This is a genomic window from Ramlibacter aurantiacus (genome assembly GCF_016722895.1).
GTDB classification, from domain to species: domain Bacteria; phylum Pseudomonadota; class Gammaproteobacteria; order Burkholderiales; family Burkholderiaceae_C; genus Ramlibacter; species Ramlibacter aurantiacus.
This window is the reverse complement of sequence record NZ_JAEQNA010000007.1, coordinates 1-54844: the sequence shown is the minus strand read 5'-3', so window position 1 is coordinate 54844 and position 54844 is coordinate 1. Positions and strand designations below refer to the sequence as shown.

Here is a 54844-nt window from a genome sequence, read left to right as displayed (position 1 = left end):
ACGCGACCATGCTGATCGCGGTGCCGACGGCCGTGAAGATCTTCAACTGGATCGCCACGATGTGGCAGGGCTCGATGACCTTCGAGACGCCCATGCTGTTCGCCGTCGGCTTCATCTTCGTGTTCACCATCGGCGGCTTCACCGGCCTGATCCTCGCCATGGCGCCGATCGACCTGCTGCTGCAGGACACCTACTACGTGGTGGCCCACTTCCACTATGTGCTGGTGGCCGGCTCGCTCTACGCGCTGTTCGCCGGCTTCTACTACTGGGTTCCCAAATGGACCGGCGTGATGTACGACGAGACCCGCGGCAAGATCCACTTCTGGTGGTCGCTGATCTCCTTCAACATCACCTTCTTCCCGATGCACTTCCTGGGGCTGGCCGGCATGCCGCGCCGGTACGCCGACTACCCGATGCAGTTCGCCGACTTCAACCTGGTGGCTTCGGTGGGTGCGTTCGCCTTCGGCCTGGCGCAGGTGTACTTCTTCTTCTGGGTGGTGCTGCCCACGATGCGCGGCCGCGGTGCCCCGGCGCCGCAACGCCCGTGGAACGACGCCGACGGCCGCGGCGCCGAAGGCCTGGAGTGGGAAGTGCCGTCGCCGGCGCCGTTCCATACCTTCGAGGTGCCCCCGCGGCTGGACGCCACGGCGACCCGCGTGCTCGATGCGCGCGTGCAGCCGGATAACCCGAACCCGAACCCGGTCCACTGAAGCCTCGGCGGCAGGGCGGCAACATGGCAGGCAAGGACGAACACCGCAGGAAGGGCAATCTCCGCCTGGGGCTGGTGCTGGCCTCGATCGCGGCAGCCTTCTTCATCGGCATCATGGCCAAGTACTTCCTGATGGGGCGCTAGGGTCGAGCATGAGCATCGCGCGACAAAACCTTCGCATGGTGGGCAAGCTGGTCGTCGTCACGGCCGGCATGTTCGCCTTCGGCTACGCGTTGGTGCCCATCTACAAACACGTGTGCGAGGCTCTGGGCATCAACATCCTGGCGGTCAGTGAGCGGCAGGTCCCGGGCGGGGCGGCCAAGCTGCCGGCCAACACGCAGGTCGACACCAGTCGCACCATCACCGTCGAGTTCGACGCCAATGCGCGCGGTCCGTGGCAGTTCCGCCCCGCACAGCGGTCGGTGCAGGTGCACCCTGGTCAGCTCACCACGGTGATGTACGAGTTCCAGAACATGCAGGATCGCCGCATGGCGGCACAGGCCATCCCGAGCTATGCCCCACGTCAATCGGCGGCCCACTTCAACAAGCTCGAGTGCTTCTGCTTCAACCAGTACACGCTGGAGCCGGGTGAGAAAAAGGAATGGCCGGTGGCCTTCATCATCGACCCCCGGCTGCCCAAGGATGTGACCACGATCACGCTGTCGTACACCTTCTTCGAGGTCGGTGCGCGCGTGCCGCCGGCCCCCACGGCGTCGACGGCCGATACCTCCCCACGCTCGTGACCGCGGATCGCGTCGCCATGGATTCACAGCCGCCTCGCGGATCGATCCTGCACACCGCCAAGGCCGTGGCCTGGGCATTCCTGGGCATTCGCAAGAACAGCGCCTACCAGCAGGACCTGCGCCGGCTCAATCCGTTGCACATCATCGCGGTGGCACTGGTGGCCGTGGTGCTGTTCGTGGCGGCCCTGGTGGGCCTGGTCCACTGGATCGTGAACTGACCTTTCGCCGAACGACACAAGAATTGAATTGCAAGCAGGAGTTGAGATGAGTACCAGCGTCCACGGCACCACGCCGTACTACTACGTGCCCCAGCCGTCGCGCCACCCGGCGATGATGGCCCTGGGCCTGTTCTTCGTCATCCTGGGCGCCGGCATGTGGATCAACGGCGCCGAGTGGGGGCGTTGGTCGCTGTTCTTCGGCCTGGCCTGGATCGCCGTGGTTCTGTTCCAGTGGTTCCGTGATTCGGTACGCGAAAGCGAGTCGGGCTTGTACGGCCGCAAGATCGACCTGTCCTACCGCTGGAGCATGAGCTGGTTCATCTTCTCGGAGGTAATGTTCTTCGGCGCGTTCTTCACGGCCCTCTGGTGGATGCGCGCGCATTCCGTCCCCGCGCTCGCCGGCATCGAGAACGCCCTGCTCTGGCCCGATTTCAAGGGCGTCTGGCCCACCGCCGCGCCAGGCGTGACGGCATCGCCCGCCGGCATCGTGGAGCCCTTCCAGACCATGACGCCGTTCTGGCTGCCGACGATCAACACCGCGTTGCTGCTGAGCTCCGGTGTGACCCTGACCATCGCCCACCACGCGCTGCGCGAGAACCACCGTGGCAAGACCATCGCCTTCATGTGGGCCACCGTCGTCCTGGGTATCGTCTTCTTGTGCGTGCAGGGCTACGAGTACGTCCATGCCTATCGTGACCTGAACCTCAAGCTCACGTCCGGCGCCTACGGCTCGACCTTCTTCATGCTCACCGGCTTCCACGGGTTCCACGTGCTGGTCGGCATGCTGATGCTGTTGTTCATCACCTTGCGCCTGCACCGGGGTCACTTCTCGGCCGATCGGCACTTCGGCTTCGAAGGCGCCGCCTGGTACTGGCACTTCGTGGACGTGGTCTGGCTGGGCCTGTATGTGCTGGTCTACTGGCTCTGACGCAGGGGAATGAACAAAGGGCCGCGTGAGCGGCCCTTTGTCTTTGGATCAGCCCGAAAGCGGGATGCCGGTGGGCCTCAGATAGCCGAACTTCCAGGCAAGCAGGATGCAGATGAACAGCAGGATCGAGAAGCCCACCCGGAACGCGAGAGCTCGCGCCATGTGCCCGCTCTTCGGCTTGTCGCCTTCACCCTCCTTCATCATGAAATACAAGGCAGCCGCGAGGCTGCCGATGATGGCCGCGAAGGCCAGCGCGATCAGGAGCACTTTCATGCCGAGGATTATCCGGTGCCCCTCGTGAGGAGCTGGCGCTTCTGGGCGCTCACCTTGGCCGCCGCGCTGGGCATCGCGGCGACGCTGGCCCTTGGGCAGTGGCAATGGTCCCGTGCGCAGCAGAAGCTCGGCCTTGAAGCCGCCATTCGCGCGCGCGAAAGCGAGCCATCGCTGGATGCAGGCCAGCTCGCGCGCGCCGATCCAGGCGACCTCCTGCACCGCCGCGTGCAGTTGCGCGGTCAATGGGTCGCGCAACACACCGTCTTCCTGGACAACCGGCAGATGCAGGGACGGCCGGGCTTTTACGTGGTCACGCCGCTGCGGCTATCGGGGGCCGACGCCGTGGTGCTGGTGCAGCGTGGCTGGGTGCCGCGCAACTTTGTCGAGCGCGAGCGGCTGCCGCCGGTGCAGACACCGCCGGGTGAGGTCACGGTCGGCGGCCGCATCGCCCCCCCACCGGCTAAGCTTTATGAGTTCGCCGAGGCCCCGGGCGGACCCATCCGGCAAAATCTCGACCTGCCCGCGTTCCGTGCCGAGACCGGCCTTCCCCTCATGGCCGTGTCGGTGCAGCAGACCGGCAAAGCCTCGGAAGGCTTGTTGCGCGACTGGCCGCAGCCTGCCGGAACGGCCGGCAAGAACCTGGGCTATGCCTTTCAGTGGTGGGCCCTGTGCGCCCTCATCTTCATCCTGTATGTCTGGTTCCAATTCATCGCTCCCCGGCGACGCCGCCCCCGGTCGGCCTGACCGGCCGCTCGATTTCACGGTGCACTCGCTGCCCAACCCGGTCGAAGCGGCGGGGGTCGACGCACGCCGCACGCGGCTGGGCCGATGGAAGATGCTGGTGGTGATGCTGGTCTGCGCCGCCCCGGTTGTCGCCTCCTACTTCACCTACTACTTCGTGCGGCCGGAGGGCCGCCGCAATTTCGGTGAGCTGATCGAGCCGCAGCGCCCACTCCCGGCGCTCACGGCCACCACGCTCGACGGCCAGCCCGTGCCGCTGCCCAGCTTGCGCGGACAGTGGCTGCTGCTGACCGTGGGCGGCGGCGCCTGCGACAGCGTCTGCGAAAGCAACCTGTACCTGCAGCGCCAGCTGCGCGAATCGCTGGGTCGCGACAAGGACCGCGTCGACCGCGTCTGGCTGGTCGACGACGCCGCGAACGTGCCCGGGACGCTGATGCCCGCGCTGGCCGAGGCCCACGTGCTGCGGGTCGATGCGGGCCTGCTCGCGGCCTGGCTGCAGCCGGCGCCAGGGCAGCGGCTGGCCGACCACCTCTACATCGTCGACCCGATGGGCAACTGGATGATGCGGCTGCCCGCGCGGCTGGACGCCGAGTCGGCCGCCAAGGCGCGGCGCGATCTCGAACGGCTGATGCGAGGCTCGGCTTCGTGGGACCAGGCGGGGCGCCCGTGATGGCCGACGGCGTGGCCCTCTACGACTTGAGCCCGGCGCTGCACCTGATGCTGCTCGGGGTGTTGATCGCACTCGCGCCGCTGGGTTGGATCTGGCTGCGACAGCAGCGGGCGCCCATGCCGCAGCGCCTGGCGGCGCTCACCGTCCTCACCTTGTTCCTGACCTTCGACCTCGTGCTGTTCGGTGCCTTCACCCGGCTGACCGACTCCGGCCTGGGTTGCCCGGACTGGCCCGGCTGCTATGGCGCCGCCAGTCCGCGCGGCGCACATGCGCAGATCAGCCAGGCCCAGGCCGCCATGCCAACCGGGCCGGTCACCCACACCAAGGCCTGGATCGAGATGGTCCACCGCTACCTGGCATCGGGCGTGGGTGTCCTGATCCTGGTGCTGGCCTGGGTGAGCTGGCTGCGCCGGCGGGAGCTGCCCGTGCATCCCCTGTGGCCGATGGTGACCCTGGTCTGGGTCTGCGTGCAGGGCGCCTTCGGCGCGCTGACGGTCACCATGAAACTGCAGCCGATCATCGTCACCCTGCACCTGATGGGCGGCCTCGTGCTGCTGGCGCTGTTGTGCCGGCAGGCCATGGCCTATTCGCACGCGCATCGAGGCCTGGCGCCGCTGGCGATTTCCCCGGGGCTGCGCTCGATGCTGGCGGCAAGCTTCGGCTTGCTGTGGTTGCAGGTGGCGCTGGGCGGCTGGGTCAGCACCAACTATGCGGTCCTGGCCTGCACCACCTTTCCCACCTGCCAGGGCAGCTGGTGGCCGGCCATGGACTTCCAGGCCGGCTTCGAGCTTTGGCGTGAGCTGGGTCGCACCGGGTCCGGTGAGCACATCACCTTCGCCGCGCTCACCGCGATCCATTACGTTCACCGGTTGGTGGCCTATGCCCTGTTGCCCTTGCTGGTCGTGCTGGGCTGGCGGCTGTCGCATGCGGGGCTGTCGCGGCCCGGGCGCTGGATGATCGTCGGCGCCGTCTGGCAGCTGGTCACCGGATTGAGCAACGTGGTGCTGGGCTGGCCGCTCGTGGCCGCCGTGGCCCACACGGGTGGCGCGGCGGCCCTGGTCGTCATCTTCACCTGGGCCTGGTATGGCAGCCGGGCCGCCCAGGCTGTGCCGCGCTCGCAGGGCGTGGCCGCGGAGGTGCGCCCATGAATCGCGTGGCCCAGTTCTATGCGCTGACCAAGCCGCGCGTGGTGCAGCTCATCGTCTTTTGCGCCCTGATCGGCATGGTGCTGGCCGTGCCGGGCCTGCCCGACTGGCGCGAGCTGCGTCTGGCCCTCGTCGCCTGCCTGGGCATCTGGCTGGTGGCCGGCGCGGCGGCCGCCTTCAACTGTCTGGTGGAAAAGGGCATCGACTCGCGCATGCGCCGCACGGCCTGGCGGCCCACGGCGCGCGGCGAGCTGTCGGATTGGCAGACCCTCGCGTTCGCGGCAGTGCTGTGCGCAGCCGGCTCGTGGGTGCTGTACCAGTGGGTCAATCCGCTCACCATGTGGCTGACCTTCGCCACCTTCGTGGGCTACGCGGTCATCTACACCGTGGTGCTGAAGCCGCTCACGCCGCAGAACATCGTGATCGGTGGCGCTTCGGGCGCCATGCCGCCGGTGCTGGGGTGGACGGCCATGACCGGCGAGGTCGGCCCTCCGGCCTTGATCCTGTTCCTGATCATCTTCCTCTGGACGCCGCCGCATTTCTGGGCCCTGGCGCTGTATCGGGTGGAGGACTACCGCAAGTCGGGCCTGCCGATGTTGCCGGTCACGCACGGCAACGAGTTCACGCGCCTGCAGATCCTGCTGTACACGCTGGTGCTGTTCGCGGCCTGCCTGCTGCCCTTCGCCTACGGCATGAGTTCCTGGCTGTACCTGCTGGCCGCCGTGGTGCTCAGTGGCGCGTTCTGCGTGTACGCCTTCCGCCTGTGGCGGGCCTACTCGGACGCCCTGGCCCGACGCACCTTCCGTTTCTCCCTGGTCCACCTCAGCGTGCTGTTCGCGGCACTGCTCCTGGACCACTACCTGTTGTCGCCATGATCGAACGCCGTTCCTTCCTGCTGCTCGCCGCCACCGCCACCGCGCTGGCTGCGTGTGGCCAGTCCAAGCCCGCCTTCAAGGCCGTGGACATCACCGGCGTGGACTACGCCCGTGACTTCCAGCTGACCGACCAGCACGGCCAGCGCCGCAGCCTGGGGGAGTTCGCCGGGAAAGCGGTGGTGGTCTTCTTCGGGTTCACCCAGTGCCCCGACGTCTGCCCCACCACGCTGGGCGAAATTGCCGAGGCCAAGCGGCTGCTCGGCCCCGATGGTGATCGCCTGCAGGGCGTGTTCATCACCGTGGATCCGGAGCGCGACACGCCCGAGGTGCTCAAGTCCTACGTCGCCAATTTCGACCCGGGCATCGTGGCCCTGCGCGGCACGCCGGAGGAGACGGCGCAGGTGGCCAAGGACTTCAAGGTCTACTTCAAGAAGGTCGAAGGCAAGACGCCGGGCAGCTACACCATGGACCATTCGGCCGCCAGCTTCATCTACGACCCGAAGGGCCGCTTGCGCCTGTATTCGCGCTATGGCAGCGGCGCACAGGCCATGGCCGACGACGTGCGTTCGTTGTTGAAAGGGGCCTGAGCGGCCCCCCTCCGAGCACGCAGGTGCGCAGGGCATGGCGCCCTGCGCGGGGGGTCACTCCGCCTTGATGCCCCGCATCGCGATCACGCCGCCCAGCAGCATGGTGTCGGACTTGATGCGGTTGGCCAGGCCTTCAGGGGAGGTGCCGGCCACCTGCCAGCCCTGCTGGAACAGCTTGGCGCGCACGTCCGGGCTGCGGACGATGTCGCTGATCAGGCCGGACAGGCGGTTGACCAGGGGCCGCGGCATGCTGGCCGGCGCGGCCATCGCGTTCCAGACTTCCAGTTGCAACCCGCGCGTGGCGCCTTGTTCGTCCAGGCTGGGGTATTCCGGCGCCAGCGGGCTGCGGCCCAGTGATGTCGCGCCGATCACCCGCAGCTTGCCAGCGCGCACCTGCGGCAGGGCCAGGCCGATGGGCAGCAGCGCCAGCTGGATCTGGCCACTGAGCATGGCGTTGATCACCTGCGGGTTGCCGGGGTAGGGCACGTGCACCGGGTTGATGTTGGTCTTGGTCTTGAGCAACTCCATGCCGATGTGGCCGACGGTGCCGACGCCGGGCGTGCCGTAGCTCCACTTGTCACCGGCATTGCGCGCGGCCACGAAGAAGTCGAGGGCCGTCTTGCCGGGGCCATCGGCCGGGGCGGTGAGCAGCAGGGGCGCGGTGCCGATCAGGCTGATGGGCGCGAAGTCGCGCTGGGGATCGAAAGGCACCTTGGGGTTGAGCAGCCTGGCGATGGTCATGTTGCCGTTGATCATCAGCCCCAGGGTGTGCTGGTCGGTGGCCTTGGCCACCACGTCGGCCGCGATGTTGCCCCCGGCGCCCACCCGGTTCTCCACGATGACGGGCTGACCCAGCGCCTTCGACAGGGGCTCGGCGATGGTGCGAGCCGTGAGGTCGGGCGATGAGCCGCCGGGGAAGCCGACGACGATGCGCACCGGCCGGGACGGCCAGTCGGCAGGTGCGGACGCGGCAGCCGGACGTGCCGGCGTGGCGGGGGGGGCGCTGCGCGCAGGGGCGGCGGCGGGCTGGTTCTGGGCCAGGGCGGGCGCGCCGAAAGCGGCCAGGGGAAGCGCGACGAGGTGCCGGCGCGAGAGCTTGTGCGACATGGGTCTCCTGCGATCGAGTGACGAACAACGGGTGCGGCCACGGGGCCGTCCACGAGGTTGATGCTAACCGCTGCCGCAGAGCTCAAGCCAGGGGCAATTCCCTCATCGGCAACCTAGAAGTTCAGGGCGCGGATCGCACGTCGCGGGTCGGCGCGCATGGCATCGCAGGCTTGTGCGAGCCACTGCAGGCAGCGCGGGGCATCGAGCTCGCCATCGGGCAGCAGGATCACCGCCACGTGGAACTTCAGGTCGGTGTTGGGCGGCAGCACCGGGGCGTGCTGCAGCCCTTGCGCCACGATCTGCTGCGCACGCGAGATGGCGGTCGGCCCATGGGTCGGGCCCTCCAGCAGCAGCACGAAGTCGCGTTCGCCGACCCGCCCCGCCACGTCGAGGTCGCCACCGGCGCCGCGCAGGATGGAGGCCGCCACCACCAGGGCCCGCTCCGCGGTGCTACGGCCGAGGTCCTCCTCCAGCGTCTCCAGGTTGGTCAGGCGCACACCCAGCACCGCGCACAAGTGCCGCTGCCCGATCGCCCGCCGGATGGCCTCGTCCAGGCGCTGCAGGGTGGACTCGCGGTCGAACAGGCCCGTGAGCGCGTCGGCATGGTGCAGTTGCTGCGCGCGCAGCCCGGTTTCTCTGCGGCGCAAGGCGCGCCGGCTCAGGACGAAATAGATGATCGGCAGGTGGATGGCCGTGCCAATCGTCAGCGCGTGCCTGGCCAGGGCGGTGTTGGGCAGCAGGCCGACGGAATACAGCAGGGGGATGGCGGCAGCCGCCAGGACCGGCGTGAACCCGAGCGTGATGGTGCGGATGTACGGATCGCGACCCCGACGCCACGCCAGCACCAGCAGCGAGAGCGCCAGCGGCACCGCGGCCGCCATCAGCAGCGTCACCAGGACGAAGCTCGCACGCGTGGCCACGGACGCGTTGACCGCGACCGCCGCCAGCAGGGCGGCCAACAGGGCGCTGCAGGCCAGGTCGAGGGCGCGCGAGAACCGGGCCGGCTCGGTGAGGACCTTCACGAACCACAGGCCGGCGGCCGCGGCCGGCCCGGGCACGGCCAGGCGAGCCATGGCGTTCCAGTGAGGCTGGTCGGCCCAGAGCAGTTGCGCACCGACGCCCAGCACGACGAGCTGCACCGCGGTCAGCGCCACGATATAGGCGGCGAAGGCGGTGAACTTGCGCTCCCGGTACGCCGCGGCCAGGGCGAGCGCGCCCAGGATGAGCACGAGCAGGATGCCGAAGTAGCCGCCGAGCAGGAATTGCTCGTGGGCTCGCTCCTGTAGCAGTTCAGATTGGCTCAGCAGCGCCAGCGGCAGGCTCAGGTGGGAGTGATCACGCTCCAGCCGGACCCAATAGCGCGCGGTCTGGCCCGGCGGTGCCAGCTCGAAGGTCGGCACCCGGCCCGGTATCGACCACTCGCTCACCGGCAGCTGCTGGCCGGCGGTCTGCACGACCCAGCGGCCGTCGGCGCCACGCCAGTACAGCTGCATCCGGTCGACGGCCGGGTGCTTCAGGACGAGGAACCAGCGGCTGGCGGCCGGTGTGGTGGCCTCGAACTGCAGCCACAGGGTCTGGTCGTTCAAGCGCCAGGCGCGCTGCGGATCCAGGTGACCCCACTGCAGCGACCCGGCGCGCGAGACGACGGCGTCGATGTCCAGCGAACCGTGGGGGTCCACCCACGCCGTGGCCTGTGATAGCGATGGAGGCACCTGGGGTGCCGGCCCGGACGAGCCCGCCGCAATGGCCAGGCCATGCAGCGAAACCGTCGTCAGAAGAAACAGGATGAAACGGATGCAGGCCACCCGCCGATGGTGCCGCAAAAAAAGCCCGGGCTCAGCCGGGCTTCATGACAGGTGGGGCCGTAAGCCCTGCGGCCAGGCGATCAGGCGTAGGCGCTCAGGGCCTTCTTCATCTTCTTCATGGCCGCCGCCTCGATCTGGCGGATGCGCTCGGCCGACACGCCGTACTCGGCGGCCAGCTCGTGCAGCGTCATGCCGCCCGAGCCGTCGTCGTTCACGCGCAACCAGCGCTGCTCGACGATGCGGCGGCTGCGCGGGTCGAGCTGCTCCAGGGCGGCGGCGATGCCGTCGGTCGCCAGCTGGTCCCGCTGCTGCGACTCCAGCACCGCGGTCGGCTCATGGCTCATGTCGGTCAGATAGGCGATCGGCCCGAAGCCTTCTTCGCCATCGTCGTTGGGCGCGGGGTCGAGCAGCACGTCGCCACCGGCCATGCGCGTTTCCATCTCGATCACTTCTTCGCGCTTGACGTTCAGCTCGCGGGCCATCACCTCGATCTGCGCATCGGTCAGCGTGTCGCGGTGGGTAGGCGCATCCGCCTCGTCCTTGAAGCCTTGCTTCATGGACCGCAGGTTGAAGAACAGCTTGCGCTGCGCCTTGGTGGTGGCCACCTTGACCATGCGCCAGTTGCGCAGGATGTACTCGTGGATTTCCGCCCGGATCCAGTGCAGTGCATAGCTCACCAGCCGCACGCCCTGGTCGGGGTCGAAGCGCTTGACGGCCTTCATCAGGCCGATGTTGCCCTCCTGGATCAGGTCGCCATGGGGCAGGCCGTAGCCCAGGTATTTGCGCGACACCGAGACCACCAAGCGCAGGTGCGACAAGACCAGCCGCCCCGCGGCCTCGAGGTCGTTATGGTCGCGCAGCTTGCGGGCGCAGTCTTGCTCTTCTTCGGGGCTGAGCAGTGGCAGCCGGTTGACGGCGCTGATGTAGGCGTCCAGGTTGCCCAAAGGGGGCACCATGGCCCAGGGGTTGGCCAAGGCCAATCCGGTGCCGGGAGCTCCTGCGGAAGTGGACATGCCGAGGGATCCTTTCAAGTTCGTCATCATGTTAGCACTCGATTTGAGAGAGTGCTAAGCCACAAGTTCCACCCCGAAAGGAGACGTCATGACCGTGAATTCGATCCTCAGCCTCACCACCACGGTCGGGTCCGAGCTGGATGCCCAGCGCCTGGCGCGGGAGCTGGTGCAGGCCCGGCTGGCCGCTTGCGTGCAGGTGGACGGTGGGCTGGTTTCGCACTACCGCTGGGATGGCGCATCTCATGCCGATCGCGAGTGGCGGCTCACGATCAAGTCGCTGCCTCGGCTGCTGGCGCAGCTGCAGGCCTTTCTGGCGCAGCACCATCCGTACGAACTGCCCCAACTGGTGTGGCAGCAGCTGGACAGCAGCGAAGGCTACGCCGAGTGGGTCCGCTCGAACGTGATCGGCGCCTGAGTCAGCGCACCCGCAGGCGCGGCGACTCGCCGGAGACCACCTGCCCGATCACCGCGGCCTGCTCGAAGCCATGGACGCGGAACACGGACAGCACGGCCTCGACCGCCCCGGGTTCGCACGAGACCAGCAGGCCGCCGCTGGTTTGCGGATCGCTCAGCAAAGCCTGGTCGGCCGGGCCGAACCCCTGCGGCAGGGCGATGTCGGCGCCATAGCCGGCCCAGTTGCGGCTCGAAGCGCCGGTCACCAGTCCGTCGGCGGCCAGCGATTTCACCCCGTCCAGCAGCGGCACCCGGGCCCAGTCCAGTTCGATGCCGGCGCGAGCCCCGCGCGCCAGCTCCAGGGCATGGCCGGCGAGCCCGAAGCCGGTCACGTCGGTCAGGGCATGGACGCCGGGCAGCCGGGCCAGTTCGGGGCCAGGGGTGTTCAGGCGGGTGGTCGTGTCGATCAGGCGGGCATAGCCCGCGGCATCCAGTGCCTCTTTCTTCAGCGCCGCCGAGAGCACCCCGACGCCCAGCGGCTTGCCCAGCACCAGCACGTCACCCGGGCGGGCGTCGGCGTTGCGCTTGACCTGGCGCGGATGCACCAGCCCGAGGGCCACGAGACCGTAGATCGGCTCCACCGAGTCGATGGTGTGGCCGCCGGCAATCGGGATGCCGGCCGCGCGGCAGACCGTTTCGCCGCCTTCGAGGATGCGGCCGATGGTGGTGGTCGACAGCACGTTGATCGGCATGCCCACCAGGGCCAGCGCCATGATCGGTTGACCGCCCATGGCGTACACGTCGGAGATGGCGTTGGTGGCGGCGATGCGGCCGAAGTCGTACGGGTCGTCCACGATCGGCATGAAGAAGTCGGTGGTCGCGATCAGTGCCTGCTCGTCGTTGAGCTGGTAGACCGCGGCGTCGTCGGCGGTTTCGATGCCCACCAGCAGCTGCGGCGGAACCGGCATGCGGGCCGTTCCCTTGAGGATCTCGGACAGCACGCCCGGCGCGATCTTGCAGCCGCAGCCGCCGCCATGAGAGAGTGAGGTGAGGCGGGGCTCGTTGGTGGAGGCAGGCGGGGTGGTCATGGATGCAGTTCCTCGATCAGTTGGAGCAAAGCGGCGCGCTCGGCTTCGGGCGCGAACAGCGGCGCGCGTTCGTCGCATTGTCGTTGCAGCCACCCGAGCAGGGCGCCCGACGGGTCTTGCGCCGACAGCTGGGACTGCCGGCACCGTCGCAGCAGCGCGGCGAGGCCGGCCGAGTCACCGGGCTCGAAGTAGCCGCCGTAGCCGAGCCCCAGCATGCCCACGTTGCCGGGAACCCGGGAGGCCAGCACCGGCGTGCCGCTGCGCACGGCTTCCATGATCACGTGGGCGCCGCCCTCCATCGCGCTCGTGTGCACCAGCAAATGGGCGCGCTGGATGGTCTGGCGTGTCCGGCCGTGGGGCAGCGGGCCGAGCCAGCGGTAGTGGGGGCAGGCGGCCTGGGTGGCCTGCGCCTGTGCCCGGTAGGCCGGCTCGTCGGCGCCTCCGATGTGGTCGATCAGGATGCCCTCGTCGGCGCCGAGCAGTTGCGCCGCCTCGAAAAGCGTTTCAGGACTCTTCACCCGACGCAGGTGCCCCACCATCACCGCGCGCAGCCTGGCGGCGGTCTTGTCCAGTGGCACGCGGGCGGTGGTCGACTGGTAGATCACGCGGGCCTTGGCGCGGCCTGCTTCGGGCAGGGCGTCGAGCCCCTGGTCCTGCAGCACGACGAGGCGCTCGGCCCATTTCAACGACGCCTGCGCGGCGGGGTCGGAATGGATGTCCTGGTAAAGGTCGGTGCCGGTCAGCACCAGCACCAGGCCACGGGCGCTTCGCGCCTGCGCCCAGGCCCGTACCGAGTCGGCCGAGCGCCGCGCGTGCAGGGCCAGCATCAGGTCGTCGCCGGACCCGGTGGCGGCATCCCAGTGCTGCACGATGCGCACGGGAAAGCGCGTGGACAGCAGGTGGCGCCACCGTTGGGCCGTTTGCCAGTTGCCGTTGTTGGCGCTCGCCAGGGCGGGGCTGACGATGACGAGCGACGGGCGGGGCATGCCGCGGTTATACCCAAGCCCGGCGGCGCCAGGTGCCGGGCGCCTGGATGCGGGAATGGCGGCCCTCGCCAGGGCGATGGGCGCGTTTGGGGTGTAATCGCCGGCTTCCCGTCTACACGAGTCCCGCGTCATGAACCGCCTGGTTTCCCGCCGCGCCCTGCTGGCTTGCGCCCTGGCCGGCGCCCCCGTTCTGTCCCTGGCCCAGCAGCCCGTCTTTCGCATCACCGCGATTCCGGACGAGTCGCCGACCGAGCTCGCGCGCAAGTCCGCGCCCTTGGCCAGCTACCTGTCGCAGCGGCTGGGCATGAAGGTCGAATTCACCCCGGTGACCGACTACGCGGCCGCGGTGGAGGCGCTGGTGAACAAGCAGGTCGACCTGGCCTGGTTCGGCGGCTTCACCTTCGTGCAGGCCCACCAGCGCTCTGGCGGCAAGGTGCTGCCGCTGGTGCAGCGCGAGGAGGACGAGAAGTTCCGCTCGGTCTTCATCACGACCGACGAGGGCATCCGCTCGCTGGCCGACCTCAAGGGCAAGACGATGAGCTTCGGCTCGGCCTCCAGCACCTCGGGGCACCTGATGCCGCGCAGCTTCCTGCTCGCCGCCGGGCTGGACCCCGACCGCGACTTGCGCCGCGTCGCCTATTCGGGCGCGCACGATGCCACCGTGGCCGCCGTCGCCTCCGGCCGGGTCGACGCCGGCGCGCTCAACATCTCGGTCTGGGAGAAGCTGGTCGCCGATGGCAAGGTGGATGCGAAGCGCGTCCGCGTGTTCTTCACCACGCCGGCCTACTACGACTACAACTGGTCGGTCCATGCCGACATGCCGGCGGCCCGTCGCGCGGCGCTGCTCAAGGCCTTCCTCGAACTCTCGCCCGGCACGCCGCAGGGACGCGAGATCCTGGACTTGCAGCGGGCCACCCGCTTCATCCCCACGCAGGTCGAGAACTACAAGGGCATCGAGTCGGCGGCTCGCAGCGCCGGGCTGCTGAAGTGAGAAGGGCGTGGGCGTGAGGATCGAGCTGCGGCAGCTGTCGGCCGCGCACCCCGCCGCGTCGAGAACCGCCGGGCACGCGCTCACGGGCGTGGACCTGCAGTTGCACTCCGGCGAGCATGTGGCCGTCATCGGCCCGTCGGGCGCGGGCAAGACCACGCTGCTGCAAGCGCTGGCCTGCGCCTTGCGCCCGCAGGCGGGCAGTTTGCTGCTCGATGACGCCGATCCGTGGCGGCTTTCCCACCGCGCGCTGCAACGCCTGCGGGGCACGCTTTTCCTGGCGCCGCAGATGCCGCCGCTGCCGCCGCGCCAGCGGGTGGTGACGGCGGTTCTCGCCGGTCGGCTGCCCCGCATGAGCCTGTGGCAGAGCGTGCGCAGCCTGTTCTATCCCGTGGGCATCGCCGAGGCCGACGCGGCGCTGGAACGCTTCGACTTGGCCGACAAGCTGTTCGCCCGGGTCGATCGACTGTCCGGCGGCGAGCGCCAGCGTGTCGGTCTGGCGCGGGCGCTGCTGGCCCGTGCAAGCCTGCTGCTGGTCGATGAGCCGCTGTCGGCGCTGGACCCCACCCGGGCCCGCCAGGCACTGGCCAGCCTCACCAGCGCTGCGCGCGAGCAGCGTGCGACGCTGGTTTGCACGATGCACGACGTGCCCATGGCCCTGGCGCATTTCCCCCGCGTGGTCGGTATGCAGCAGGGCCGCGTCGCCTTCGACCTGCCCGCGGCGCAGGTCAGCCCGGCGCACCTGCAGGCCCTTTACGCCCAGCGGCCGGACGAGCTTGCCGGCGCGGCACCGCGGATCGAGCCCGACGACGTCGCCGGCCCGGTCACCATGCACTGCCGTTGACAGGCGCATGAGCACCGTCACAGCCCTGGCCCCGGTGCCGCGAGATCCCGCCTGGCGCGGGCGCGTCACCGGGCTGCTGCTCGCGGCCGTGGTGCTGTGGCCCTTGCTGCAGCTGGCCGAGTTCCGGCCCTGGGAGCTGCTGGAGCCGGACGCCCTGCGGGCATCGGGCCGCTTCCTGGCCGACTTCTTGCCGCCCCGGCTCGATGCCGAGTTCCTGGCCCTGGTGGCGCGGGAGACCTGGCGCACGGTCGCGATCGCCACTGCCGGGCTCACGCTCGGCCTGCTGCTGGCCGTGCCGCTCGCCCTGGCCTCGGTGCGCAGCCTGTCGGTGTCGGGGCTCGCCGGCCGCATGGCGCCGGTACCGTCTGCGCTGCGCTGGGCCGTGCGCGGCGTGCTGGTGGTGCTGCGCAGCGTGCCCGAACTGATCTGGGCACTGGTGTTCGTGCGGGTCGTGGGGCTGGGCCCCACCGCCGGCGTGCTCGCGATCGCGCTCACCTACGGCGGCATGCTGGGCAAGGTCTACGGCGACATTCTGGAAAGCGGCGACCGCCACGCCACGACCACGCTGTTGCGCAATGGTGCCGGCCGCATGCAGGCCTTTTTCTACGCTCTGCTGCCGCAGAACGGTGCCGAGCTGACCAGCTACACCGTGTACCGCTGGGAATGCGCCATCCGCTCCTCGGCCGTGCTCGGCTTTGTCGGCGCCGGCGGCCTGGGGCAGCAGATGGACCAGTCCATGAAGATGTTCAACGGCTCCGAGGTGGCCACCGTGCTGCTGGTCTTCGTCGGGCTGGTGGCGGCGACGGACCGCCTCAGTGCCTTCCTGCGGCGCAGCCTGGGGTAGGCGCATGACGATGCCCTCGCGCCCGCCCGCCGCCAACGAAGTGTTCCGGCTGCCGCCACCGCTGTTCAGCGCCCGCTGCCGCGCCTGCTGGTTCACCGCGGGCGCGCTGGTCCTGGTCATCCTGAGCTTCTGGTCGCTGGACCTGCAGTGGGGCCGGTTTTTCTCCGGCGACGCCCTGGGCCGCATGGGGCGTTTCGCCGCCGAGTTGCTGGCCCCGCGCACCGATGCCGCCTTCCTGGCGCGGCTCTGGCCGGCCGCGCTGGAGACGCTGGCGATGTCGGTCGTCGGCACCCTGCTGGCGGCCGTCGCGGGCCTGCTGCTGGCGCTGCCGGCCAGCCGCACCCATGCGCAGGACCGCGCGCGCTGGCGCGGGGCCACGCGGCTGCTGCTGAATGCGCTGCGCAGCGTGCCGGAGCTGATGTGGGCGGCGCTGCTGCTGGTGGCGGCCGGGCTGGGGCCGATGGCCGGCACGCTGGCCCTGGCGCTGCACACGACCGGCGTGCTGGGTCGGCTCTTCGCCGAAGCCATCGAAAACGCACCGGCCGGGCCCGGCTTCGCGTTGCGCGTGCGCGGCGTGGCCGAGGGGCGGGTGCTGCTCTATGCCACCTTGCCGCAGGTGCTGCCGCAGCTGGTGAGCTACACGCTCTACCGCTGGGAGAACAACATCCGCGCCGCCGCCGTGCTCGGTGTGGTCGGCGCGGGCGGGCTGGGCCAGATGCTGGCCTTCCACCTGGGCCTGTTCCAGATGCCCGAAACCGGGGCCGTGCTGGTCGTCATGCTCGTGATGGTGCTGGCCGTGGATGGCCTGAGCGTGCTGGCGCGGGTGCGGCTCGCGCGCTGACTCAGGCCTGGCCCAGCAGGGCCAGCGAAAACTCGCGGGCGTTGAACGTCTGCAGGTCGTCGAGCTTCTCGCCGACGCCGATGAAGAACACCGGCACGGGCTTCTCCTTGGCGATGGCGGCCAGCACGCCGCCCTTGGCCGTGCCGTCGAGCTTGGTGACGACCAGTCCGGTGAGGCCCAGCGCGGCGTCGAAGGACCTGACCTGGGCCAGGGCGTTCTGACCAGTGTTGCCGTCGATCACCAGGATCACTTCGTGCGGCGCACTGGCGTCGGCCTTTTGCACCACCCGCTTGATCTTCTTGAGCTCTTCCATCAGGTGCAGCTGGGTGGGCAGGCGGCCGGCCGTGTCGACCAGCACCACGTCCTTGCCGCGAGCGCGGCCGGCGCTGACCGCGTCGAAGCTCACGGCGGCCGGATCGCCGCCTTCCTGGCTCACGATCTCGACCTTGTTGCGGTCGGCCCAGACGGACAGCTGCTCGCGCGCTGCCGCGCGGAAGGTGTCGGCCGCTGCCAGCAGCACGGTGGCGTTCTCGCGCGCCAGGTGCCAGGTGAGCTTGCCGATGGAGGTGGTCTTGCCCGCGCCGTTGACGCCGGCGACCATGATCACCGTGGGCTGGTGCTCGCCGATCACCAGCGGCTTTTGCAGTGGCAGCAAGAGCTGGGTGAGCACGTCCGCCAGGATGTTGCGCACCTGTACCGGGCGGGTGGCCCCGGTGGCCTGCACCTTGCGCTTGACCTCCGCCAGCAGCCATTCCGTGGCGGCCACACCGGTATCGGCCAGCAGCAGGGCCGACTCGAGCTCCTCGTACAGGGCATCATCGATCTGGCCGCCGGTGAACACCTGCGACAGGCTCGCTCCGGTCTTGCGCAAGCCCACGCTGAGCTTGCCGAACCAGCCCTGCCGCTCGGGGGCGACCTCGGGTGGCGCCGCCACCGGGATGTCCATCGAGCGCACCAGCTGGCTGCCGATCAGCCCTCCCGAAGGCAAGCTGGACTCCACGGGTTCGGGGGCCGACGGAATCGGCGCCGCAGGTGGCGGGGCGACCGGCGCGGGCTCGGGTGCCGCAACGATCGGCGCCGGCGCCGGAGGCGGCTCGACAGGAGCGGACGCCGGAGCCGGAGCGGGTATGGGCGCCGGTAAGGGGGCGGGGGCGGGCGTGGTGTCGAGCACCGGCGCGGGTGCCGGCGGCGGGGGAGGCGGCTGTTTTTTCCGGAAGAAACTGAACATCGATCGGTCTTTTGAACTCAGACGATTCTATGAAACGAACCCTGCAGAGCCTTGTGGGCGGCGGCTTGCTGGCGTGGGCCGTGGCCCTGGCGCCGTTGCCCGCGAACCCCCAGCCCGCACTACCGCCGCCGCCCGCCGGATCCACCACGCCCACTGGCGCTGCCGAGGTGCGCCAGTTCACCTTGTCCAATGGCATGACGCTCATCGTCAAGCCGGACCGCCGCGCGCCGACGGCCGTGCACATGGTCTGGTTGCGGGTCGGTTCGATGGACGAGGACGATGGCCAGAGTGGCGTCGCCCACGTGCTGGAGCACATGCTGTTCAAGGGCACGCAGGAGCTCAAGCCGGGCGAGTTCTCCCGCCGGGTGGCCGCCCTGGGCGGCACCGACAACGCCTTCACCGCGCGTGATTACACCGGCTACCACCAGCAGATCCCGGCAGAGCGGCTGGAGGATGTGATGCGGCTGGAGGCCGACCGCTTCGCCAACAACCAGTGGCCGGACGATGAATTCCGCCGCGAGTTGGAAGTGGTGAAGGAGGAACGCCGTTTGCGCGTGGAGGATTCACCCCGTGCGCTCATGTTCGAGGTGCTCAACGCCACCACCTTCCTGGCCTCGCCCTACCGGCGCCCCATCGTCGGCTGGATGAGCGACCTGGAGGCGATGACACCCGAGGACGCCCGTGCCTTTTACCGGCGCTGGTACACGCCGGCCAACGCGGCAGTGGTGGTGGCCGGCGATGTCGACCCGGCCGAGGTGCTGAAGCTGGCCGAGCGCCATTACGGGCGCATCCCGGCGCGCCCGGTGCCACCGCGCAAGCCGCAGGGCGAGCCCCCGCAGCGTGGCCCGCGACAGGTGGAGATCAAGGCGCCGGCCGACCAGGCCTTCACCGCCATGCAGTTCAAGGTGCCGCGCCTGACCTCGTTCGAGTCCACGCGCGAGAACGACGACGCGCTGGCGCTCTCGGTCCTCGACGCCGTGCTCGATGGCCATGGCGGCGCCAGGCTGCCTCGCGCGCTGACCCAGGGCGCCGACCGCGTCGCCGATAGCGTCGGTGCGTCCAACGGCTTGTGGGGCCGCGGCCCGCAATTGTTCACGTTGACCGGTGTGCCCGCGCCAGGCAAGACGCCCGAACAGGTGCGCGCGGCGCTGCGGGCCGAAGTCGATCGCGTGGCGCGCGAAGGCATCACCGAGGCCGAGCTGCAGCGGGTGAAGACGCGATGGATCGCCGCCGAGGTCTACAAGCTCGATTCGATCTTCAGCCAGGCGCGTGAGCTCGGCGCCTACTGGGCCTACGGGCTGCCGCTGGATTCCGGCGAGCGCCTGATCCGGCGCCTGCGCGACATCACGCCAGCGCAGGTGCAGGCCGTGGCCGCCCGCTACTTCGGCGACGACCAGCTGACCATCGGCACGCTGCGGCCGCTGCCGCTGGAAAAGCCCGCCGCGCCCCGGCAGCCGCCGCCCGGCGCCCGGCACTGAACACCCAGGACTCTCACCCCATGAAAACCTCTTCGAATCGCTCCGCCGCAGCCAGCCTGTGGCGGACCCTGCTCGCCGCCACCCTGTTGTGCGCCGTACCGGTCGCTTGGGCCGCGCTGCCGATCCAGCACTGGGTGCAGGACAGCGGCGCCCGCATCTACCTCGTCGAGGCGCACACCCTTCCCATGGTGGACGTGCAGATCGATTTCGATGCCGGCGCGCGCCGCGACCCGCGTGGGCAGGTCGGACTGGCCAGCGTTACCGCCAGCCAGTCCGGCAACGGCCTGCTGGCGGCCGACCCCAGCCGCTCCGGGCCCGCCGCGCCTTATGAAGGCGCGATGGACGAGAACCAGGTCAGCGAGGCCTGGGCCGACTTGGGTGCCGGCTTCGGCGGCAGCGCCGGCAGCGACCGTATGAGCTTCACCCTGCGCTCGCTCACCGACCCCGACCTGCTGTCCCGCGCCGTGACCCTGGCGGCCCGCCAGCTCGGCGAGCCGGCGTTCCCGGCGGACGTCTGGCAGCGCGACCGCGAACGGGCGATCGCGGCAATCCGCGAGGCCGACACGCGGCCCGCCACCGTGGCCGGCAAGACTTTCCGCGCGGCGGTGTACGGCGGGCACCCCTACGGCGGCGAGGTCACCGCCACCAGCCTGGCCGCCATTTCCGTGGACGACATGCGTGCCTTCCATGCCCGCTACCTGCAGCCCTGCCGTGCCAAGGTGAGCATCGTGGGTGCGGTGGATCGTCCCCGGGCCGACCAGATCGCTCGGCAGCTGCTGGCCCGCATGCCGGCGGGGACGGCGGGGTGCCAGCCGTTGCCGGCGGTGCCCGACGTGCCGGCGCTCACCCAGCCGGCGAAGCTGGACATTCCCTTCGCCTCGGCCCAGGCCCATGTGCTGATCGGCCAGCCCGGCTACAAGCGCAGCGACCCGGACTACTTCCCGCTGCTGGTCGGCAACTACATCCTCGGCGGCGGCGGCTTCGTCTCCCGGCTCTCGACCGAAGTACGTGAGCGGCGCGGGCTTTCGTACAGCGTGTACAGCTACTTCTCGCCCGGACTTCACGCCGGCGCGTTCACCGTCGGGCTGCAGACGCGGCCGGACCAGGCCGCGCAGGCGGTCGAAGTGGTGCGCGAGCAGGTCGCGCGCTTCGTCGAACGAGGCCCGACCGAGGCCGAACTCAAGGCGGCCAAGGACTACCTCGTGGGCGGCTTCGCCCTGCGCCTGGACAGCAACCGAAAGCTGCTGGAAAACGTGGCGGCGATCGCCTGGCACGACCTGCCGCTGGATTACCTGGACACCTGGCCGCGACAGGTGCGCGCGGTGACAGCCGAACAGGTGCGCGAAGCCTTCCAGCGCAAGCTGCACCCTGACCGCATGGTCACCGTGGTCCTGGGCGCCGCCTCGCCGCGCTGACCGCTGGGCTTTCACTGACGGCTGTCATCGCTGACAGGGCCGATGAGTCGCAACGGGCGCTTTCGCAAGCAGAATCGGCGCCGACCTGTCACACCAAGGTTCTAGCCAAGGAGAGGGCACCCAGGATAAGAAAGAGGGAGAAAGAGGCAGCTTCAGCGCGGTTCACCACCGCGCTTTTTTTTGTCCACTCGCTGCCCCGGCTTGTCGGGCCCCGCGCGTAAGCTCGCGGCCATGGCTTCAACCACGCGGCGGCCCGCCGCGACCCCGAACACCCAGTCCCGTCAAGCACCCCAGGAGGTGCGGATCATCGGTGGCCAGTGGAAACGCACCCGGCTTGCGGTCGCCGACCGGCCCGGCCTTCGGCCCACGCCCGACCGCGTGCGCGAGACCCTCTTCAACTGGCTGGGCCAGGACCTCGGCGGCTGGCAGGTGGTGGACGCCTTCGCCGGCACCGGCGCCCTCGGGCTGGAGGCGGCTTCGCGCGGGGCGGCGCGGGTGCTGCTCATCGAGCAGGATGCCGCCTTGGTCGACGGCCTGCGCGCGCTGGTCGAGCGGCTGCAGGGCGCCGGCCAGACGGTGACCGTGCGGCGCGGCAACGCAGTCACGTTGCTGCCCTCGCTGGCGTCCGGCTCACAGGACCTGGTGCTGCTCGATCCCCCGTTCGATGCCCGCCTGCACGACAAGGTGCTGCCTTCGGCGGCCGCACTGTTGCGTCCTGGTGGATGGCTTTACCTGGAGGCACCCGAGGCCTGGGCCGCCGAGCGGGTGGCGGCGCACGGCCTGGCGCTGGAGCGGCACCTGCGCGCCGGGGCTGTCCACGCCCACCTGCTGCGTCGGCCGCTGCCCGCGCTGGAGCCCTCGTCATAATCCGCACCCCAGAGCCAGGAGAAGCACCATGGACCGCCCAGTGATCGCCGTGTATCCCGGCACCTTCGACCCCATGACGCTGGGCCACGAAGACGTGGTGAGGCGGGCGACCGGGCTCTTCTCCAAGGTGATCGTCGCCGTGGCGGCGGCGCACCACAAGAAGACCATGTTCACCTTGCAGGAGCGCATCGACATGGCACGCGAGGCGATGCACGCGCTGCCGAACGTCGAGGTGGAGAGCTTTTCCGGATTGATGCGCGACTTCGTTGTCGCACGCGGTGCCAAGGCCATGGTGCGCGGGCTGCGTGCGGTCACCGACTTCGACTACGAATCGCAACTGGCCGGCATGAACCGCAGCCTCATGCCCGACGTCGAGACGGTGTTCCTCACGCCCAGCGACAAGTACCAGTTCATCAGCAGCACCTTCGTGCGCGAAATCGCGGTGCTGGGCGGCGAGACCGACAAGTTCGTCTCGTCCAGCGTGCAGGTCCGCCTCACGCAGAAGGTGCAAAGCCTCGCACGTGGTTGAGCGCGCCGCGGCCTGCGGCTTCCGGCCCGAACATTCGACCGCGTGCCAATCAGAGTCGCGACCAGGGTGATGAAGCGCTCGAGGAGCAACCGACGTGATTCGCGCGGGATAATGCCAAGTCGTTTCTCGAGGGGGCTTTCCGCATGGCGCTGATGATCACGGACGAATGCATCAACTGCGACGTCTGCGAACCCGAGTGCCCGAACGAAGCCATTTCACTCGGGCCGGAGATCTACCAGATCGATCCCAACAAGTGCACCGAGTGCGTCGGGCATTTCGACGAACCGCAGTGCGTGCAGGTCTGCCCTGTGGCCTGCATTCCAGTCCATCCAGAGCACGTCGAGGACAAGGACTCCCTCTGGCGCAAGTTCCAGCGGCTGCGCGCGGCGCCTTGATGCCGCCTCGCATGGACCGGGCCACGGCGCAGTCGCTTCAGTCCCGCATCAGCGCTTGCGCTCGGTCTGCTTGGCGGTTGCGGCAGTTCGGGGTTTCGCGGCCGCCTGGGTGGGCTTTCCCGGCACACGCGCCACGAAGATTGGCTGCTTGCCACGAGGCTTGAGGTCGAAGTCGAGCTCATCCCAGGACGAAGCGATCGGTGCCGTGCCTTTGCTGCCGGTCGTGCCCATGCGCCGCTGTTCCGCCTCCAGGCGCGCCTCTTTTTGAAGGCGCTCGCGCTGCAGGCCTTCGGCCAGTCGGGCATCCCGGCGCGCCGCGGTCTCGGTTTGCGCCTGCTGACCGGCGGTGCGCGGGTCCGCCGCTTCAACCTGGCGCCCGCCTTCGCAAGGCTGCGGGCCATAGGTGTCGCCGCAGCGATAGATGGGCTGCGACCATGCCGGCAGGCTGGCCAACAGCACGATGGTGACGCCTCGTCGTGCGTTCATTCTCGGACTCCCTGGAAGTAGCAAAAAAAGCGGTCAGACCCCCTCGGGGCGCGGCGGCTTCGGCCGCGCGGGCTTGTGGGTGTGGACCAGCAGCGTGGCCTTGTCCATTTCACCCGCAACCATGGCTGGAAAGGCCTTCAGCGTGCGGTCGATGCAGTCCTCGATGGCGGTGCGCTGCTCGGGCGCTGGCTTCTTCAAGACCCAGTCGGTGACCTCGGACTTGACGCCCGGGTGGCCGATGCCCAGGCGCAGGCGCCAGTAGTCGGCGGTGCCGAGTTGGGCATGGATATCGCGCAGGCCGTTGTGTCCGCCGTGCCCTCCACCGAACTTGAGCTTGGCCTGGCCGGGTGGCACGTCGAGTTCGTCGTGCACCACCAGCACCTGCTCCGGCGCGATCTTGTAGAAGCGCGCCAGCGCCGCCACCGAGCGACCCGAGAGGTTCATGAAAGTCTGCGGCTCCAGCAGCCACAGCGTATGGCCGTGGATGTTGCCTCGGGCTGCGAGGCCTTGGAAGCCGCGCTCGTTGACCAGGTCGAGCCTGAGCTCGCGGGCGAGCGCATCCACCCACCAGAACCCCGCGTTGTGGCGCGTGCCTTCATACCCCGGGCCAGGATTTCCCAGGCCGACGAACAACTTGATCATGGGTCCGGATTAGAGATGAAAAAAAGGCCCGCGATGCGGGCCTGGGATGGCAAGGCTGCCAGAGGCGGCAGCCGGGCGCTTCGGATTACTTCTTGCCCTTGCCCTTCTTGGCCTCGGGAGCCGGCGCGGCAGCGGCCTCGGCCGGAGCTTCCTCGGCGGCCGGGGCCACCACGGACACCAGCACCGGGTTCTTCTTGCCACGGGTGACGGCGTTCACGCCCTTGGGCAGCTTGACCTCGGCCAGGTGGAGCGACTGGCCCTTCTTCAGGCCCGACAGATCGATCTCGATGAACTCGGGCAGGTCGCTGGGCAGGCAGGAGATCTCGAGTTCGGAGATCACGTGGTTGACCACGCAATGGTCCAGCTTGACGGCCTCAGACTCGTCGGCCTTCACGTAGTGGACCGGCACCTTGTTCTGCAGGCGCGTGCGGGCGTCCACGCGCTGGAAGTCCACGTGCTGGACCAGCTGCTTGAACGGGTGGTACTGCACATCACGCAGCAGCACCTTGCTGGTCTGGCCGTTGAGCTCCATGTCGAGGATGGAGGAGTGGAAGGCTTCCTTCTTCAGGGCGTGCCACAGCGCGTTGTGATCGAGTTCGATCAGTTGCGGCTGGCCATCGCCACCGTAGACGATCCCGGGCGTCTTGCCCGTGATACGCAGACGGCGGCTCGCACCCGTTCCCTGCTTGGCGCGCTCAAAAGCGACGAATTTCATGACTGACTCCGATTGCGTGAGTCCACCGCGACCAGTGTGACTCCGGTTGAAAAAGGCCCCGTTGACGGGGCCGCTGCTGACTCAGAACAGGTTGTCCTGATCCGAGAAAAGGCTCATCACCGACTCGCCCTTGGCGATACGCTGGATCGTCTCGGCGATCAGCGGTGCGACGCTCAGCTGGCGGACCTTGCCGCAAGCACGCGCGTCGTCGGACAGCGGGATGGTGTTGGTGACCACGACCTCGTCGAGCGCAGCCCCCTTGGAGATGCGGTCGATGGCCGGGCCGGAGAAGATGGGGTGCGTGCAATAGGCGTAGACCTTGCGCGCGCCGCGTTCCTTGAGCACCTCGGCGGCTTTCACCAGCGTGCCGGCGGTGTCGATCATGTCGTCCATGATCACGCAGTTGCGCCCCTCGATCTCGCCGATCACGTGCATGACCTCGCTGACGTTCGCCTTCGGCCGACGCTTGTCGATGATGGCGAGATCGCAGCCCAGTTGCTTGGCCAGGGCCCGCGCGCGAACCACGCCGCCGACATCAGGCGACACCACGATCAGGTCGTTGTAGTTCTTCTGCCGCAGGTCGGCCAGCAGCACGGGCGAGGCGTAGATGTTGTCGACGGGGATGTCGAAGAAGCCCTGGATCTGGTCGGCGTGCAGGTCCATGGTGAGCACGCGCGAAACCCCGACCGTCTGCAGCAGGTTGGCCACCACCTTGGCCGAGATGGGCACGCGCGACGACCGCGGGCGGCGGTCCTGACGGGCGTAGCCGTAGTAGGGAATGACGGCACTGATGCGCTCGGCGGAAGCGCGCTTGAGCGCGTCCACCATGATCAGCAGTTCCATCAGGCTCTCATTGGTGGGGGCGCAGGTGGACTGGATGACGAACACGTCACGAGCGCGCACGTTGGTGTTGATCTCGACGGTCACTTCGCCGTCGGAAAAACGGCCGACCGTGGCGGCACCCAGCGAGATCCCCAGGTGATTCGCGATCTCGGCGGCCAATCCGGGATTGGCGTTGCCGGTGAAAACCATGAAGTCGGGAGTTTGTGCAGCCTGCATGAGAGGAGCCAGCGATCTCGAACGTTATTGCCTAATGCATTTGGCAGGGGAGGAAGGACTCGAACCCTCGCATGCCGGAATCAAAATCCGGTGCCTTGACCAACTTGGCGACTCCCCTACACAGGTTGACGGCTGAATCAGCCGCCCACCGATGACATGTCGCTGGGTGCCCACCCCACGAGAGGATGGGCCTCCATATTGCTGCAGACCTCGAGGCGCCATCCCGTTGGCGGGGTGGAGGGCAACTGGCCCTCCGGCAACCTGGCGAACACCGCACTTCCCGAGCCGGTCATCCTGCCGTGCAAACCTTGCGAACCGAGCCATTCGATGGCCTGTGTCACGCCCGGGCAGAGCTTCTGTGCGACCGGCTGCAGATCGTTGCGACCGAAGTCGTAAGGCGATGCAGCAAAGCCCGAGAGTATAGCAGCGTCACTGGAGCGATTCAGCTCCGGATCGGAAAAGATTTTGCCGGTCGCGAGGCCTTCGGGCGGCTTGACCACGACGAAGCGCGCGGGAGGCAGCTCGAGTTCCTGGATGCGTTCACCAATGCCTTCGACCCAAGCGTTGCGCCCTCGCAGGAAGAACGGTACGTCGGCGCCAAGCGCGAGGCCGATGCGTTCGAGTTCGACTTGGCCGAGGTTCAGGCTCCACAAGCGATTGAGCGCGAGCAGGCAGCTTGCGGCATCCGACGAGCCACCTCCCATGCCGGCCTCGGCGGGCAGGCGCTTGTCGATGACGATGTGGACGCCTTCGTGGCAACCGGTCGCCTGCTGGAGCGCGCGGGCTGCACGCACGCAGAGATCATCGGCGGGCAGGGGCGTGGACAGATCTTCGCGGGTGATGCCCGCGGTGGCGCGGCGTTCGAAGTGCAGCGTGTCATGCCAGTCGACCAGCATGAAGGCCGACTGCAGCAGGTGCATGCCGTCTTCGCGTCGACCGGTGATATGCAGGAAGAGGTTGAGCTTGGCCGGCGCGGGTACGTCGTACAACGCCTTCACGGGGTCTCCAGCACGATGCGCAGGTCGGCTGCTGGGAGCGGCTCCGTTCGCCTCGCATGAAGGCGGCCTTGCCGGGAGAGGTCGGCGGTCCAGCCGGGCACCATGGTGGCACGACCGGCCAGCCAATCGAAGAGGGCAGCCAGCGGCACCGGTGCCCCGAGCACCTCGGCGATCAAGGCGTCGATCGACGGGAACCGCCGCGGTTCCTTGCCTTGCTCTCGCAGCAGCGCCGTGCCGGCGGCCCAGCTCAGTATGGCGGCCGTGCCACCAAGAGGGGTGAAGAGCGACAGCTCGCCTTGCTCGGGCGAGCCGCGCAACTCGAAGGCGGCTGAAATCGACTGCGGCGGATCGTCGTGCACCTGCAGTCCCAGGCGACCGGACCAGTAGCCCTGGTCGGGCTTGGCGGGGCGTCGCGGGGGACTCGCGCACCCCGCCAGGGCGGCTGCCACCAGAAGCAGCAGCGCTTGTCGGCGGCCGCGCGTCACAGGCTGACCCGCAGGCGCTTGAGCGTCTCCTGCAGCGTCTCGTTCTCGCGGTTGAGCATCAGCCCTTCGCGCCAGATGGCCTGCGCCCGCTCACGCTGGTTCAGGCTCCAGAGCACCTCGCCCAGATGGGCGGCGATCTCGGCGTCGGGGCGTTGCCGATAGGCACGTTCGAGGAGGCGCAGGGCCTCGGCTTTGTTGCCCGCCCGGAATTCCACCCACGCCAGGCTGTCCGTGATGAACGGATCTTCGGGGGCGAACTCCAGTGCCTTCTGGATCAGTCGGCGAGCCTCGGGCAGACGCTGGTTGCGATCTGCGAGAGAGAAGCCGAGCGCGTTGTACGCATGGTGGAAGTCGGGCTTGATGTCGATGGCCTTGCGCAGCAGCCGCTCGGTGCTCGCAAAGTCACCCGTTTTTTCGGCCACCATGGCCAGGTCGTAGAGCAGCTCGGCGTCGCTCGGCTCTTTGGCGACCGCCTGTTGCAGCAGTTCACCGGCCTGCTTCCACTGGCGGTTCTCGCGCAGCAGCTGCACCTCGGCCATGAGCTTCATGCGCGCGTCGGCGGGCGTGCGATCGGGCAGCTGGCGCAGCAGCTTGCGGCCTTCCTCCAGCCTGCCCTGCCGCGCCAGGATGGACGCGCGCCGAGCCTGCGCACTCACCAGCTCCTGGGCGTTTTCGATGCGGTCCAGCCACGCGTTGGCTGCGGCCAGGTCCTGGCGTTTCTCGGCGATCTGCGCCAGTGCCAGATAGGCCTGCGACCGGCCGCGGCTGCGTTCGGCAGCAGGGCCGCGGGCGTCCTGCAGCAGCTGCAGGTACCGGTTCAACGAGGCTTCCGCGGGTTCCAGCCGGTTCTCCTGTACTTGCACCAGGCCCAGCAGCAGCCAGGGCTCGGGCAGCTCCGGCTTCTCAGCGGTGACCCGCTGCAGTTGGTCGCTGGCTTCGGTGACGCGCTGGGCGTCGATGAGCGCGCGGGCGTAGGCCATTCGCAGTTCCGGCAAAGGCTTCTCGCTCACCAGGTACCGGCGCACCATGGCCTCGGCCTGTGGCTGGCGCGGGTCCATCAGGTCCAGCGCCAGCAGGGCCGAGCCCTCGGCGGCCGGATTCGCCGCGTGCGCCTTGCTGGCAGCCGCGAGCGCGCCCGCGTTGTCCCCGGCGGCGAGCCGCAGCCGACCGACTGCAGCCCAGGCCGCGGCGGTCGTTTCGGAGCGGGTCAGCCACTCGGTGAGTGCCTGCTCGACCACCTGCACCGCCTGCTTCTTGTCGCTCAAGCGGGCGTACAGCCGGGGCACCGCCGTGAGCACCGACTGCCGCTCGGCGGGCGTTGCCAGGCTCATCTCGGCCCGAAGAGGCTCCACCGTATCGGCCGGACGGTTCAGGGCGATCAGGATCTGCAGCAGGTATCGGTTGGCCTCGCGCGAGGCGGGGTGGGCCTGCTTCCAGGCTTGCGCCGCCTGCAGGGCGGATTCGCCGGCGCGAGCCTGCAGGGCGATCTCGACGGCGCGCTCGAACAGGGCAGGGTCATTGCTCTTGCGCGCCGCATCCAGCATCAGGGAGAAGCCCATGCCGGGGTCGTCGCTGCGTGCGCTGAGCTCGCCCAGCAGCAACTGGTAGAACATTTCGGCGCTCAGCCCCGAGGTCGCCGCATCGGTGCTTGCTGCCGGTGCGCCTGGCCGCATCATGGGCGGGCTCGTCTGCGCCGATGCGGCCTGGATCGTCACCCACAAGGCCGCGGCCACGGCCCCGAAACGCGCGTTAAGGATCATCCGGGCCATCATAATCGGCCCCCCTCCAAACATGCCCGAGCTACCCGAAGTCGAAGTCACGCGCCTGAGTTTTGCTGATCGCATCGTCGGCGGACGCATCCTGGCGGTTCGAATGGGCAAGCCGCTGCGCTGGGCTCTCGGTTGTGATCCGCGGGAACTCGTGGGACGCACGGTGCAGTCGGTGCGCAGGCGCGGCAAGTACCTGCTTCTGGACCTGGATCGCGGGGTGCTCCTGCTGCACCTGGGCATGTCCGGCAGCCTCAGCTTCTTGTCGAACCAGCCGCTGCCCGGCGTGCACGACCACTTCGACCTCGTCACCACGCGCGGCGAGCTGCGGCTGAACGATCCGCGGCGCTTCGGGGCCGTGGTGTTCGCGCCGGCCGACACCGCGCCCGAAGCCGTCAAGCTGCTGGGCCGCCTCGGCGTGGAGCCGCTGGGCGATGAGTTCGGTGTGGCCGACTTCCACGACGCGCTGCGCCGGCGCAAGGCACCCATCAAGCAGGTGCTGCTGGCGGGCGACGTGGTGGTCGGTGTCGGCAACATCTATGCGTCCGAGGCGCTGTTCCTCGCCGGCATCCGCCCCACGACTTCCGCGGCTCGCATCGGCCGCGAGCGCGCCGCCCGCCTGCACGCGGCCGTGCGAGACGTCCTCGCGCGGGCCGTGAGCAAGGGCGGCAGCACCCTGCGCGACTTCTCCAACGCGCGAGGCGAGTCCGGCTATTTCCAGCTCGAGGCCATGGTCTACGACCGCGAGGGCCAGCCTTGCCGGCACTGCGACACGCCCATCCGCATGATCCGGCAGGGCCAGCGCGCCACCTTCTTCTGCCCGCGCTGTCAGCGCTGATCCCGATGCGCGCCTGTGGCCCTTGGTGTTAAAGAGAGGCTTCCTGAACGTGCGGACGCATGCCCATGACCTATGCAGAATTGATCGCCCAGCTGGCGCGGCAACTTCGCTTGCCGCACCTCGTCCCGGGCCCCGAGGGGCACTGTGCGTTGCAATTCGATGACATCGTCGTGAGCTTCACCCCGGTTCCCACGGCTGGGGCTTTCGACGTGGAGGGGCGGGTGGGCCGGGTGGATGTGGCCGACCCGGCCGTCGCCGTCGCGCTCGCGCAAGCCCGGGAAGGCATCAGTCATCTGGCATGGGACTCGGCTGGCCGGGTGTGGCTGCGGCAACGCTTCTTCCTGCAGGTTCTTTCGTTCACCCATTTCTTTCGGACGCTTGAGCGATTCGTCAATCAGGTCGACGCATGCCGCGCCCGCTTGCCCCTGATTTAGCCGGAAATGAACGCTCATTTAGAGCTTTTGGCTTCTGCCGGGCGGCTCGACCGGCTGCTATATTCATGAGCACCCCGGGAATGCCAGTGACCCTCTCGTTCAAAGACCAGCTCGACCAGCACGGCGCGTGGCGCCGTGACTTCGCGCTTCGTCTCAAACGCCTCTCCGAGTGGCTGGGCGAGAACGAGTTGCAGGACGATGGCGTGCTCGAGCGCCTGCGCCGCCTGGAGCAGCAGGTGCGTGCCGACAAGGTCATGGTGGCCTTCGTGGCCGAGTTCTCCCGCGGCAAGTCCGAGCTGATCAACGCGATCTTCTTCGCCGGCTACAAGCGCCGCATCATGCCCGCCAGCGCCGGACGCACCACCATGTGCCCCACCGAGCTCGGATGGGATCCGGAAGTCCTCCCGTCCTTGCGGCTGCTGCCCATCGAGACACGGCTGCAGCCGCAGGGGCTGAGTGAATGGCGGCAGGTGCCCGAGCGCTGGTGGCAGGTCGAGCTGGACGTCAAGGATCCGGCGCAGCTGGCCCAGGCGCTGGAGAAGGTCTCCGAGGTCAACCACGTGAGCCTGGACCAGGCCCGAGAGCTCGGGTTCTGGCACGACGACCTGCCCGAGGACAACCCCCGCCTGACCTCCGAAGGCCAGGTCGAAATCCCGCGCTGGCGGCACGCGCTGATCAACATCCCGCATCCGCTGCTCAAGCAGGGCCTGGTCATCCTCGACACGCCGGGGCTCAACGCCATCGGCGCCGAGCCCGAACTCACCGTCAACCTGATTCCGCAGGCGCACGCCGTGGTCTTCATCCTGGCGGCCGAGTCGGGCGTGACCCGCTCCGACATGGCGATCTGGCGCGACCACCTGTCAGTGCCGGCCGGCGAGACCGACTCGCGGCTGGTGGTGCTGAACAAGATCGATACGCTCTGGGACGAGCTGAGCACGCCCGAGCAGGTGCAGGAGCAGATCGACCGCCAGCGCAGCACCTCCGCCGAGATCCTGGGCCTGCCCGTCGAGCGCGTCATTCCGGTGTCGGCGCAAAAAGGCCTGATGGCCAAGATCACCAACGACACCGACCTGCTGATGGCCAGCCAGTTGCCCATGCTCGAACTGGCACTGGCCCACGGCACCCTGGCGCAGCGCCAGCGCATTCTGCGTGCCGCCGTCGCGGCCGGTGTCGCCGAACTGCGCGAGGAAGCCGCGCATGCCATCCAAAGCCGCCGGCGTGAGCTGGCCGAGCAGATGGTCGAACTCAAGGGGCTGCGCGGCAAGAACAGCGCGGTCATTCGCCACATGCAGTCACGCATCGAGCAGGAACAGGCCGAGTTCGACGAGAGCGGCGCGCGCATCCATGCCGTACGCTCCATCCACCTCAAGCTGCTGCGGCAGCTGATGGAGTTGCTCGGAACCGCGCAGCTTCGTGGCGAGATGAGCGAACTCACCTACGCCCTGCGCCAGCCAGGCATCAAGCTGGGCGTGAAGAAGGCCTATGGCCGCACCTTCGATCGTTTGCGCGCCAACCTGCAGCGCGCCCGTGCGATCAGCACCGAGATCCACGCCATGCTCGGCAGCGCCTTCCGCCAGCTCAACGCCGAGCACGGCTTTTCGCTGCAGATTCCGCGCGAGCCCGACCTGCAGCGCTTCGAGCACGACATCGAACTGGTGCAGCGCAGCCACCTGCAGTACCTGGGCGTGACCAACATGCTGCGCATGGCCCAGGCCAGCTTCTCCGACCGCGTGGTGCGGGCGCTCACCACGCGGCTTCGTGCCATCCACGAGGCGGCGCTGGCCGAAGTGGAGCTGTGGAACAAGTCGGCCGCGGCCCAGCTCGATGCGCAGTTGCGCGAGCGCCGCCGCAACTTTGCCCGCCGCATCGAGGCCGTCGACCGCATCCAGAAGGCGGCCGCCACCCTGGACGACCGCATCACGGAACTGGCGGGGCACGAAGGCGCGGTGCAGGGGCTCAATGGCCGACTCGCCGAACTCACCGCGCCCTTGCTCAACCCGTCGGCCACCCTGGCCCGCATCGCTTCCGCGTCCAGCGCCGAGGCCGATGACGACTTCGAGCCTTCGGCGGCCTTTCACCAGCCCCCGCTCAAGAAAACCGCATGACCGGCTGCGCCGGTGATTTCGCCAGCCGCGTGGTGGCCTGGCAGGCGCGGCATGGCCGCAGCGGACTGCCTTGGCAGGGCACGCGCGATCCCTACCGGGTCTGGCTCTCCGAGACCATGCTGCAGCAGACGCAGGTGGCGACCGTGCTGGGCTACTACGAGCGCTTCACGAGCCGCTTTCCCGACGTGCAGGCGCTGGCCGCCGCGCCTGCCGACGAAGTGATGGCGCTGTGGAGCGGGCTGGGCTACTACAGCCGCGCCCGCAACCTGCACGCCTGCGCGCGCCAGGTGGTGAGCGAGCATGGCGGCCGGTTTCCGGTCAGCGCGCAGCAGTTGCAGACACTCCCCGGCATTGGCCCGTCCACCGCGGCCGCCATCGCGGCGTTCTGCTTCGGCGAGCGCGCCGCCATCCTCGACGGCAACGTCAAGCGCGTGCTCACGCGATTGCTGGCTTTCGACCACGACATCTCGTCCAGTGCCCACCAGCGCAAGCTGTGGCAGCACGCCCAAGAGCTGTTGCCGGGAGAGCCCGGTGCCATGCCCTCGTACACGCAGGGCCTGATGGACCTGGGGGCCACTGTCTGCACGACGCGACGACCGCAGTGCCTGTTGTGCCCCGTCTCCGACGCCTGCGCCGCCCGGCGCCAAGGGGAGCCCGAGCGCTACCCCGTCAAGGGCCGGCGCGTCCGGCGCACGGCGCAGTCGCTCTGGCTGCTGAAGGCCTCCAGCCCCGATGGCGCCGTGTGGCTGCATCGCCGGCCCGAGCAGGGCGTGTGGGCCGGCTTGTACTGCCTGCCTGCCTTCGCCTCACTGGAAGAACTGCAACAGGCGCTGCCGGGCCAGGCGCAGGTTTGTGAAGAGCCGCCCCTTTTGCATGTCCTCACGCACAAGGACCTGCACCTGCACCCGGTCACCGTGCGCACGACCCGCGAACCGCTGGCAGGTGAGGGCGGGTGGTTCGATGCCGACCACTGGCCACGGCTCGGCCTGCCCGCACCGATCCGCACCTTGCTGCAGGGGCGGGGTTGATCGCCTCCGGGAGCTTCAACGGTTCTCCAGCTCGCGGTGCCGCTTCAGGGTGATCCAGTGCGGCGCGAAGGTGCGTGCGAGCTTTTCCACCAGGTACACCGATCGATGCTGGCCGCCGGTGCAACCCAGGGCCACGGTCACATAGCTGCGCTGGTTGCGCGCCAGCGCGGGCAGCCACTCGGTCAGGAAGCCTTCGATGTGCTGCCCCATCCGCTCCACCTCGGGAGCCGCCTTCAAATAGTCGATCACCGGGCCGTCGCGTCCGTCGAGGTGGCGCAGCTCGGGCTCGTAGTGCGGGTTCGGCAGCATGCGCACATCGAATACATAGTCGGCGTCCACCGGGATGCCCCGCTTGAACGCAAAGGACTCGAACACCAGGGTGAGCTGGCTGTCGGGCGCCGACAGCATCTCCTTCACCTGTGCCTGCAGCTGCGCCGGACGGGTGACGCTGGTGTCGATCACCAGGGCCTGCTCTCGCAGGTCGGCCAGCAACTCACGTTCGAGTTCGATGGCTTCCACCAGCGCCTTCTGCAGGGTGGACGCCTCGTTCATCTGAGCTGGGTTCGTATCCCTCATGCCCGACAGGGGATGGCGACGCCGGGTCTCGGAAAAGCGGCGCACCAGCGTGTCGGTGGTCGAATCGAGGAACACCGAGCGCACCGTCACCCCGCGCTGGCGCAGCTCGTGCAGCTGCGTCGGCACCTGCGGCAGTGACTTGGCGCTGCGCACGTCCATCGCGATCGCCAGCTGCCGCGACGCCACGCGCTCTTCCAGCTGCACGAAGGGCAGCAGCAGCTCGGGCGGCAGGTTATCGACGCAGTAGTAGCCCGCGTCCTCCAGCGCGCGCAGCGCCACGGACTTGCCCGAGCCCGACATGCCGGTGATCAGCACCAGCTCCATGGGCCGGTTCATGTGGGCTGCCGGGCGCCTTCACCCAGCATCTCCTTGGCATGTGCGAGCGTGGTGCCCGAAAGGCGCTCACCGCCCAGCATGCGGGCGATCTCGGCCACTCGCTGCTCCTTGCGCACCGGCGCCACCGTGCTGGCCGTGCGGCCGTCGCTGGCCTGCTTGGCCACCAGCAGGTGATGGTCGGCGCAGGCGGCCACCTGCGGAAGATGCGTCACGGCCAGCACCTGGCGGTCACGCCCCAACTGCTTCATGAGGCGCCCCACGGTCTCGGCCACCGCACCGCCGACACCGGCGTCCACCTCGTCGAAGATCAGCGTCTGCGCACTGCCCAGGCGGCTGGTGGTCACCGCGATGGCCAGCGCGATGCGCGAGAGCTCACCGCCGGAGGCCACCTTGCCCACCGGGCGCGGCGTGCTGCCGGTATGTCCCGCCACCAGGAAGCCCACCTGCTCAAGCCCCGCCTGCGTGGGTTCGGCGGCCTTCTCCAGGGATACCTCGAAGCGGCCACCCGCCATCCCCAGCCCCTGCATGGCCTGGGTGATCGCCTCGGCCAGCTCGGGGGCCGCCTTGGCGCGGGCGCGAGAGATCGCGCGGGCCTCGGCCATGTAGGCCTGGGAAGCCTTCTGTTCGGCGGCTTCGAGCGCGGCCAGATCGGCCGCGGCATCGAGTTGCGCGAGCTCGGTCTTCCAACCCTCCAGCACCTGCGGCAGCTCGGCCGGCTGGCGGCGAAAGCGGCGCGCCAGCGACAGCCACAGCGACAGGCGCTCGTCCAGCTCGGCCAGGCGTTCGGGATCGAGGTCGGTGCGGCGCAGGTAGGCGTGCAGCGAGTGCGCGGCATCCTCCGCCTGGGCCAGGGCCGATGCCAGCACCTCGGCCAGCGCCTGGAACGCCGGCTCCAGCGACTGCTGCGCTTCGAGGGCACTCTGGGCGCGGGCCAGCAGCGCCGTGGCCCCGCCTTCGTCGCCTTCGAGCGCATCGAGCGTGAGCTGGGCAGCGTCGAGCAGGCTCTGCGCATGGGCGAGCCGGGTGTGGCTGGCGTTGAGTTCGTCCCATTCGTCGGTGCGGGGCGCGAGCTTGTCGACCTCAGCGATCTGCCAGGCCAGGCGTTCGCGCTCGCGCTGCAGGGAATCTTGCGCGTCCCGCGCCTGCGCCAGCGCCTTCTGGGTGCCACGCCACTGCTGCCACAGCAAGCCGAGCTTTTGCGTGTCGATGCCGCCGTAGCCGTCAAGTAGGGACCGCACCGAATCCGCGCGCGTGAGGCTTTGCCAGGCATGCTGGCCGTGGATGTCGACCAGCTGGTCGGCGGCTTCGCGCAGTTGCGCCGCCGTGGCCGCACTCCCGTTGATCCAGGCGCGGCTCTTGCCTTGCGCGTCCACCGTGCGCCGCAACAGCAGCGTGTCGCCGGCCTCGAAGCCGGCGTCGTCCAGCCAGGCCTGCAGCGCCGGCGGCATGTCGAACTCGGCGCTGATCTCGGCGCGCGTGGCACCCTCGCGCACCGCCCCGCTGTCGGCGCGGGCACCCAGCGCCAGTTGCAGCGCGTCGATGAGGATGGACTTGCCGGCGCCGGTCTCGCCCGTGAGCACCGTGAAGCCGGAATCCAGATCGAGCTCGAGCTCGCGGACGATGACGAAGTCGCGCAGCGCGATCCGCCGCAGGCTCATGTGCCACCCCCGTACCAATGAAGCTTGTTGCGCAAGGTGTCGAAATAGCTCCACCCCCGCGGATGCAGGAATCTCACCTGGTATTGCGAGCGGCAGACGATGACGCGGTCACCGTGCAGCAGCGAAGCCAGGGACTGCATGTCGAAGTTGGCGCTGGCGTCGCGCCCGGCCACCAGCTCGATCGTCACCTCGCCCGCGTCATTGAGTACGATGGGCCGGTTGGACAAGGTGTGCGGTGCGATCGGCACCAGCACCCAGCCATGGTTGGACGGATGCAGGATCGGCCCGCCCGCGGACAGCGCGTAGGCGGTGGACCCCGTGGGCGAGGCCACGATCAGGCCGTCCGCGCGCTGGTTGGCCACGAAATGCCCGTCGACCTCGACCCGGAGCTCGACCATGCCCGAGGTGGCGCCGCGGTTGACCACCACGTCGTTCATGGCCAGGGCATCGAACACGCATGCACCGTCGCGCATCACCCGCGCATGCATCAGGCGGCGGCGGTCTTCCTCGTATTCGCCGCCCAGCATCGGCGGCAGCACCTCGCGCCACTGGTCCAGCGGCACGTCGGTGATGAAACCCAGGCGACCCTGGTTCACGCCGATCAGTGGCACGTTGTAGCGGGCGAGCTGCCGGCCGATGCCCAGCATGGTGCCGTCGCCGCCCACCACCAGGCACAGGTCGCATTGCTCGCCGATGGCCGCCACGTCCAGGCACTCGAACCCCTGTACGCCGGCGTAGGACGCGGTCTCTCGTTCGATAGAGACTGCGCAGCCTTGCGCCGCGAGGAACTGGGCCATATCCTCGAGCGCAGTCAGGGGAGTTCCACCGCTGCCTGCCACCGAGGCTGGGTGCTTGCCTATCAAGGCCACGTGACGGAACAAGGAACTCATTCACAAAGATTACATCATTAAAGTTACCGCTGACGATGCTCGATGACCGTGCCAAATTGCTGTTGAAGACGCTGGTCGAGCGCTACATCGCCGAGGGCCAGCCGGTGGGCTCGCGCACCCTCTCGCGCGCCTCGGGCCTGGAGCTGTCTCCGGCCACCATCCGCAATGTCATGTCCGACCTCGAGGAGTTGGGGCTGATCGCCAGCCCGCACACCTCGGCCGGCCGGATTCCCACGGCCCGGGGCTACCGGCTCTTCGTCGACACCATGCTCACCGTGCAGCGCGAAGGCCTGCCGAAGGCCAGCCTGGCTCCCGACCAGCCGCAACGCGTGATTGCCAACGCGGCCCACCTGCTGTCCAACCTCTCGCAGTTCGTCGGCGTGGTCATGGCCCCGCGTCGCACGTCGGTGTTCCGCCACATCGAATTCCTTCGCCTTTCGGAGCGCCGCTACCTGGTCATCATCGTCTCGCCCGATGGTGACGTGCAGAACCGCGTGGTCTTCACCGAAGCCGACTACAACCAGCAGCAGCTGATCGAAGCGGCCAACTACCTCAACGCCAATTACGCGGGCCTATCCATCGAGCAGGTGCGCGAGCGGCTCAAGGGCGAAGTCGAAAACCTGCGTGCGGAAATCGCGCAGCTGATGAAAACCGCGGTGGACGCCAGCACCGAGGCGCTGAACGAGTCACAGGACGAGGTCGTCATCTCGGGCGAGCGCAACCTGCTCTCGGTCAGCGACTTCTCCAGCGACATGGGCCACCTGCGCCGCGCCTTCGAGCTCTTCGAGCAGAAGACCCAGCTGATGCGCCTGCTGGACATCTCCAGCAAGGCTGAAGGCGTGCGCATCTTCATCGGCGGCGAAAGCAAGTTCGTGCCGGTGGAGGAGCTATCGATCGTCAGCGCGCCCTACGAGGTGGACGGCCAGGTGGTCGGCACGCTGGGCGTGATCGGCCCCACGCGCATGCCGTACGACCGCATGATCCAGATCGTGGACATCACATCCAAGCTGGTGAGCAACGCCCTGAGCCACAACCCGCGCTCATGAGCGCGGCTCGACGCGCGTGCCAGGGTCCGTCACCTGTTCGCCGTCCTCCTTGGTGAACGGTGCGACCGGTCCCACGGGCAGGATCTCCAGCACGGCCTCCGACGGCCGGCACAGGCGGGTGCCCAGCGGCGTCACCACCACGGGCCGGTTCATCAGGATCGGGTGCTGACCGATGAAGTCGAGCAATTGCTCGTCGGTCCATTTGGCGTGACCGAGGTTCAGCTCGGCATAGGGCGTGCCCTTTTCGCGCAGCAGGCCACGCACGGTGATCCCGGCATCGGCGATCAGGCGGCGCAGCTCGTCCTTGCTCGGCGGCGTCTTGAGGTACTCGATCACGCGCGGCTCGATGCCGGCATGGCGGATCAGCGCGAGTGTGTTGCGCGAGGTGCCGCAGGAGGGGTTGTGATAAATGGTGACTTCGGACATGGCAGAGGTTCTTCGCGTCGATGCGAACGAGCATAGCGGGATGGTGTGACAGAGCGCTGCTGCTGGGACGCCCGACGAGTGCCTGCAGCCCACGCGCTAGACTTCGGCGGATCGAGGGGGCGTTAGCTCAGTTGGTCAGAGCAGGGGACTCATAATCCCTTGGTCGTTGGTTCAAGTCCAACACGCCCTACCAGCTTCTCTCGCGTATGCCTGCCCGTTCGGTGTTATCAATTGGTGGCATCGCAGGAACTTCATTCTGCATGTCGGCCATGGGGGAATATGCGCCGCCCCGCTCCGGCGGCAGCCTCAAAGTTGGGATTGCCGTCTCTGCGGCTTGGGGCTGGAGACAAACGGCTTCATCTGCCTCCACCCGGAGCAAGACAACGAAGTCTTCCTGCCAACAGAGCTCGGAAGGTCAATCCAGGACCACAGCCAGCTTCAGACGGTAATTAGCGGTGCGCAACTCCCGGAGGAGTTTCTCCACCGGGACCTGTTGCTCCACGCCCGCCCCCTTTTCCTCCAGTCCCGTTTCGAGACGGCAGTGTTCGAAGCGTTCAAGTCCCTCGAAGTTGCGATTAGCGAAGCCGTAAACGCCCCCGACGGATTATTCGGGGCCAAGCTCGCGCAATATGCGTTCAATCCGGATGACGGCCCCCTCACCGACTTGGGCGTCGATAAGTCCGAGGCGTAGCGCTCCTTAACCTTGTGACCGGCGCCTTGGGGAGCTACAAGAATCCATCTTCGCACCGGCGTGTGGAGATCAAAGCAGTCGAGGCCAGGGAGATGTTGATCCTTGCGTCACATCTTCTTCGGATCGTGGACACCCGCAGGCCGACTTCTTCAATCTGAAGGATTCGAAGAAGCACGATGCGGTCCGCCAGGCGCCCTTGGCGGAACGGGCTGCCTACGTCTGCGATCGACCCGAAGCAGGCGTCGCTTTCCGCTCAAGACGTTGCAAAACGCATCTCTTCCCCTATCGCTTGTCTTCGAAGTCCCTCTGTGTCAGGCTAGTTGTCGCGCTTGAATCTCAAACTTGGCGGGAGAACCTGCGCTTCGCTCAGTGCGCCGTCTCCAGCACGGCGTGGAATTTGCGGGCACTGCTCCTGTTGTCCTCGAAACGGACAGGAAGGCGCAGTTCCTATCAATGCGGCATCGGCTTTCCGCTAGGCTCGTGCGACCGGTTCAGCCGCATCATGAGGAGCGATCAGCCGATGCGCAACGACAAGAAGCAGAACGACAAGAAGCAGAACGACAGGAAGTCCGCTGGATTCGTCCTGGTTCGCGGAGCCCGCGAGCACAACCTGAAGAACGTCGATCTCGACGTGCCTCGCGACGCCCTGGTCGTCTTCAGCGGCGTGTCGGGGTCGGGCAAGTCGTCGCTGGCGTTCGGCACCCTCTACGCCGAAGCGCAACGGCGGTACCTGGAATCGGTCGCGCCGTACGCGCGTCGCCTGATGGACCAGGTGGGCGTGCCGGCAGTGGACAGCATTGACGGGCTGCCGCCAGCCATCGCCTTGCAGCAGCAGCGCGGAAGCCCCAATGCGAGGTCGTCGGTGGGCAGCGTGACCACGCTTTCCAGCCTGCTGCGCATGCTGTACTCGCGCGCCGGCAGCTACCCGCCCGGGCAGCCGATGCTGTTTGCGGAAGACTTCTCGCCGAACAGCCCGCAAGGCGCTTGTCCCGGCTGCCACGGCCTGGGCCACGTCTTCGAAGTGACCGAAGAAACCATGGTGCCCGATCCGACGCTCACGATCCGCGATCGCGCGGTGGCTGCATGGCCGCCGGCGTGGCATGGCCAGAACCTGCGCGACATCCTCGTTTCGCTGGGACACGACATCGACAAGCCGTGGCACAAGCTGCCCCGTAAGACGCGCGACTGGATCCTGTACACGGAAGAACAACCCACGGTGCCGGTCTATGCAGGCTTCGGCCCCGAGGAGACGCGGCAAGCGCTTGCCAGCGGAATCGAGCCGAGCTACCAGGTCGCGGCGCAGCGCATCGCATCGGCGGTCTCGCAGCGCGTCGAGACATTGGTCGGCCTCGGACTCGGGTACCTGTCCCTCGACCGCAGTACGCCGACCTTGTCGCCGGGCGAGCTTCAGCGCCTGCGCCTGGCCACCCAGATCAGGTCGAACCTGTTCGGCGTGGTGTACGTGCTGGACGAGCCGTCCGCAGGCCTCCACCCCGCCGATGCCGAGTCGCTCTACGCAGCCTTCGACGCCCTGAAGCAGGCCGGGAACACTTTGTTCGTCGTCGAGCACGACCTGCATTTGATCCGGCGCGCGGACTGGCTGGTGGACGTCGGCCCTGACGCCGGCGAAAAAGGCGGCCGCATCCTCTACAGCGGCCCGCCGGAAGGCCTGCAGGACGTGACCGCTTCCCACACGGCGCGCTACCTGTTCGGCGCGGCGCCTGCCGCGCGCGACGCGCGCGCGCAGGCCCGCGTGGCCCGGGACTACCTCCGGCTGGAGGGGATCCGGCACAACAACCTCCACGGCGTCGCCGCCGCCTTCCCCATCGGTGCCTTGACGACGGTGACGGGTGTGTCCGGATCGGGCAAGTCGAGCCTGGTGAGCCATGCCCTGGTCGACCTGGTGTCGGCCCATCTCGGCCAGGAAGTGGCGCGTGAGGAACAGGGCGATGGCGAGGGCGAAGGCCCGGTTTCGTCCATGCGGGCAGCGGGTCGCCTGGCGGGCGGCCAGGACGCCATCCGACGCCTCGTCGTGGTCGACCAGAAGCCGATCGGCCGCACGCCCCGCTCGAACCTCGCGACCTACACAGGATTGTTCGACGACGTGCGCAGGCTGTTCGCATCGACACGCGCTGCCAGGGCACGCAGGTACGACGCGGGCCGCTTCTCGTTCAACGTCGCCAAAGGCCGCTGCGACACCTGCGAGGGCGAGGGCTTCGTGAGCGTGGAGATGCTGTTCATGCCCAGCGTCTATGCACCCTGCCCGAAGTGCCATGGCGCCCGGTATGACGAAGCCACGCTGAGCATCCTGTGGAACGGCAAGTCGATCGCCGACGTGCTCGGCTTGACGGTCGAGGCTGCCAGGGCGTTCTTTGCAGACCAGCCGTCGATTGCGCGAAGCCTGTCGGTACTCGAAGACATCGGGCTGGGCTACCTGCGCCTGGGACAGCCTGCGACCGAGCTCTCGGGCGGCGAAGCCCAGCGCATCAAGCTGGGCACCGAACTGCAGCGTTCCCAGCGCGGCTCGACGCTGTACGTCCTGGACGAGCCGACAACCGGCCTGCATCCGGCCGACGTGGACCGCCTCATGCGGCAACTTCATGCCTTGGTCGATGCACGCAACACCGTGGTGCTGGTCGAACACGATGTCCGCGTGATGGCGCAAAGCGACTGGATCATCGACCTCGGACCTGGGGCGGGCGCCGAGGGAGGCCGCATCGTCGCGAGTGGCACCGTCGAAACGGTCGTGGCGAACAAGCTCAGTCGCACTGCACCGTACCTGAGGCAGGCATGGGCCCAGCGCGTCTGAGCGCGAGCGCAGCAGCGTCGGGCGGTCGCTGGAAGCGCCGGTCCTCACGCAGCGCTGCCGGCAGCCAGGGTTCGGCACGCTTGGTCCGTTCGCGCATGCCCTCAGTCCGATCCTACGCACGGCACGTACTTCGTCTCGTGCCCATCTGCCCTTCACTGAGGCGGGCCGGGACAATTCCACGGCATCCTTCGAGCGGCCCGTCTGCTGGATCACCGTGGCGAACACGTCCGGGCGCCCGATCCCCGGTCCGGCGAACGAGGAATTCGCGTCGGCCTGGTCGCGAGCGTGCACCTCCCGCCGCCGGTCTTGTCCCAATGCTGCCGTTTCTCGCCTCAGGGCTGCGGCGCGTACGCGGCCGCAAGCGAAGATATTGTTGCCGAACGGCCGCAGGCAAGCCCGCGACCATCTAGGATAGAGCGACCGAAGTTCCCTGAGTGGGGGCCCGCATGCCGAAGGACCAAGCCGAGGCGGAGCAAGTGACCCGCCGGACCGGATTGAAACCGGCACCCGGGGCGGGAAGCGCAAAGCTGTATGAGCAGATGGCGGCTGACCTTGAGGACATGATTCGTCGCGGCCTGCTTGGACCCGGCGACCGGCTGCCCTCGGTTCGCTTTCTCAGCCGAAGCCGCGGCATCAGCCTCTCGACCGTGTTTCAGGCCTGCTACCTGCTGGAGGCACGGGGGCTGATCCGCTCGCGCGAGCGCTCCGGCTGGTTCGTCACCGGTGCACCCCTCAGCCGCCCCCCTCAGCCCGACGCGATCTCCTGCCCGCCGACGGAAGCACGCACGCCCGACACAGGCGAGATGATCTTCAGCATCCTCCAGGGTGTGCGCAAGCGCGACTCGGCCGGACTTGCTTCGCCCTTCCCGTCGCCTTCGCTGTTTCCGCTGGGCCGCCTTTCGCAGGCCTTTTCACGAGCCGGGCGCAGCATGCACCCCGACCAAGTCCACGACGACCTGACGCCCGGGAATGCACGCCTCGTACGGCATATCGCGCGCTGTTACCAGGTGCAGGGCATCGCTGTCGGAGAGCAGGAGATCATCATCACCAACGGCGCGCTGGAGGCACTGCACCTGTGCCTGGGGAGCCTCACGCGCCCCGGGGATGCCGTGGTCGTCGAATCGCCGACCTTCTACGGTTCGCTTCAGGCGCTGGAGACCCTCGGGCTTAGGGCAGTGCAGGTGCCTACGCATCCGGCGGAAGGGATCGACCTGACCGCTCTCGAGCCAGCACTGCGCAGGCACGCACCAAGGGCATGCTGGCTGATGCCGAACTTCCAGAACCCGCTGGGCAGCCTCATGCCACGAGAGCGCAAGCGCGAGCTGGTCGAGTTGCTCGCCCGCTACGACATACCTCTGATCGAGGATGACGTCTACGGGGAGCTGTTCTTCGACCAGGAACGCCCGCCGCCAGCCCGGTTCTTCGATACCAGCGGTCGCGTCCTTCACTGTTCGTCGTTTTCCAAATGCTTGGCCCCCGGATTCCGCATCGGGTGGGTGGCCGCCGGCCGCCATGCGCACGACATCGCCAAGCGCAAGCTCGCCCTGAGCGTCAGCACCTCGCTGCCGCCGCAACTCGCGCTAGCAGAGTACCTGGACCACGCCGGCTTCCAGCGACACCTGCACCGCCTCCGCGCGCGCCTGGCTTCGCAGCAGGCGGACATGGCCGATGCGGTGCACCGCCATTTCCCCGCCGGCACCGTGGCGACGCGGCCGCGCGGCGGCTACTTTCTCTGGGTTCAACTGCCGCCGATGTTCGACGCCTTGCGCCTGTACCAGGAGGCCACCGCGCAGGGCATCTGCATCGCGCCAGGGCCCCTCTTTTCCGTCGACCAGGAATTTCGCAACTGCCTCCGCCTCAACTACAGCTGCGAGGTGGAAGGACGCGTGCAACACGCGCTGGTCACGCTGGGCCGCCTGCTGAGCCACCAGCGCGCGCCAGGCTGATCATTCTCTGCTCCGGTCTGCGCCGCTTCCATCTGGTCCTTTTGACCGCAACCTCCGTGCCATAGGATGAACGTCATCTCTTTCAATCTATGGTTCGCATATGACCAAGGAACAAAGTTCCGACCCGGCCGGTTATGAGCCGATGCAGCGGCATCCGACATGGACGCACGAGCTGCACACGGCGCGCGCCGCCGGCATCTCAGATTCCCCGAAGCGCCTCGTCGATGAAGACAGTACGGAGCGCCTGGACCTCTTGGAGTGCCTGCGCGACGCCGACCACCGCAGGGACCAGTTCATTGCAACGCTTGGGCACGAACTGCGCAATCCGCTGGCTCCGGTGCGGTACGCGGCCAAGCTGCTGCATCGTAGCGAAGACCCCGCCGTGCGCCGTGCGGCGACCATCATCGACCGGCAGGTGGATGGCATGGCCGCTCTGCTGGACAAGCTCCTGGACGTGTCCCGCATCTCCCATGGCCTCGTCGAGCTGAAACGAGAGTCGGTAGACCTTCGCGAGCTCGTGCAGGCCGCTGCAGAAGACGCGCGGCCCTGGGCGGACTCGACCGGCCTGCAACTCACGGTGGAGGCTCCGGACGCCGCGATCATGGTCTCGGGTGATCGGGTCCGGCTCAAGCAGGTGCTGGACAACCTGCTGAACAACGCCATCAAGTTCACTTCAGGCGGCGGTCACGTCCGCCTCGCACTGGACATGGATGGCGGCATTGCGCGCCTGCGCGTAGCGGACGATGGCATCGGCATTCCCGCGGAGATGCTGACCCGCATCTTCGAGCCCTTGGTCCAGGTGCGTGCCGGTTCATCTGGAAACCACCCGGGCGGCTTGGGCATCGGCCTCGCGCTGGTGCGCAACGTGATGGCGCTGCACGGCGGCGACATCCGCGCAGAGAGCGCAGGCCATCAGAAAGGTGCAACGTTCATCCTTTCGCTGCCGACCGCCAGCGGACCTGCGGCACTCCATGCCGCGTCAGGTGCGGCGAGTACGGCCGCCGCGAGGCCCGGACTGCGTCCCCGGATTACCGACGACCATCCAGACGCGGTCGAGTTGGCAGCCGAGCGCCCGCGGCTCGAAGGCCTCCTGCAGTGAACGGCTCTTGACGGTGTTCAGGCGCAGGCGGCGGCAGGCTGCTGGCGCCCTGATGTCCTGGTGCTCGATGTCACGGAACGTGCTCTGTCCACGGAATGACCAGGTTCATCGCATCGAGGAACTTGCGCTCGACACAGTACTTCAGGAGGTTCAGGAGGCCCATGCTCGCGCCTCTGTTGGTCCGGGCGATGCGCGTGGCAGTTGATGGCGAAGAACTGGTCTGGTTTTCTTTTGCCATACCTGCTGCTGTTCGTGGGGGGGGCGGCCTCCATAAGCTCCTACCCGTCCGCCGCACAGAGCTTCCCAGGGCCTCCAGAACGAGGCAGTGCGGCCCAATTGCTCGCGGCGAGGCCGCTGCGCACCGTGCAATCGCTGACCCGGAGAACGACCATGGCGAGAGTTCTTTTCGCTGACGACAATCACGATGGAGCGGGCCAGCCGTGACGCCGGGACAGTTGCCGGCCAACGAAGTCGCCCGCCTGCTGCGGCTGCGGCAGTTGCGCGCCCTCGACACGCCTTCGGAGGCCGCGCTGGACGCCTTCACGCGGATCGCGGCAAGCATCACCGGGATGCCGATCGCCCTGATTTCGCTGGTCGACTCGGACCGGCAGTGGTTCAAGTCGGCCGTCGGTCTTCAGCAGGGCGACGAGACCGCGCGCGACGTGTCCTTCTGTGGGCACGCCATCCTGCAGCCGCAGCTGTTCGAGGTGGAAGACGCCCGAGCCGACCTCCGCTTCCACGACAACCCGCTGGTGCTGGAAGCGCCGAACGTGGCGCACTACGCAGGCATGCCGCTGGTGATGCCCTCGGGCGAAGCGGTGGGAACCCTGTGCGTGCTGTCGCCGCGCCCCGGACGGCTCACCGGTGAGCAGCGGCGGCTGCTGTCCGAGCTGGCGCGCGGCGTCGTCGACGTCCTCCTGCTGCGCCAGGACGAACTGCAGTTAAAGGAGGAGCGCCGCACGGCGGAAGCCGTGCGCATGTCGGAGCTCGCTCCCGCCGGGATGTTCTCCGCCGACGAGCGCGGCCAGGTGCTGCACGGCAACAACCAGTGGGTCACGATCCTGGGCGGCCACTCGCTGGCGGCGCTGGAGGGATCGGCATGGATGCAGTGCATCCATCCGGAAGACCGGCCGGGGCTACAGGCCGCCTGGGAACAAACCGTGCAGGAGCGCAGCGGCTACGAGGGGACCTTCCGCTGCCAGCCGCTGGGGGACGAGGCACCGCGCTGGGTGCGCATCCGGTGCGAGCCCGTCGAGAGCTCCGGAAGCCGCGTCGCGTTCGTGGGCGTGGTGACGGACACCACCGAGACCCTGCGCCTGCAGGAGGAGTTGAACCGCCAGAACCGCCTGCTGGCGCGCGCCCTGGAGGCTTCGAACCTCGGCCTGTGGGAGTATGACCTCGGGGCGCGCTGCGTCTACCTGTCGGCGGGCTGGACTCAACTGCTCGGCCTGCCGGGCCAGGACTGGCAGGTACGGCCCAAGGCGACCCGTTCGTTCTTTCCCCAGCAGGCGCGACCGACCATCCTGGCCGCCTGGCGCCAGCTGCTCAACGGCGAGGTCGACCGGGTTTCGCTGGAGCACGAGATGATCATGGAGAGCGGCGAGCCTATCTGGGTCGTCAGCGAGGCGCAGGTGCTGGAACGCGACACCTCCGGCCGGGCCCGCCATGTCGTCGGCACCTCCAAGGACATCACTGCGCGCGTGCGCGCCGACGCCGAACTGCGCGCGGCCTTGCAGGCGGCGGACCAGGCGAGCGTCGCCAAGTCCGACTTCCTGGCGACGATGAGCCACGAGATCCGGACGCCCCTCAACGGCGTGATCGGCCTGACGCAACTGCTGCGGGAAGCAAGCCTGCCCCCCATGGAAAGCGATTCGGTGACGCTGATCGACAGCTGCGCGAAGTCGCTCCTGAGCCTCGTCGACAACATCCTGGACTTCTCGAAGATCGAGGCCGGACATCTGACGCTGGAGGAGGTTCCTACCGATCTTCCGCAGATGCTCCAGGAACTGGGCGACCTCTTCACCGCGCGCGCCGCCGAAAAGGGCATCCGCTTCGACCTGCACCAGCAGCCCGGCCTGCCTCGCTGGATCGCCACGGATCCGGGCCGGCTGCGGCAGGTGCTCCTGAACCTGCTGGGCAATGCGCTGAAATTCACCGACATGGGCAACTTCGGGCTGCGGGTGACCACCAGGGAGAGCGATGCCGGGCTGCGGCTTTCCTTTGCCGTCACCGACACGGGGCCGGGCATCCCGGCCGAAGCACAGGCTCGGCTCTTCACCCGCTTCACGCAGGCTGGGAATCCGTCGCTACGCAAATCCGGCACCGGGCTCGGGCTGGCGATCTCCCGCCAGCTCGCCCAGCTCATGGGAGGGGACGTCACCCTCGTCAGCCAGGAAGGGCTCGGCTCCCGCTTCACGCTCGAGATCCCGTTGAGGACCGCGGCGCCCCCGCTGGCGGTGCAGATCATGGCCGAAGCGCGCGTGATCCGTTCGGACGCGCGCCTGCTGCTGGCCGAGGACAACGAAGTGAACCAACTGGTCGCGCAGCGGATACTGGCCTCGCTGGGCTTCACGCAACTGACGGTGGTCGAGAACGGGCAGGATGCGGTCCGGGCATGCCAGGAGGCGCCCTTCGACCTGGTGCTGATGGATTGCCATATGCCGGTGCTCGACGGCTGGAATGCCGCCCGCGAGTTGCGCAGGCTGGGGGTGACGATCCCGATCCTCGCCTTCACCGCGGCGGCCACGCTCGGTGACAGGGATCGCTGCCTTGCGGCCGGCATGAACGACTACCTGACCAAGCCCGTCGAAAAGGCGGTGTTCGCCGAGAAGCTGCGGCGGTGGCTGACGGGCGCCGCGGAGCCCCACGCGTCACCCTCCCTCCTGCGCGCGGCGCCCGGGTCCTCGGACGTGTTCGACCACGGCGTCATCGGCCGCTACTTCGGAGACGACGCGCAAGCCTTCGCCGCGGCGCTGGAGATGTTCCTGCGTCAGTCCCGCGAGTCGCTGGCGCAGCTGAAGGCCGCGGGCGGCGAAGGAATGGCGCGCCTCATGCACGGCATGCGCGGTTCGGCGGCGACGCTGGGCGGCACCCGCCTGTCCGCGTTGTGCGCGGGGCTGGAGGTCTCGCCGGACTACGAGCAGATGGACACGGTCGCCACGGAGGTCGAGCGGTTCGCATCCGCCGCGCGAGCGTTCAACGGCTTCGCCGGCCCCGAACGTTTGCGGACGTAGCCGTAAGGCCTGCGCAGCCCATGGCTCATGGCCGCTTTGACGACCTTTGTGCGCCAGTCCTGGGGCAACTCCGCACCTGCCGTTTCCACGTTCGACGTGCAAGCACAAGCAGGCAGCAGGCGGCGGTCAGCGGTGTTCACGACCGCAGCTCCGCCTGTGCCCCCGACGAGGTTACCGGCTCTCGCCTGACCGCAGACGGGCTTCAGGCCGTTACCGGTGACATGACCTTCTCCGGCGTCATCGGCAGCACCCGGATCCTGCGCCCGGTGGCATGCCAGATCGCATTGGAGATCGCGGCCGCGACTCCCAGCCCGCCGATCTCGCCCACGCCTTTGGCGCCCAGGCGGCTGACGATGCGATCGTCTTCCGGCACGAAGATGACCTCCAGCGAATGGACATCCGCGTTCACCGGCACGTGGTAATTGGCCAGGTCCACGGTCATGAAGCGGCCGAGCCCGTGATCGATCAAGGTACCCTCATGCAGCGCCTGTCCGATGCCCCAGACGATGCCGCCCAGGACCTGGCTGCGGGCCGTGAGCTCGTTGATGATCCGGCCGCAAGCCACCGCGCTCACCACCCGCGTGACGCGCACGGTGCCCATGGCCTCGTCCACCCGCACCTCGCAGAACACCGCCGAATGGGCGGCGCGCTGGTAGCGGCCCTGCTCGTCCTCGTCCGGCTCCAGGTGGAAGTGCGCCTCCAGCGTGCCGACGCCTGCGCCCGCCAGCACCTGATGCAGGCCCAGCCGATCGCCCGTCGAATTGCGCAGCCGCACGCTGCCGCCGATGAACTCCACGTCCGCGAACTCGCTGCCGGCCAGCGGTGACCCGGCCATCGCTCGCGCGAGCTGCCAGACCTTCTTGCGCAGCTTCTCGCAGGCACCATCCACCGCCGAGCCGACGCTGGCCACGTGCGAAGACCCGCCTTCCGTCGGCGCCTGGGGCAGGCGCGTGTCGGCGATGTGCACGCGCACGTCGTCCAGCCGCATACCCAGCGCGGCCGCCGCAACCTGCGCCAGCACCGTGCTGGTGCCGGTGCCGATGTCGCTGGCCGCCGTTTCCACGTCGACACAGCCATCGGCATGCCACACCACCCGCGCCTGCGCTTCCTGCTGCTCGGCAATCCATTGCCCGCTGGCCATGCCCCAGCCAATCAGTTCGTGGCCCTCGCACATGCTGCGCGGCTGCGGGTGGCGCCGCGACCAGCCGAAGCGCTCCGCCGCGAGCAGGTAGCACTCGCGCAGCTTCTTGCTGGAATACGGCTTGTCGCCGGATGGCGAACGCTCGGCGTGGTTGTGCAGGCGCAGCGCCAGCGGGTCCATTTCCAGCGCCTGCGCCAGTTCGTCCATGGCGACCTCCAGCGCGAACAGGCCGCTGGCCGCCCCCGGTGCCCGCATGTCCAGCGGCGTCGGCAGATCCAGCGGCAGCACGCGATAGTCGCCGCGCAGGTTCTCGCAGCGATAGAGCGTGCCCGACCATCGCGTGACCATTTCGGTGAAGTCGCTCACGCGCGAGGTTTCGCCTACCGCCTCGTGGATCAGCGCCTGGAGCGTGCCGTCGCGCGCTGCGCCCAGTCGCACCCGCTGCCAGATCTCCGGCCGATGCCCGAAGGTGAACATCTGCTGGCGCGTCAGCACCACCCGCACCGCCCGCCGCAGGTGCAGCGCGCCAACGATCGCCAGCAGCAGGTTGTACTGCGGCCGCAGACCGGAACCGAAGGCGCCGCCCACGAACGTGTTCAGCAGCGTCAGCTGGCTCTCCGGCAAGCCGAACACCTTCGCCAGCCGCTTGCGGGTCGCATAGCCGCCCTGGTTCTTGTCGTGGATGGTGAGCCTGCCATCGCCCTCGAAGATCACCGTGCTGGCGTGCAGTTCCATCGGGTTGTGGTGCTCGACGGCCTGGTGGAATTCGGCGTCCATCTTCACGGGCGCGATGGCGAAAGCCGCGTCGGCATCGCCGCGCGGCGTGGGCGGCGCCGTGTCTTCGTCGAGCTCGTAGGGGGCGCGGCCATCGGCGCGGCGCCGCAGCAGGTCGGTCGCGTGTGGCTGCCGCTCGTAGTCGATGCGCACCAAACCGGCCGCGTAGCGCGCCGCTTCCCAACTCTGCGCCAGCACCAACGCCACCGGCTGGCCGGCATAGTGCACCCTGTCGCTCACCAGCGGCTTGACCGGCACGGTGGAGAAATCCTCGCCTGACCCGAAATAGTGCGCGAGCTGCGGCGCCTCGCTGGGCTGGCCGTGCCACAGCACATCCAGCACACCGCGCACCGCGCGCGCCTGCGCATCGTGCACGGCCAGGATGCGTCCGCGGGGAATGGCGGCATTGACCACGACGCCATGCACGAGGCCGTCCACGGTGATCTCGGCGGCATAGCGAGCCTGCCCGGTGACTTTCGCACGCCCGTCGATGCGCGGGACGGGATCGCCCAAGGCGACGAAGCCGGCCCCATCGGCGGCCACCGGCTGCAGCGGCGTCGCGGGGCCGGCGCTCATGGTGCATCCTCCGCGTGCTGGGTGACCGTGCCAGCGGTGGCGAGCGCCAACGCGCGGACGATGGCCCGCCGCGCCAGCGGGATCTTGAACGCGTTGCTGCCCTCGCCCGCGCCCTGCGGCACGGCACCCTGCAGCAGTGCGTCGGCCGCGCGCACGAACGATGCTTCCTTCGCCGGCTGGCCGGCCAGCAGCGCTTCGGCGGCCGGATCGCGCCAGGGCTTGTGGGCCACGCCGCCGAGGGCTAGCCGCGCGGCGCGGATGATGCCGCCGTCCAGGTCCAGGTCCAGTGCCGCCGCCACCGAAACCAGCGCAAAGGCATAGGACAGCCGCTCGCGCAGCTTGAGGTAGACGCTGTGGGCCCGGAATCCGTCCGCCGGCGGCAGCGTGAGCGCGACGATCAGCTCGTCATGCGCCAGCGTGGTGTCGAGGTCCGGGCGGTCACCGGGCAGGCGGTGGAAATCGGCGAACGGGATCGTGCGTTCGCCGCGCGGGGACACAACCTGCACCGTCGCTTCCAGCGCGGCGAGCGCCACGCACATGTCGGAGGGATGGGTGGCCACGCAATGCGCGCTGGCACCCAGGATGGCATGCTGCCGCGCGAGGCTCCCCATTGCCGAACAGCCGGAACCCGGCTGGCGCTTGTTGCAGGGTGTGGCAATGTCGTAGAAGTAGCAGCAGCGCGTGCGTTGCAGCAGGTTGCCACCGTTGGTGGCCATGTTGCGGATCTGCGCGGTGGCGCCGGCCAGGATGGCCGTGGCCAGCAGGGGGTACCGCTCGCGCACCAGCGGGTGCCAGGCCGTGGCCGCGTTGCGGGCCAGCGCGCCCAGCCGAACGCCACCGTTGGCCGTGGGCTCGATCGCGTCGAGCCCGAGCCGGTTGATGTCGAGCAGCCGCGCAGGCCGCAGCACGCTCACCTTCATCAGGTCGATGAGATTGGTGCCACCGGCGATGAAGCTTGTACTCTCGCCGGCCAGCCAGAGCGCCCCGGGCACGTCTTCTACCGGGACAAACGTGAACGGGTTCATGCCGGCTCCTCCCCTGCCCGGGCGCCGCGTGCATTCACCGTCGTCCCCGCGATCCAGGCGCTGCGCGCCACCTCGCTGGCGTGCGGTCCGGGTCCGAGCACGACCTGCGCCACCGCCTGGGCGATCTGCGCATAGGCGCCGCAGCGGCACAGATTGCCCGACATCAGCTCCCGCACGTCATCCAGCGACTTCGCGTGTCCCTCGCTCGCCAATCCGACGGCCGAGCACAGTTGCCCCGGCGTGCAGTAGCCGCACTGGAAGGCATCGTGCTGCATGAAGGCCTCCTGCAGCGGATGCAGCTGGTCGCCGTGGGCGAGGCCCTCCACCGTGGTCACCTCGCGGCCGTCGTGCATGACGGCGAGGCTCAGGCAGGAAAGCACGCGTACGCCGTCGACGAGTACTGTGCAGGCGCCACACTGTCCGTGGTCGCAGCCTTTCTTGGTGCCCGTGAGGTCGAGGTGGTCGCCCAAGAGGTCCAGTAGCGCAGTCCAGCTCTCGACTTCGAGCTCGTGCGGCGTACCGTTGACGCGCAGCCGGATGGCGTGGCGGGAAGGCGGGGCAGGTGGCGGCATGGGCAGCCTCCGGAAAGCAGAGCGGGGGAGCATTCTGCAAGCCGGCACAAGACAGGCGTGTCGGACGGCGCCTCTGGTGCCGGCATGGAAGGTGCCGCCTGCGCCGCGCCCGGTGTGCACAAAGGCGGCGCCGCGCGCTTCGGCAAGCGAGCGGCTGTGCCAGGGGGGCTATCGGTTGAGCCTGTCTGGCCGGACCCCTGGTCCGGCCACCTGCTCGATCGAGGCGCTCGGAGTGGGCTTCTGCTGCATCGTCATCGAGATGGAGAGCGTCGTCGCTATTGCCGCCACAGCCGCAGTTGACCCGCGCGCAATCTCCAGTGCCCGAAACCTGCGCGAGGTGCCGCATTCGTCCCGACCCGATGCTGGATCCCACCGCGCTCGGGCATGTGTAGAGGTCTGCTGCCCAGCGCGGGCTGATCCAGGCAGGCCGCTCGATCCGACGAGCATGGCAAGCTTGTTTTTCTTGGTAAGCGCTTGCGGCGAACTTGGGCCCCGCAGGATGGTCAAGGGCATGGGAAGGCGCGACAAGCGCACGACCAGCCTTCAGAGGCTACGATCGGCCCGTGAAGGACCTGAGATATTTCGATCGGCACAGGCAAGCAACCTGGCTGGAGAAGTTCTTTGACCTGATTTTCGTCGTCGCCGTGAGCCGCGCCGGCGAGATCCTGAGCGACGCGCACGACGGCCACGTCGGGGCGGAGCAGTTCCTGCACTTCGTGCTCGTGTTCCTGCCGCTGTGGTGGATCTGGGCGGGCCACACGATCTACGCCAATCGCTTCGACACCGACAGCCGCCAGCACCGCCTGTCGACCCTGCTGATCATGTTCCTGCTGATCGTGATCTCGGCGCAGATCTCGACCGGCGCGCAGGACCACGACGCGCTGACCGTGGCGTGCTACTGCGGGGCGCGGCTGATCATCGCCCTCATGTATCTCGTTTCCAAGCGCAAGCACCACGACCGGGGGGGCATCACGACGACGGTGAGCGCTGTCTTCGCCGTTGGCGCCGCGATCAGCCTTTCATCCGTCCTTCTGGAGCCGCCTTGGAGCTACCTGGTCTTCTATGGGGGGATCGTGTTCGACATGGCGGCCCTGGTGCTGCTGAACCAGCGGTTGCAGGTCGTGCCGGCGCACACGCCGCACCTGATCGAGAGGATCGGCCTGCTGACCATCATCATGCTGGGCGAATCCGTGATCAGCATCACCGCGGCACTGGCGGGCATCACCTGGGGCCCGTCCAACGTCGTCGCCGCCGTCAGCGGATTCGTCATGGTGTCGGCCATCTGGTGGATCTACTTCGACAGTTTCCACCTGCTGGAACAGCGCAAGCTCACCACCGGGCATTCGATCCTCTACTCGCACTTTTTCGTATTGATCGGCCTGGCGATCCTCGCCTCGCTGATCCGGCATGCGATCCTGGGCGACCTCGACCAGGACGACTTCCGTCAACTGGCCGCCATCGGCACAGTGCTGTTCTTCCTGGGCAAGCAGTACGGCTACTACATGGAGGTCCCGGAGCTGCGGACGTACCTCGTGACCAATACCGCCGCCGTTTTCGCCCTGACAACACTCGTGCTGATGTTGCCGCTCGAACCCGAGGCCATTCTGGTGGGGATGACGGCCACGATGATCTGCTATGTGCTGCTCAACCTGCGCTACCGCCACCTGTTGGGCGGCGAGGAAGTGCCGACATGAGCCGCTCCAAGCGCAGCACCTCCAGCATGCTGCGCTTGGCCAGGACAAACGGACCGGGGCGGCCGGTTCGCGGAAGGCACCTCAACAGCATTTGGGACAATCCGCCCAGGCAGCATCCGACTTCGCTTCGAGCGGAGCCGGTAGCTGTCGCCTCTGATCGTGGTCACGTGGCTGTGATGCATTAGCCGATCCAGGATCGCCGTACCACGACCGGATCACCAAACACGCCACCCCACTCGGGAACCGAGCGGTTGCTGGTCACCAGCATCGAGCCACGCTCGTAGCGGCGGCTCACGAGCTGGAAGAACAGGTGTGCAGCGTTCGGCTCGAACGGCAGGTAGCCGAGTTCCTACCTTCGCCGATACAGGACTGCCCAAAGTGGCCGGAACAGCAACCTACGACCAGTTGAGTTGGCGAGCCGTGCCTGACCGCGCCCGCTCGTCGAGTATCGACCCGTCAAATCGGTGAGGTACGCGCGAATGGTTGCCCCTCTATCCGACGTATGTTCATCTGTCGACGCAATCTGGAGGTCGCGTACCTAAAAAAATTGCAGGCCTTGATCCGGTTGAAGAGATCAGCTGCGCCGACAAAGCGCGCCTGATTACCGGATTGAGGCATCACCATAAGTTGACGGACCTGCTCAAGGTCGCAGGTCTGGCTCGCAGCACGTTCTACTACCAGTGCCAGGCGGCCCAGCGTGTCGACCGGCAAAGCTCCATGGAGGTCAGGATCCGCGCCATCTATGACGAGCACAAGGGCCGCTACGGATACCGACGCATCACGGCAGCTCTGTGCAGTTCTGCGCTGCCCCCTGGATCAGCAACACGACGATTCAGAGCCCTGGGGTTGAATCGTAATGGGTCAGGTTGATTGCGCAGTGCCGCTAGCGAGCTGGCGGCACTGCGCGGCGAACACCGCCGGCGGCAGGTACCCCAAGGTACTGTGAGGCCGGTGGTGGTTGTAGTCGTCGCGCCAGTTGTCGATGACGCTGCGCATGTGGCTAAGGCTGGCGAACCAGTGCTGGGACAGGCATTCATCCCGGAACCGGCTGTTAAAGCTCTCGATGTACGCGTTCTGCACGGGCTT

The 54844-nt window shown here is 68.3% G+C and carries 55 protein-coding genes, 2 tRNA genes and 2 pseudogenes (1 of these 59 cut by a window edge); 34 read left to right on the top strand and 25 right to left on the bottom strand.

What is annotated here, in order from left to right; genetic code table 11:
- The 5 genes in view from ctaD to JI739_RS17415 are tightly spaced (at most 46 nt apart) and all read left to right on the top strand, a layout consistent with a single transcriptional unit that may run on beyond the window.
- Positions 1-710, top strand: the 3' portion of a protein-coding gene (ctaD, locus tag JI739_RS17430; protein WP_201685213.1) for a cytochrome c oxidase subunit I. The gene continues 979 nt to the left of window position 1, outside the view; 710 of the gene's 1689 nt are visible here — the last part of the coding sequence; its start codon lies beyond the left edge, outside the window; its stop codon occupies positions 708-710.
- A 23-nt stretch (positions 711-733) separates the two neighbouring features.
- Positions 734-853 carry a cytochrome oxidase small assembly protein gene (locus JI739_RS24550; protein WP_236589831.1) on the top strand — a complete coding sequence of 40 codons (120 nt, stop codon included), beginning with the start codon at positions 734-736 and terminating at the stop codon, positions 851-853.
- Between the two features lie 8 nt (positions 854-861).
- Entirely contained in the window at positions 862-1452 is a 591-nt protein-coding gene (locus JI739_RS17425) for a cytochrome c oxidase assembly protein (RefSeq protein ID WP_201685212.1), read from the top strand.
- 17 nt (positions 1453-1469) lie between these two features.
- Positions 1470-1670: a DUF2970 domain-containing protein gene (locus tag JI739_RS17420; protein WP_201685211.1), complete on the top strand. Its 201-nt coding sequence runs from the start codon at positions 1470-1472 to the stop codon at positions 1668-1670.
- Positions 1671-1716: 46 nt separating this feature from the next.
- Positions 1717-2598 (top strand): cytochrome c oxidase subunit 3, encoded by an 882-nt coding sequence (locus JI739_RS17415; protein ID WP_201685210.1) that lies wholly within the window; start codon positions 1717-1719, stop codon positions 2596-2598.
- A gap of 48 nt (positions 2599-2646) precedes the next feature.
- On the opposite strand, the gene JI739_RS17410 is transcribed toward JI739_RS17415, so the two are convergent.
- A complete protein-coding gene (locus JI739_RS17410) occupies positions 2647-2871 on the bottom strand; it encodes a twin transmembrane helix small protein (protein WP_201685209.1) in 225 nt (74 codons plus the stop codon).
- A gap of 54 nt (positions 2872-2925) precedes the next feature.
- On the opposite strand from JI739_RS17410, the gene JI739_RS17405 reads away from it, so the two are divergent.
- Genes JI739_RS17405 through JI739_RS17385 form a run of 5 tightly spaced genes read left to right on the top strand, consistent with a single transcriptional unit; the run spans position 2926 to position 6889 of the window.
- A complete protein-coding gene (locus JI739_RS17405; RefSeq protein ID WP_236589830.1) occupies positions 2926-3615 on the top strand; it encodes an SURF1 family protein in 690 nt (229 codons plus the stop codon).
- Positions 3563-4282 carry an SCO family protein gene (locus tag JI739_RS17400; protein ID WP_201685207.1) on the top strand — a complete coding sequence of 240 codons (720 nt, stop codon included), beginning with the start codon at positions 3563-3565 and terminating at the stop codon, positions 4280-4282. Before JI739_RS17405 ends, JI739_RS17400 begins: the two co-directional genes overlap by 53 nt.
- Positions 4282-5430, top strand: a complete 1149-nt coding sequence (locus JI739_RS17395) for a COX15/CtaA family protein (protein WP_201685434.1) — start codon at positions 4282-4284, stop codon at positions 5428-5430. The genes JI739_RS17400 and JI739_RS17395 overlap by 1 nt, the downstream gene beginning before the upstream one ends.
- Positions 5427-6302, top strand: coding sequence for a heme o synthase (gene cyoE / locus JI739_RS17390; RefSeq protein ID WP_201685206.1), 876 nt, complete (start codon positions 5427-5429; stop codon positions 6300-6302). Before JI739_RS17395 ends, cyoE begins: the two co-directional genes overlap by 4 nt.
- On the top strand, positions 6299-6889 hold the full coding sequence (locus JI739_RS17385) for an SCO family protein (RefSeq protein WP_201685205.1): 591 nt from the start codon (positions 6299-6301) through the stop codon (positions 6887-6889). The genes cyoE and JI739_RS17385 overlap by 4 nt, the downstream gene beginning before the upstream one ends.
- Positions 6890-6943: 54 nt before the next feature.
- Here JI739_RS17385 and JI739_RS17380 read toward each other — a convergent pair whose 3' ends face one another.
- The 3 genes from JI739_RS17380 to rpoH form a co-directional block, all read right to left on the bottom strand.
- Positions 6944-7996, bottom strand: a complete 1053-nt coding sequence (locus JI739_RS17380) for a Bug family tripartite tricarboxylate transporter substrate binding protein (protein ID WP_201685204.1) — start codon at positions 7994-7996, stop codon at positions 6944-6946.
- A 113-nt stretch (positions 7997-8109) separates the two neighbouring features.
- A complete protein-coding gene (locus JI739_RS17375; RefSeq protein WP_201685203.1) occupies positions 8110-9801 on the bottom strand; it encodes a sensor domain-containing diguanylate cyclase in 1692 nt (563 codons plus the stop codon).
- 80 nt (positions 9802-9881) lie between these two features.
- Positions 9882-10814 (bottom strand): RNA polymerase sigma factor RpoH, encoded by a 933-nt coding sequence (rpoH, locus tag JI739_RS17370; protein ID WP_201685202.1) that lies wholly within the window; start codon positions 10812-10814, stop codon positions 9882-9884.
- Between the two features lie 88 nt (positions 10815-10902).
- Here rpoH and cutA point away from each other — a divergent pair, with 88 nt between their 5' ends.
- Positions 10903-11229 (top strand): divalent-cation tolerance protein CutA, encoded by a 327-nt coding sequence (cutA, locus tag JI739_RS17365; protein ID WP_201685201.1) that lies wholly within the window; start codon positions 10903-10905, stop codon positions 11227-11229.
- Between the two features lies 1 nt (position 11230).
- Here cutA and selD read toward each other — a convergent pair whose 3' ends face one another.
- Together selD and senB are read right to left on the bottom strand one after the other, a co-directional pair.
- Entirely contained in the window at positions 11231-12295 is a 1065-nt protein-coding gene (selD, locus tag JI739_RS17360) for a selenide, water dikinase SelD (protein WP_201685200.1), read from the bottom strand.
- Entirely contained in the window at positions 12292-13281 is a 990-nt protein-coding gene (gene senB, locus JI739_RS17355; protein WP_201685199.1) for a selenoneine biosynthesis selenosugar synthase SenB, read from the bottom strand. Before senB ends, selD begins: the two co-directional genes overlap by 4 nt.
- Positions 13282-13411: 130 nt before the next feature.
- Here senB and JI739_RS17350 point away from each other — a divergent pair, with 130 nt between their 5' ends.
- Genes JI739_RS17350 through phnE form a run of 4 tightly spaced genes read left to right on the top strand, consistent with a single transcriptional unit; the run spans position 13412 to position 16798 of the window.
- Positions 13412-14272 carry a putative selenate ABC transporter substrate-binding protein gene (locus JI739_RS17350; protein WP_201685198.1) on the top strand — a complete coding sequence of 287 codons (861 nt, stop codon included), beginning with the start codon at positions 13412-13414 and terminating at the stop codon, positions 14270-14272.
- Positions 14273-14285: 13 nt separating this feature from the next.
- Positions 14286-15113, top strand: a complete 828-nt coding sequence (locus JI739_RS17345; RefSeq protein WP_201685197.1) for a phosphonate ABC transporter ATP-binding protein — start codon at positions 14286-14288, stop codon at positions 15111-15113.
- Positions 15114-15120: 7 nt separating this feature from the next.
- The gene (locus tag JI739_RS17340; RefSeq protein ID WP_201685196.1) at positions 15121-15957 is read left to right on the top strand and encodes a PhnE/PtxC family ABC transporter permease; all 837 of its coding nucleotides are present in this window, start codon (positions 15121-15123) and stop codon (positions 15955-15957) included.
- Positions 15958-15967: 10 nt separating this feature from the next.
- On the top strand, positions 15968-16798 hold the full coding sequence (gene phnE, locus JI739_RS17335; RefSeq protein ID WP_201685433.1) for a phosphonate ABC transporter, permease protein PhnE: 831 nt from the start codon (positions 15968-15970) through the stop codon (positions 16796-16798).
- A gap of 1 nt (position 16799) precedes the next feature.
- Here phnE and ftsY read toward each other — a convergent pair whose 3' ends face one another.
- Entirely contained in the window at positions 16800-18026 is a 1227-nt protein-coding gene (gene ftsY, locus JI739_RS17330) for a signal recognition particle-docking protein FtsY (protein WP_201685195.1), read from the bottom strand.
- A gap of 29 nt (positions 18027-18055) precedes the next feature.
- Between ftsY and JI739_RS17325 the strand changes: the two genes are divergently transcribed.
- The 5 genes from JI739_RS17325 to JI739_RS17305 all read left to right on the top strand — a co-directional run bounded on the left by JI739_RS17325 (position 18056) and on the right by JI739_RS17305 (position 22710).
- On the top strand, positions 18056-19504 hold the full coding sequence (locus tag JI739_RS17325) for a M16 family metallopeptidase (protein ID WP_201685194.1): 1449 nt from the start codon (positions 18056-18058) through the stop codon (positions 19502-19504).
- Positions 19505-19524: 20 nt separating this feature from the next.
- Positions 19525-20919, top strand: coding sequence for a M16 family metallopeptidase (locus tag JI739_RS17320; RefSeq protein ID WP_201685193.1), 1395 nt, complete (start codon positions 19525-19527; stop codon positions 20917-20919).
- A gap of 231 nt (positions 20920-21150) precedes the next feature.
- The gene (rsmD, locus tag JI739_RS17315; protein ID WP_201685192.1) at positions 21151-21786 is read left to right on the top strand and encodes a 16S rRNA (guanine(966)-N(2))-methyltransferase RsmD; all 636 of its coding nucleotides are present in this window, start codon (positions 21151-21153) and stop codon (positions 21784-21786) included.
- A 28-nt stretch (positions 21787-21814) separates the two neighbouring features.
- Positions 21815-22315: a pantetheine-phosphate adenylyltransferase gene (gene coaD, locus JI739_RS17310; RefSeq protein ID WP_201685191.1), complete on the top strand. Its 501-nt coding sequence runs from the start codon at positions 21815-21817 to the stop codon at positions 22313-22315.
- Positions 22316-22458: 143 nt separating this feature from the next.
- Positions 22459-22710 (top strand): YfhL family 4Fe-4S dicluster ferredoxin, encoded by a 252-nt coding sequence (locus JI739_RS17305; RefSeq protein ID WP_201685190.1) that lies wholly within the window; start codon positions 22459-22461, stop codon positions 22708-22710.
- A 48-nt stretch (positions 22711-22758) separates the two neighbouring features.
- On the opposite strand, the gene JI739_RS17300 is transcribed toward JI739_RS17305, so the two are convergent.
- The 8 genes from JI739_RS17300 to JI739_RS17265 all read right to left on the bottom strand — a co-directional run bounded on the left by JI739_RS17300 (position 22759) and on the right by JI739_RS17265 (position 28855).
- Complete coding sequence (locus JI739_RS17300) at positions 22759-23196, bottom strand: hypothetical protein (protein WP_201685189.1); 438 nt, start codon at positions 23194-23196, stop codon at positions 22759-22761.
- Between the two features lie 33 nt (positions 23197-23229).
- Positions 23230-23838 carry an aminoacyl-tRNA hydrolase gene (gene pth / locus JI739_RS17295; RefSeq protein ID WP_201685188.1) on the bottom strand — a complete coding sequence of 203 codons (609 nt, stop codon included), beginning with the start codon at positions 23836-23838 and terminating at the stop codon, positions 23230-23232.
- Between the two features lie 85 nt (positions 23839-23923).
- On the bottom strand, positions 23924-24553 hold the full coding sequence (locus JI739_RS17290; RefSeq protein WP_201685187.1) for a 50S ribosomal protein L25/general stress protein Ctc: 630 nt from the start codon (positions 24551-24553) through the stop codon (positions 23924-23926).
- Between the two features lie 81 nt (positions 24554-24634).
- Positions 24635-25612 carry a ribose-phosphate pyrophosphokinase gene (locus JI739_RS17285; RefSeq protein WP_201685186.1) on the bottom strand — a complete coding sequence of 326 codons (978 nt, stop codon included), beginning with the start codon at positions 25610-25612 and terminating at the stop codon, positions 24635-24637.
- A 41-nt stretch (positions 25613-25653) separates the two neighbouring features.
- A tRNA-Gln gene (locus JI739_RS17280) sits at positions 25654-25730 on the bottom strand.
- Positions 25731-25749: 19 nt separating this feature from the next.
- Positions 25750-26610 carry a 4-(cytidine 5'-diphospho)-2-C-methyl-D-erythritol kinase gene (gene ispE, locus JI739_RS17275; RefSeq protein WP_201685185.1) on the bottom strand — a complete coding sequence of 287 codons (861 nt, stop codon included), beginning with the start codon at positions 26608-26610 and terminating at the stop codon, positions 25750-25752.
- A complete protein-coding gene (locus tag JI739_RS17270; protein ID WP_354003745.1) occupies positions 26607-27059 on the bottom strand; it encodes an outer membrane lipoprotein LolB in 453 nt (150 codons plus the stop codon). Before JI739_RS17270 ends, ispE begins: the two co-directional genes overlap by 4 nt.
- 32 nt (positions 27060-27091) lie before the next feature.
- Positions 27092-28855, bottom strand: a complete 1764-nt coding sequence (locus JI739_RS17265; protein WP_201685183.1) for a tetratricopeptide repeat protein — start codon at positions 28853-28855, stop codon at positions 27092-27094.
- Positions 28856-28886: 31 nt separating this feature from the next.
- Here JI739_RS17265 and mutM point away from each other — a divergent pair, with 31 nt between their 5' ends.
- The 4 genes from mutM to mutY all read left to right on the top strand — a co-directional run bounded on the left by mutM (position 28887) and on the right by mutY (position 33266).
- The gene (gene mutM, locus JI739_RS17260; RefSeq protein WP_201685182.1) at positions 28887-29699 is read left to right on the top strand and encodes a bifunctional DNA-formamidopyrimidine glycosylase/DNA-(apurinic or apyrimidinic site) lyase; all 813 of its coding nucleotides are present in this window, start codon (positions 28887-28889) and stop codon (positions 29697-29699) included.
- Positions 29700-29764: 65 nt separating this feature from the next.
- Positions 29765-30133 carry a type III secretion system chaperone gene (locus JI739_RS17255; RefSeq protein ID WP_201685181.1) on the top strand — a complete coding sequence of 123 codons (369 nt, stop codon included), beginning with the start codon at positions 29765-29767 and terminating at the stop codon, positions 30131-30133.
- An 80-nt stretch (positions 30134-30213) separates the two neighbouring features.
- Complete coding sequence (locus tag JI739_RS17250; protein WP_236589828.1) at positions 30214-32238, top strand: dynamin family protein; 2025 nt, start codon at positions 30214-30216, stop codon at positions 32236-32238.
- The gene (gene mutY, locus JI739_RS17245; protein WP_201685180.1) at positions 32235-33266 is read left to right on the top strand and encodes an A/G-specific adenine glycosylase; all 1032 of its coding nucleotides are present in this window, start codon (positions 32235-32237) and stop codon (positions 33264-33266) included. Before JI739_RS17250 ends, mutY begins: the two co-directional genes overlap by 4 nt.
- A gap of 15 nt (positions 33267-33281) precedes the next feature.
- Here mutY and rapZ read toward each other — a convergent pair whose 3' ends face one another.
- The 3 genes from rapZ to JI739_RS17230 are packed head-to-tail and all read right to left on the bottom strand — an operon-like array spanning position 33282 to position 36726.
- Entirely contained in the window at positions 33282-34166 is an 885-nt protein-coding gene (gene rapZ, locus JI739_RS17240; RefSeq protein WP_201685431.1) for an RNase adapter RapZ, read from the bottom strand.
- Between the two features lie 8 nt (positions 34167-34174).
- Positions 34175-35836, bottom strand: a complete 1662-nt coding sequence (recN, locus tag JI739_RS17235) for a DNA repair protein RecN (protein ID WP_201685179.1) — start codon at positions 35834-35836, stop codon at positions 34175-34177.
- On the bottom strand, positions 35833-36726 hold the full coding sequence (locus JI739_RS17230) for an NAD kinase (protein ID WP_201685178.1): 894 nt from the start codon (positions 36724-36726) through the stop codon (positions 35833-35835). Before JI739_RS17230 ends, recN begins: the two co-directional genes overlap by 4 nt.
- A gap of 35 nt (positions 36727-36761) precedes the next feature.
- On the opposite strand from JI739_RS17230, the gene hrcA reads away from it, so the two are divergent.
- A complete protein-coding gene (gene hrcA / locus JI739_RS17225; RefSeq protein WP_201685177.1) occupies positions 36762-37772 on the top strand; it encodes a heat-inducible transcriptional repressor HrcA in 1011 nt (336 codons plus the stop codon).
- On the opposite strand, the gene arsC is transcribed toward hrcA, so the two are convergent.
- Positions 37767-38198, bottom strand: a complete 432-nt coding sequence (gene arsC, locus JI739_RS17220) for an arsenate reductase (glutaredoxin) (RefSeq protein ID WP_201685176.1) — start codon at positions 38196-38198, stop codon at positions 37767-37769. The genes hrcA and arsC overlap by 6 nt on opposite strands.
- Positions 38199-38314: 116 nt before the next feature.
- On the opposite strand from arsC, the gene JI739_RS17215 reads away from it, so the two are divergent.
- From JI739_RS17215 to JI739_RS17190, 6 genes are all read left to right on the top strand, one after another.
- Positions 38315-38391: transfer RNA gene (locus JI739_RS17215), tRNA-Ile, on the top strand.
- Between the two features lie 141 nt (positions 38392-38532).
- Positions 38533-38889 (top strand): TIGR02391 family protein, encoded by a 357-nt coding sequence (locus JI739_RS24725; RefSeq protein ID WP_201685175.1) that lies wholly within the window; start codon positions 38533-38535, stop codon positions 38887-38889.
- A 14-nt stretch (positions 38890-38903) separates the two neighbouring features.
- A complete protein-coding gene (locus JI739_RS24865; protein ID WP_201685174.1) occupies positions 38904-39047 on the top strand; it encodes a TIGR02391 family protein in 144 nt (47 codons plus the stop codon).
- Between the two features lie 362 nt (positions 39048-39409).
- On the top strand, positions 39410-41698 hold the full coding sequence (locus JI739_RS17200) for an excinuclease ABC subunit UvrA (RefSeq protein WP_201685173.1): 2289 nt from the start codon (positions 39410-39412) through the stop codon (positions 41696-41698).
- 539 nt (positions 41699-42237) lie between these two features.
- On the top strand, positions 42238-43644 hold the full coding sequence (locus JI739_RS17195) for an aminotransferase-like domain-containing protein (RefSeq protein WP_236589846.1): 1407 nt from the start codon (positions 42238-42240) through the stop codon (positions 43642-43644).
- Positions 43645-43744: 100 nt separating this feature from the next.
- Positions 43745-44743: a sensor histidine kinase gene (locus JI739_RS17190; protein WP_201685171.1), complete on the top strand. Its 999-nt coding sequence runs from the start codon at positions 43745-43747 to the stop codon at positions 44741-44743.
- 70 nt (positions 44744-44813) lie between these two features.
- Here JI739_RS17190 and JI739_RS17185 read toward each other — a convergent pair whose 3' ends face one another.
- On the bottom strand, positions 44814-44981 hold the full coding sequence (locus JI739_RS17185) for a hypothetical protein (RefSeq protein WP_201685170.1): 168 nt from the start codon (positions 44979-44981) through the stop codon (positions 44814-44816).
- A gap of 331 nt (positions 44982-45312) precedes the next feature.
- Between JI739_RS17185 and JI739_RS17180 the strand changes: the two genes are divergently transcribed.
- Positions 45313-47976 (top strand): ATP-binding protein, encoded by a 2664-nt coding sequence (locus JI739_RS17180; protein WP_236589845.1) that lies wholly within the window; start codon positions 45313-45315, stop codon positions 47974-47976.
- 202 nt (positions 47977-48178) lie between these two features.
- On the opposite strand, the gene JI739_RS17175 is transcribed toward JI739_RS17180, so the two are convergent.
- The 3 genes from JI739_RS17175 to JI739_RS17165 are packed head-to-tail and all read right to left on the bottom strand — an operon-like array spanning position 48179 to position 52064.
- Positions 48179-50467 (bottom strand): xanthine dehydrogenase family protein molybdopterin-binding subunit, encoded by a 2289-nt coding sequence (locus tag JI739_RS17175; RefSeq protein ID WP_201685168.1) that lies wholly within the window; start codon positions 50465-50467, stop codon positions 48179-48181.
- Positions 50464-51492: an FAD binding domain-containing protein gene (locus JI739_RS17170; protein WP_201685167.1), complete on the bottom strand. Its 1029-nt coding sequence runs from the start codon at positions 51490-51492 to the stop codon at positions 50464-50466. Before JI739_RS17170 ends, JI739_RS17175 begins: the two co-directional genes overlap by 4 nt.
- Positions 51489-52064: a (2Fe-2S)-binding protein gene (locus JI739_RS17165; protein WP_201685166.1), complete on the bottom strand. Its 576-nt coding sequence runs from the start codon at positions 52062-52064 to the stop codon at positions 51489-51491. The genes JI739_RS17170 and JI739_RS17165 overlap by 4 nt, the downstream gene beginning before the upstream one ends.
- 485 nt (positions 52065-52549) lie before the next feature.
- On the opposite strand from JI739_RS17165, the gene JI739_RS17160 reads away from it, so the two are divergent.
- Positions 52550-53758: a low temperature requirement protein A gene (locus tag JI739_RS17160; RefSeq protein ID WP_236589826.1), complete on the top strand. Its 1209-nt coding sequence runs from the start codon at positions 52550-52552 to the stop codon at positions 53756-53758.
- Between the two features lie 122 nt (positions 53759-53880).
- Here the strand turns inward: JI739_RS17160 and JI739_RS24935 are convergent.
- Positions 53881-54107, bottom strand: a pseudogene (locus JI739_RS24935) (ATP-binding protein); the annotation flags it as partial.
- Positions 54108-54284: 177 nt separating this feature from the next.
- On the opposite strand from JI739_RS24935, the pseudogene JI739_RS17150 reads away from it, so the two are divergent.
- A pseudogene (locus tag JI739_RS17150) lies at positions 54285-54550 on the top strand (IS3 family transposase); the annotation flags it as partial.
- A gap of 69 nt (positions 54551-54619) precedes the next feature.
- Here the strand turns inward: JI739_RS17150 and JI739_RS17145 are convergent.
- The coding region (locus tag JI739_RS17145; protein ID WP_201685164.1) for an integrase core domain-containing protein at positions 54620-54844 on the bottom strand (225 nt) is incomplete at its 5' end.

Excerpts from the sequence above, each read along its gene's own strand:
- JI739_RS17420 (WP_201685211.1), top strand. The coding sequence starts at position 1,470 with ATGGATTCACAGCCGCCTCGCGGATCGATCCTGCACACCGCCAAGGCC.
- JI739_RS17285 (WP_201685186.1), bottom strand. The coding sequence starts at position 25,612 with ATGCAGGCTGCACAAACTCCCGACTTCATGGTTTTCACCGGCAACGCC.
- JI739_RS17350 (WP_201685198.1), top strand. The coding sequence starts at position 13,412 with ATGAACCGCCTGGTTTCCCGCCGCGCCCTGCTGGCTTGCGCCCTGGCC.
- rsmD (WP_201685192.1), top strand. The coding sequence starts at position 21,151 with ATGGCTTCAACCACGCGGCGGCCCGCCGCGACCCCGAACACCCAGTCC.
- JI739_RS17400 (WP_201685207.1), top strand. The coding sequence starts at position 3,563 with ATGTCTGGTTCCAATTCATCGCTCCCCGGCGACGCCGCCCCCGGTCGG.
- JI739_RS17300 (WP_201685189.1), bottom strand. The coding sequence starts at position 23,196 with ATGAACGCACGACGAGGCGTCACCATCGTGCTGTTGGCCAGCCTGCCG.
- JI739_RS17255 (WP_201685181.1), top strand. The coding sequence starts at position 29,765 with ATGACCTATGCAGAATTGATCGCCCAGCTGGCGCGGCAACTTCGCTTG.
- JI739_RS17320 (WP_201685193.1), top strand. The coding sequence starts at position 19,525 with ATGAAAACCTCTTCGAATCGCTCCGCCGCAGCCAGCCTGTGGCGGACC.
- JI739_RS17325 (WP_201685194.1), top strand. The coding sequence starts at position 18,056 with ATGAAACGAACCCTGCAGAGCCTTGTGGGCGGCGGCTTGCTGGCGTGG.
- JI739_RS17170 (WP_201685167.1), bottom strand. The coding sequence starts at position 51,492 with ATGAACCCGTTCACGTTTGTCCCGGTAGAAGACGTGCCCGGGGCGCTC.
- JI739_RS17230 (WP_201685178.1), bottom strand. The coding sequence starts at position 36,726 with ATGAGTTCCTTGTTCCGTCACGTGGCCTTGATAGGCAAGCACCCAGCC.
- rapZ (WP_201685431.1), bottom strand. The coding sequence starts at position 34,166 with ATGGAGCTGGTGCTGATCACCGGCATGTCGGGCTCGGGCAAGTCCGTG.
- JI739_RS17195 (WP_236589846.1), top strand. The coding sequence starts at position 42,238 with ATGGCGGCTGACCTTGAGGACATGATTCGTCGCGGCCTGCTTGGACCC.
- pth (WP_201685188.1), bottom strand. The coding sequence starts at position 23,838 with ATGATCAAGTTGTTCGTCGGCCTGGGAAATCCTGGCCCGGGGTATGAA.
- JI739_RS17165 (WP_201685166.1), bottom strand. The coding sequence starts at position 52,064 with ATGCCGCCACCTGCCCCGCCTTCCCGCCACGCCATCCGGCTGCGCGTC.
- JI739_RS17380 (WP_201685204.1), bottom strand. The coding sequence starts at position 7,996 with ATGTCGCACAAGCTCTCGCGCCGGCACCTCGTCGCGCTTCCCCTGGCC.
- JI739_RS17385 (WP_201685205.1), top strand. The coding sequence starts at position 6,299 with ATGATCGAACGCCGTTCCTTCCTGCTGCTCGCCGCCACCGCCACCGCG.
- senB (WP_201685199.1), bottom strand. The coding sequence starts at position 13,281 with ATGCCCCGCCCGTCGCTCGTCATCGTCAGCCCCGCCCTGGCGAGCGCC.
- JI739_RS17410 (WP_201685209.1), bottom strand. The coding sequence starts at position 2,871 with ATGAAAGTGCTCCTGATCGCGCTGGCCTTCGCGGCCATCATCGGCAGC.
- JI739_RS17190 (WP_201685171.1), top strand. The coding sequence starts at position 43,745 with ATGACCAAGGAACAAAGTTCCGACCCGGCCGGTTATGAGCCGATGCAG.
- JI739_RS17415 (WP_201685210.1), top strand. The coding sequence starts at position 1,717 with ATGAGTACCAGCGTCCACGGCACCACGCCGTACTACTACGTGCCCCAG.
- hrcA (WP_201685177.1), top strand. The coding sequence starts at position 36,762 with ATGCTCGATGACCGTGCCAAATTGCTGTTGAAGACGCTGGTCGAGCGC.
- JI739_RS17180 (WP_236589845.1), top strand. The coding sequence starts at position 45,313 with ATGCCGATCGCCCTGATTTCGCTGGTCGACTCGGACCGGCAGTGGTTC.
- ftsY (WP_201685195.1), bottom strand. The coding sequence starts at position 18,026 with ATGTTCAGTTTCTTCCGGAAAAAACAGCCGCCTCCCCCGCCGCCGGCA.
- coaD (WP_201685191.1), top strand. The coding sequence starts at position 21,815 with ATGGACCGCCCAGTGATCGCCGTGTATCCCGGCACCTTCGACCCCATG.
- JI739_RS17305 (WP_201685190.1), top strand. The coding sequence starts at position 22,459 with ATGGCGCTGATGATCACGGACGAATGCATCAACTGCGACGTCTGCGAA.
- JI739_RS17290 (WP_201685187.1), bottom strand. The coding sequence starts at position 24,553 with ATGAAATTCGTCGCTTTTGAGCGCGCCAAGCAGGGAACGGGTGCGAGC.
- JI739_RS24550 (WP_236589831.1), top strand. The coding sequence starts at position 734 with ATGGCAGGCAAGGACGAACACCGCAGGAAGGGCAATCTCCGCCTGGGG.
- JI739_RS17265 (WP_201685183.1), bottom strand. The coding sequence starts at position 28,855 with ATGATCCTTAACGCGCGTTTCGGGGCCGTGGCCGCGGCCTTGTGGGTG.
- JI739_RS17185 (WP_201685170.1), bottom strand. The coding sequence starts at position 44,981 with ATGGCAAAAGAAAACCAGACCAGTTCTTCGCCATCAACTGCCACGCGC.
- recN (WP_201685179.1), bottom strand. The coding sequence starts at position 35,836 with ATGAGCCTGCGGCGGATCGCGCTGCGCGACTTCGTCATCGTCCGCGAG.
- arsC (WP_201685176.1), bottom strand. The coding sequence starts at position 38,198 with ATGTCCGAAGTCACCATTTATCACAACCCCTCCTGCGGCACCTCGCGC.
- JI739_RS17395 (WP_201685434.1), top strand. The coding sequence starts at position 4,282 with ATGGCCGACGGCGTGGCCCTCTACGACTTGAGCCCGGCGCTGCACCTG.
- phnE (WP_201685433.1), top strand. The coding sequence starts at position 15,968 with ATGCCCTCGCGCCCGCCCGCCGCCAACGAAGTGTTCCGGCTGCCGCCA.
- mutM (WP_201685182.1), top strand. The coding sequence starts at position 28,887 with ATGCCCGAGCTACCCGAAGTCGAAGTCACGCGCCTGAGTTTTGCTGAT.
- rpoH (WP_201685202.1), bottom strand. The coding sequence starts at position 10,814 with ATGTCCACTTCCGCAGGAGCTCCCGGCACCGGATTGGCCTTGGCCAAC.
- JI739_RS17340 (WP_201685196.1), top strand. The coding sequence starts at position 15,121 with ATGAGCACCGTCACAGCCCTGGCCCCGGTGCCGCGAGATCCCGCCTGG.
- cyoE (WP_201685206.1), top strand. The coding sequence starts at position 5,427 with ATGAATCGCGTGGCCCAGTTCTATGCGCTGACCAAGCCGCGCGTGGTG.
- JI739_RS17425 (WP_201685212.1), top strand. The coding sequence starts at position 862 with ATGAGCATCGCGCGACAAAACCTTCGCATGGTGGGCAAGCTGGTCGTC.
- mutY (WP_201685180.1), top strand. The coding sequence starts at position 32,235 with ATGACCGGCTGCGCCGGTGATTTCGCCAGCCGCGTGGTGGCCTGGCAG.
- JI739_RS17175 (WP_201685168.1), bottom strand. The coding sequence starts at position 50,467 with ATGAGCGCCGGCCCCGCGACGCCGCTGCAGCCGGTGGCCGCCGATGGG.
- cutA (WP_201685201.1), top strand. The coding sequence starts at position 10,903 with ATGACCGTGAATTCGATCCTCAGCCTCACCACCACGGTCGGGTCCGAG.
- selD (WP_201685200.1), bottom strand. The coding sequence starts at position 12,295 with ATGACCACCCCGCCTGCCTCCACCAACGAGCCCCGCCTCACCTCACTC.
- JI739_RS17250 (WP_236589828.1), top strand. The coding sequence starts at position 30,214 with ATGCCAGTGACCCTCTCGTTCAAAGACCAGCTCGACCAGCACGGCGCG.
- JI739_RS17200 (WP_201685173.1), top strand. The coding sequence starts at position 39,410 with ATGCGCAACGACAAGAAGCAGAACGACAAGAAGCAGAACGACAGGAAG.